The sequence below is a fragment of the Geothrix campi genome, assembly GCF_024609265.1.
Lineage (GTDB): Bacteria > Acidobacteriota > Holophagae > Holophagales > Holophagaceae > Geothrix > Geothrix campi.
The window spans coordinates 274,825-330,530 of the sequence record NZ_JANHMP010000001.1 but is presented as its reverse complement, the minus strand read 5'-3'; the positions used below and the strand labels follow the sequence as shown (position 1 = coordinate 330,530).

The following is a 55,706-nucleotide window of genomic DNA, read 5'->3' as shown; positions in this document are numbered from 1 at the left end:
TGCTTGATGGCGTAGCTGAGGATGCTGGTCTGGGTGAAGCCGTTCTTGTCCAGAAGCTCGCGGATGGCGGCCACCCGGCCGTCCATCATGTCGCTGGGGGAGGCCACGTCGGCGCCTGCCTCGGCGTGGCGGAGGGCCATTTCTGCCAGGATCGGCAGGGTCTCATCGTTCTGCACTACGCCGTTCTCATCCACCAGGCCGCAGTGGCCGTGGCTGGTGCAGCCGCAGAGGCACACATCGGTCATGACGATAAGGTCCGAGCCGAAGGCCTTCTTCAGGGCCTTCACGGCCACCGGCACGACCCCGTTGTGATCGCAGGCATAGCGGGCATCGGGTGTCTTGGAGGAATCCTCCGGCACGCCGAAGAGCAGCACGCTGGTAAGGCCTTTCTTCAGGTCCTTCTCCACCTGCCGCAGCGTCTCCTCCACGCCGGCATTGACGATGCCCGGCATGCTGGCGATCTCGGTACTGCCTGCCTGAGGCACCACGAAGTGGGGCTGGATGAGGTGGCGGGGACGGAGGTCCGTCTCCGCCACCAGGTTGCGCATGGCGGCGCTGGTGCGGAGGCGGCGGGAGCGGTTCAGCATGGGGACTCCTCCTTGTTCAGGTGTTGCGCGAGCATGGCCCAGAGCAGGCCTGGCTTTGGTTCACAGCGATCGTGGGCGGGGGCCCCCGCTTGGGCGAAGGCCTCGGCCGTGGCTTCACCCCAGGCGAACCGCTGCACGTCACGGGCGACGGGAGCCAGGATCTCCGCCTGCAGCGGGCTGAGGGCCAGCACCCCCTCCACTTCCGGCAGGGGCGGGAACGGGTCCCGGGCCACCTCGCGATGGGTGACCCAGGGATGGATCCGCCAGGCGGTCCCGCGCGTCGCCACCTCGAGGTACTCCCGGCTCCGCTCGCCGCGGGCCAGGATGAAGTCCCCACCGTCGGGAAACGTGGTTTGCAGCAGCTCCCACAGGGCCTCAGCCCGGGCTTCGAAAGGCAACCGGACCTCCAGGTCGTCCCGCCCGAGAGCATCGGCCGTGCCGGCGCCCTGCACCAGGCAGAGCATTCCCGCGGGCAGGCGGGGCGCGGCCACCTGGGCCCCCGAAGGGCTCAGCACCAGGAGCGCCTGGGCCTCCGTAAAGGGAATCGGCGGTGGCGCCGTGCACACCTTCAGGCTGGTGAACGCATACGGCACAGGCTCCCAGCCGGCCTTGCGTACCGTGTCCGCCAGCGGGTGCTGGGCGGGCCGGGCCAGGGCTAGGCGGGGGTGGAAGGCCGCGGAGGTCATGACAGGCCGATGCCCTGGAGGACAGCCTTCAGGAGAATCGCATCGTCGGTGCCCCGGGCCTCGGCCCGGCGGAGTTCCCCGTCGGGCGCGTAGGCCGCACGGAGCAGCAGGGTGCCATCCGCCTGGGGCGTGGCCAGGGCGCCCAGAGGCTGCTGGCAGCCGCCGCCGATGCCGGCAAGGACCTTCCGCTCAAGGGTGACGCAGCGGGCGGTCATGGCGTCGTGGAGCTCGGCCAGGGCCTCGATCAGGTCGGGGCGGTCCGCCCGGGCCTCGGCCAGGAGGGCCCCCTGCCCCGGCGCTGAGGGCAGTTCTTCGGGCGTCAGTGGACGCACGGTGAGGCCCGTCAGGTCCAGCCCCAGGCGCTTCAGGCCCGCGGCCGCCAGCAGGGTCCCATGGAGGGGCGCCTCGCGCAGCACGCCATCCCGCACCCGCTGGAGGCGAGTCTGCACGTTGCCGCGGATCCAGGTGAAGCGGGCCTTGGGGAAGAGCTGGCTCAGCACACGCTCCCGGCGCACGGCGCTGGTGCCGATGGTGAGGTCTTCGGGTGCGTCGGGGCGCAGCACCAGCCAGTCGGAAGGATCCTCGCGCTTCGGGATGCACGCGGAAACGATGCCCGCCGGCCGCTCCAGGGAGACGTCCTTGAGGCTGTGGATGAGGAGGTCTGCGGCGCCGGCGGCCATGGCATCCTCCAACTCCTTGGTGAAGAAGCCGCCACCCACCTGCTTGTCCAGGGGGCCCTGGAGCCACTGGTCGCCGGAAGTCGAAAACTTCCGCCAGGACACTTCGTAGCCCTTCGATTCGAGGAACCTCACGAGAGACTCGGCCTGGCCCACGGCCAGGGCGGATCCACGGGTGGCGACGGTGACGTGCTTCATGGCTTGGCTGCCTCTCCGTTCGGGTCCGGTTTGGGTTGGGTCTGGATCAGGGCCCGGAAGGCCAGGGTCCGTCCCCGGGTCAGGATCTCTTTGAGGGCCTCGCGCTGGACCTCGTCCAGCCCCTGCATGGAGTCCTCCAAGGCCTTCACTTCGGCCTCCAGGGCGCCCCAGGCCGAGTCCAGGCGTTCCTGGGCAGAGGCCAGGTGACGCTTGTGTCCCCGGGCGTGGGCCCGATGGCGCAGGCGGCCCGCAGCGCCCACGAGGAAAGCTTCAGCTTTCGTGGCCGCCTCGGCCCGCTGGGCCCGCGCGGTGGCGGTCTGGGCGAGGAAGGCCGACAGATCCACCCGGTGGACCCAGGGCAGCTGCTCCAGACCTGGCTCGGAATCAGGGGGCAGGGCCAGATCCAGGATGCGCAGAATTGGGCGCTTGAGGGTCTGCCAGGCTTCCAGTGTGAAGATCGGTTCGGGAGCGGCGGTGGCGCTCACAATGGCCTGGAAGCCGGCGGGATCCCGCTGGAGCTTGGGCAGATCCACCACCGCGAGGCCCAGGGGATCTGCCAGGTCATGGGCCTTGCTCCGGGTACGGTTGGCCACGGAGACCTTGAACCCGCGCTCCGGCAAACGCTCAGCCAGGTACTGGGTCATGGGGCCGACGCCCACCAGCGCGATGGAGGAGCCTTCTGGAAGGCCTTCGCACAGATGCTTCAGGGCGACCGTGGCGACGCTGACATTGCCATCGGCCAACCCCAGGCGTGATCGAAGTCGCTGTCCCTCGCGAATCACGTCCTCGAAGACGGCCTGGGCCTCGTCGCCGGCGACACCCACCTGGCGGGCCTGTTCGAGGGCGTCCTTCATCTGACCCGGGATCTCGCGATCACCCAGGTTGGCGGATTCCAGTCCGGCGGACATGGCGAGCAGATGGACCCAGGCATCCTCCCCCTCGTAGCGGCGCACGCCGGGTCCTGGATCGATGGCTCCAGCGTCCCCGCCCCAGACCATCCAGAGCACCCGCTGACAGGTGGCCAGGTAGACGAGCTCCCGGGCACCGGAAGTGCGCTGCCACTCCCGCAGACGCGTCGGCACGCCATCCCGCACCACGTGCTGGGCCACCAGGTCCAGGTCGTGGATGGGAGCGTGGAAACTGAGGAGGACGGGTTCCATATCGGATCCGATTGTCAATTGGCCTGGAGGAGGCAAGGTCATCAGTTCGTCATGCGACCGCGAACGTGGCGGTCATCACAACAATCATCTCGGGAACAGTGCCTCGATGGCGTCCCAGTTCCATTCCTCGGCGGGAGCCACCGAACCCTCCCGGAGGGCCTGCTGGGTGAGCCAGGCATCGTAGACCACCAGGGCGCACATGGCCTCCGCCACGGGCACGATCCGCGGGGCGATGCAGGGATCGTGGCGTCCTTTGGTGGAGATGTCGGCCGCATGGCCTTCGCGATCAATGGTCCGCTGGGTTTTCGAGATCGAACTGGTGGGCTTCACCGCCAGGCGCACCACCACGGGGGCGCCGGTGCTGATGCCTCCCAAGGTGCCCCCGGCATCGTTCTTGAGCGGTCCGCCGGGCCCCAGCGGATCATTGTTCTCGCTGCCGCGGCGCCGGGCGCTTTCGAAGCCTGCACCCAGTTCCACGCCCTTCACCGCACCGATGGACATGCAGGCCAAGGCCAGCAGGCCATCGAGTTTCCCGAAGGCCGGGTCTCCGAGGCCCACGGGCAAGCCTTCGATCCAGACCTCGCAGACGCCCCCCACGCTGTCGCCATCGGCGAGGGCAGCCTCCACGGCGGACCGCTGGGCCGCAAAGGTCGTGGGATCGGCCACCCGGAGGGGGTTGGCTTCCACGAAAGGCCATTCCACCGCCGTCCCGGCGATGCCGGCGATCTCCCGATTGAACCCGCGTACCGTCACACCCAGGGCGGCGAGCTGCTGCTTGGCCCAGGCGCCGGCCGCCACTCGGGCCAGGGTTTCCCGCCCACTGCTGCGTCCCCCACCCCGGGGGTCGCGGATCCCGTATTTGCGGTCATAGGTGAGGTCCGCGTGACCGGGCCGGAACAGCTCCGAAATGGCCTTGTAATCGCCGCTCCGCTGGTTCTCGTTGAACACCGCCAGGGCGATGGGATGCCCGGTGGTGCGCCCCTCGAAGACGCCACTGAGCACCTGCAGGCGATCCGCCTCATTCCGTGGCGTCACCAGGTCCGACTGGCCCGGCCGCCGCCGGTCCAGCTCCTTCTGGATGGCCTCCAGATCGAACGGGAGCCCGGGCTTCACGCCGTCCATCACCACTCCCACCGCGGCCCCATGGCTTTCACCAAAGGTGAGGATGCGGAAGGCGCGGCCGAAGGACGAAGGGGAATCGAAAAGCATCCCCCCAGTCTACCTGCGTCCAGGCGCTCTTTCTTCGCCGTCCCGCCGGGACAGGGGAGGTTGAACCCGAAGGTCGGAGGCACCGCAGGGGTCCACCATCACCGGGACCGCCGTTCGGGCTACTCGATACCACCAGCGGTCCAGGGCCAGGCCTGGAATAGCCTTCGGGGTAGCGAGACCCAAGGACTGAAGCCCAAAGTCCATTCCAAGTCTCCGCGGAGCCTCGGGGTCCCCTTCCTGAGGCCGGTATTCCCGGTAATGCCTGGTCGACAGAAAGCAAAGGGATTCCGTACCATTCAACGGTTCCCTTCCAAAGAAGGATGAGATCGCCCAGAGGTCCAACGGAGAACCCAGGTGACCTTCACCACGACGCGGTTCGACGCCGACCTTTTTCAGGTCCATTCTCATCCATAGTCGTACCGATTCCGTGTTGTGGAGAATCTCATGAGCCCTTCCGCCTTCTCGCTTTCCCCCGCCCCACTTGAGGGCCATCGATTCGGAATGAAGGTGTTCCGGGGAACCCTCGAGACCCTGGACGGCAAGGCTCTACGAGCATTTCTTCTGGATCAGGAAGCGGACTTGGCCATCATTCGGACTCCCGGGGATGGGCAGACTGTCGCGACTCAATTCGAACGTGCGGGATTCCCCTTCCTCCACGCCGACGTCCTTGTCTACTACGAGATGGACCTTACGACCTTCGAACCGAAGAGCCTCAGGAACCCGGGGCTCGAGTTCGTGCTTTGCGGCAAGAGCCTACAACCGGAACTCTCCAAGCTGGTGGAGACCATATTCTCCGGCTATCGGAATCACTACAACGCCAACCCCTTTCTTCCGGCGGACCGGATCTTGGAGGGATTCCAGGAGTGGGCCGTGGAATATGGGAGCGGCGAGGTGCCCGACCGCTGTGCCTGGCTCGTGCGCCGAGACGGGCAATGGGTCGCCTTTGCGACCTGCAGCGAGGCGGGTAACACCTGCGAAGGCGTGCTCTACGGTGTCCACCCCGACCATGCCGGTGGTGGTCTCTACTCTGACCTGATCAGGTTCACACAGGCCCACTACAAGGCGAAGGGGCTCAGCACCATGAAGGTGAGCACCCAGATCCACAATCTGGCTGTCCAGAAGGTCTGGAGTCGCGAAGGATTCACCCTTTCCCAGTGTCTGCACACCTGGCACGTCAATTCCATGCTGACCTATACACAACGTCCCGTGGTCGAGCAGGAATTCCTGGTGGACGATGCCGCCATCCAGGCCTATGGGCAGGCAAGCGGGGACTTCAACCCCATCCATTTTGATGACGGGGCCGCGATGAAACTCGGCCTTCCGGGACGGATCGCCCACGGGCTCCTGGCTACTGGGTGGATTTCCAAAGTCCTGGGCATGGAATTCCCGGGACCTGGCACCTTATTCCAGGGTTATCGCTACCTTTTCCTGGCACCGATGTTCCCCAGTCACACCTACCACCTACGGTTGAGCACGCTTCACGTGGACCGGCGGGGAGCCTGGAAATGCCTGGGGAAGATCACGGACCAAGATGGGACCACGGTCCTGCTCGCCTATTTGGACCTGATGCTCAGGGCTTCGGCGGCCCAAGACTAGGCCCTCAACCTCGGCCCTCAGCCTCTGAGTCGATCCAGACCTACACCGACTTTCTCCAGGAACCCCAAGGGCCATTTCGACAGTCTCGGATATCGGAATGGGTCGCGTCCCAGACCGGCCAAAGTCCTATCCAGAATCCCCTCCTCCACCGGAACCCGGCCGGACCATGGCCGAGGCGTGAAGGCCGACTTCTGCAGAGTCAACATCGATTCCCGCCAAGGCTCGGAAAGGTGGATCTCGACGGCCTTCCTCAATCGTCCACCGACTTCAAGCCTGCGCGCTCGGCTCTCCGCCAGAGCCTCCACCCTCTCCGCGAATCCCTCCGGATCAGGAGAGCCAAACAGGCTTCCCGGAAGGTTCGGCCAATCGGAATAGAAGATTCCGAGTTCGTCGGGATCAGGCTGGAACGCCACCACCGGGGTGCCGATCAGGATGTTCTCGAGCAATGACGTGGTGGAACAGAACGGAAAACTGTCGATGTATATATCCGCCGCGGCCCGATAGAGGTCGGGTTTCCGAATGATGCCAAGTGCCTGCACCCTCCCTGGGTGGCGCCGGGCCAGTTCCGTGAAGACGGGATGTTCCGGATCGGGGCCTATGGCGATCAGGCGATGGCCCGGGTTCCGGAGCACAAGGGAAAGAGGCTCGAGCAGTGACCGGCCTTCCACCGGCAGGTACTTGTAACCGGAGGCCAGGGTGAGCAGCACCACCTCGGCCTCGCCAATGCCCAGAGATTTCCTCGCCTCGCCCCGATCCATCTGAATCGGTTCGGTAAGCGGCAGTGGCACGTACCCGCACATCGCGGGATCAATGCCCCGTCTGTGCACCGCCAGTTCATTCCCGCCCCTGCGCCCTCCGAGCAGAAGCGCCGGCAGTGAGGCCCCCAGCCAAGCCACGTGATCAGCATGATTGAGGAAGCAGAGGTCGACGCCTCGCGCTTGATGCCCTGCTGCCACGGAGACCGCATCGTCCGGGTGGATATGGAATACCACGCGCCTCGCGGATTGCATCAGGGCGAGCAGGGTGGCGACCTTGTCGAGTCTCGACCGGATGCCTTCGCGTTCGAAATCGAGGAGAGGAATTCCTCCCCCAGAAGGAACGACCCAATCCGCGGCCACCGGTTCCCTCTGATCGACCAGGACGACTGCGCACGGCTCTGGGTGCATGAGTTCCATCCACCTCTGAGCGAGTCGGGTATGACCTCCGGTCTCGTAGGCGGTGGTGAGGACATGGAGCGTCCGCCCCTCGACACTCGCTGGATTCAACCGCGGCCTTCCGCCTTCCAGCCCGGGCCCCTCCTTGAGTGCCCGTTCCACGCTGGGCAGGGCGAATGCACCTCCGTGGGCCATCCAGGCCAGGTTGGCGGCAAACCCGGCAAGTTCCAGGATCCGGTCACCTGACGCGGAGACGAGACCATCCTCCAGCCTCCGCTGGAGGGCCTGCGCCAGCCGCAGGCGGCGCACCATGGTTGGCTGGGAACTCATTTCCGGAAGAAGTCCAGCACGCCGTCGACGACCCGTCCCTGCTCGGCCTCGGTGAGGTCGTGGAAGAGTGGGAGACGGAGGAGGCAGTCGCTGTAACGGTCGGAATTCGGAAGGGACCGGCCATCGTGCTTGTCCTGGAAGTACGGGCTCCGGTGGAGGGACTGGTAATGAAAGACCGCCATGATCTCCCGGGCCTTGAGGTGGGCGATGAGATGGGCCCGGGTGGACTCGTCCGGCAGGATCAGGTAGAAGGCATGGGCGTTGTGGCCCGCATAGTCCGGTACCACGGGAAGGTGGGCCCAGCCCGAGCGTTCCAGGGGGTCGAGGGCCTCGCGGTAGCAATGCCAGAGGGCCATCCGATGCTGGCAGATCGCCTCCAGATGCTCGATCTGGGCCCACAGGATGGCCGAGAGGATGTCCGAAGGGAGGAAGGATGAGCCGATGTCCACCCAGCCGTACTTGTCCACCTCACCCCGGAAGAAGGCGCTGCGGTTGGTACCTTTCTCCCGGATCACTTCCGCCCGGGACACGAAGGCCGGGTCCCGAAGGGCGATCAGGCCGCCCTCGCCACAATGGATGTTCTTCGTCTCGTGGAAGGAGAAGGCGCCGAGGTCCCCGATCAGGCCCAGCTGGCGACCCTTGTAGGTGGCCTCGATGGCCTGGGCGGCGTCCTCGACGACGAAGGCCCCCTGCCTGGCCGCCAGGGACATGATGGGGTCCATGTCTACCGCGACACCGGCGTAGTGGACCGGAACGATCACCTTGGTCCTTGGTGACAGCAGGGCCTCTACCTGGGCCGGGTCCAGGTTGGGCTGGTCCGGCAGGCTGTCCGCGAAGACCAGCTTCGCGCCCCGCAGCGCGAAGGCGTTCGCGGTGGAGACGAAGGTGAAGCTCGGGAGGATGACCTCGTCGCCGGGCCCGACTCCAGAGAGGATGGCCGCCAGCTCCAGGGCATCGGTGCAGGAGGTTGTCATCAAGCAGCGGGAGGCACCGTACCGCTCTTTGAGGAAGGCCTCGCAGCGCCTGGAGAAGGCCCCGTCGCCGGAGACCTTGCCCGATCGGAAGGCCTCGGTCATGAGCTCAGAAGCCCGTTCAGGAAGGATGGGACGATTGAAGGGGATCACGGGGTGGGCTCCATTCAAACATGGTAAGGGCCAGCCCCGCGGATCACCAAGCAGCCGGTCGCCGCCTGGAGCGAAGTGCGTGAGCGCCAGGCCATCGCCGGGGCCGTTCCGACAGGCCAGGTCTCCGACTCGGCCCAGCCCAAAGGCCACACCCCAGGCGCCAATTCATGGGGCTACTTCCACCGTGCGGAGAGACCAGTCCGCTGCCTGCGTCAGCGAGGCCATGCGCGCCCGATCCACCGGCGAACTCTAGGCTCTTCATCGCGAAGGGCACGTCCACGGACAATCTCCGGAAAACCAGCCTATTCTTGTCAAACCAAAGAATGATGACGCTGGAGTTTCAGGATGATGGCTAGGACACCGCCGGTGACCGGCAGGGAGCATCGATGACCAGGGATGGCCGGGCCGGGGCCACTCCTGCCGTCGGAATCCTGGTGCTGAACTACCACCAGCCTGATTCCACTCTCGCCTGCATCCAGAGCCTCCTCGCCCATGAGGGGGAGGAGACGCGGATCCTTTGGATCGAGAACGATGCAGGGTCGGCTCCCGGAGTGCCGGAAGCCCTCCTCGCCAGCCACGGAATCCGTTACCGGAAGCTGTCGGCGGAGGACGGGGCCCTCCCGGAGGCCGGCCAGATCGGCTTGCTGGAGATCCCGGAAAACCTGGGTTACGCCGGTGGAAACAATGTGGGGCTGGCCTACCTGGCCGACCACGACGTCCCGTACGCCTGGGTGCTGAACAACGACACACTGCTGCTCGAAGGTTCCTGCCTGGACTTGGTGGAAGAGGCCCGGCGGCAACCCGACGTGGGCCTCTGGGGCACAACGGTGGCCACTGGTCGACGGATGATCGTCGGAGGCCGCCTCGTGCCACCTACCTTCCACACCGAAGTGCTGGTGGACCCCGCGGGTCTCGACGACCCGCTTGCCTTCATCAATGGCTGTTCCGTCTTCATGCGCGTGGCAGACGCACTCTCCGTGGGAGGCATCCCTCCCCACTACTTCCTGTACTACGAGGATGTGGCCTTCTCCCTGCTTCTGCGGCGCCAGGGAAAGCTCCTCGGGTCGAATTCCCGCGTGGTGGTGGCGCACGAGGAATCCCTCTCTTCGGGCCTCCGCAGCGCCGTGGTCGAATACTACAATCGCCGGAACCGCTGGTTCCTCATCCAGGAGTTCTTCCCCGCGCACCTGCGCTCGAACCAGCGCCGGCTCGCGTACCAACTCCAAAAGTACCTCTTCCGTTTCCGTTTCAAGCGGGCCTGGCTGGAGTGGGCCGCCTACCGGGATTTCAAGATGCAGGCTCATGGCCGCTCACTCCGTGACCTCCGGGGCCGCACCTAAGATGAGATCCACAGCTTCCGAGGAATGGCGATGTCCATGCGGTCCTGGTTGAAATCCTTCGAGCGGACCCGGCTGCGGCCTTGGAGCCGGTCCCTGAAACGCCTGTTCGCACCCCGCCGTCTGGCGCCCCCCGATCTCCGCCTGGGTGAATGGGCTACCCTCCAGGCCGCCCTCCCCGATCCAGGGCTTCCTCGCCTGGCCCTGCTGTCCATCCTGCCCCCGATCCCGAACGGCGTGGCCTCCTTCGCCGCCCGGTTTTTCGCCGATGCGCGCTGGCGGTTGGACACTTACGCCCCCCTGCCCTTTGAATCGATGGAAGGCCTCGATCGTGCTCAGGGGGCGCCCCACCGGCGATTCTTCCCCACCGAAAGTTGGGACCGGATCCTTCCGCCCACCTCTTACCAGGCCGTTGTAGTCGAGGCAGGCAACAGCCCCCACCATGTGCCCACCCTCCGCGCCGCCTCCCGAGCCCAGACTGGGCGCGTCTGGCTGCACCTCCACGAAGCCCAGGCCATCCGCTTCTGGACAGGATGGTTTGAAGAGGATGCCCGGGCGGTGTTCGCCTTCTACCGCGAGCACTACCCCGATCGGGCTGCCTTCCTGGGTGACCTCTTCGGGGATCCGGGGCCCCAGGCGCCCTGCGGCATCCGGCCCCTGGCCCTGCTTAGCCGGGCGGAACGCATCCTGGTGCACAGCGACTACTGCGCCCGGAAGGTCCGGGAGGATCTGGGCGACCTGAACCTTCCCATCGATGTCCTGTTCCATCCTCTGCCTCCTCCCCTTGCCGCCCATCCGGAACCGGCCGAGGCGCCTTTGCGAGTGGGACATTTCGGTGGCCTCAGCGGCGGCAAGAGCATTCACACGCTCCTCGCCGCCTTGGATCGGCTCGCTACTACCCAGGACGTGCGGCTGATCCTGGCGGGATTCGGCGCGGGCCGATATGCACGGCGCCATCGGCTTGCGGCGCGGCGCCCCTGGCTCGAGGTCCATGACGCTCCGTCGGACGGGCAGCTGGAGGCGCTCATGGCCTCGGTCCACGTCGCCGTGCAGCTCCGGCCCACGAACCACGGGGAATCCTCAGGCGTGGTGAGCCAGCTGCTGGGCATGTCCCGACCCCTGGTGCTTTCGGACATCGGCAGCTTCCCGGAGCTGGGCCCGGTGGCCGTCTATGTCCCGCCTGATGTGGGAGCGGAGAGCCTGGCCCAAGCCATCCTCCAGGCCCGGACCCGCCCGGAAGCCGCCTCCGCCTCGCTGCGGGCGCGACAGAGCCCTAGCGCGTTCCGGGACCGCCTGATGGAGCTGATGCTGCGGTGAGGCTGCGCTGCGTCTCGAGGATCCGGTCGAACATCGGTCCGGTTTCGAGCTGCTGCATGCAAGCGTGGGTCTGAATCCGGCAATCGAACCGCATGCAGCCGAGGCAATTCAAGCCAGCCTTCTGGAAGACCCTGACATTCGGTCCCTGCGGGGCCGTGACCTCGGGCAGAGTGGGCCCAAAGGCCACCAGGGTGACCGTGCCGCTGGCTGCCGCCAGGTGCGACAGAGAGGAATCATTTCCCACCACCGCCAGGGCATCAGCCACCAGCGCGGCGCTGACACTCAGGGAGGATCTGCCACAGACCACGTTGGCCTGAGGGCGGAGCGCCAGGATCCCCCGTCCCTGGGCCCGATCCTCTTCTTGTGGCCCTCCCAGCACCAGGGCCGGAATCCCCTCCCGCTCCAGCCGGTCCAGCAGGTCCACCATCACCGGGGTCCCCAGGCGCTTGTTCCAGTGCTTGGCCCCCAGTGCCAGCACCACGTAGGGGCCATGAATGCCGAAGGCCTCCCTCAGGGCCGAGGCCTGGTCGAAGGCCTCCCCGCTGGGCCGAAACCGGCAGGGAGCTCCCTGTGGCAAGGCGGGGAAGGCCTTGGCAATCAGGTTGCCATAGCGATGCATCTGATGGCCCGTCTGCCCCTTGAAACGCAGGCTGGTGGTGGCGAGGAGACCACCGCCACCCTCGCTCCAGCCGACGCGGACCGGCGTTCGGGCGAGGAAGGCCGCCAGCAGGGCCCGAGAGCTCCGGGGCAGGTTGATGACCCCTTCGGCCCGGAACTGTCGAAGCAGCTTGGCCATGTCCCATGCCCGCAGGGGTTCCGGATCGGCCACGCAGGCTGCGAAGGAGCCACTGCCCTCGAACAGCTCCATGACGTTCGCCGGACCCCAAGCCACGAGGGGGCTCCCCAGGCTCCAGAGCGGGCCCAGAGCCTGGTGGATCATCACCGCGTCGCCGATGAACCTCGGCATCCGCACCCAGAAGGCACCCGGAGGTATCACGTGCGGGCCTCCGCCATGAGGGCCTTGAGCAGGCCCACCACGCGGTCCGGGTGGACCCGGTGGGCGACGGAGCCGTGGGTTTCGAACCCTTCGCTTTCCCCGGGATAGGAATCCACCGCCGAGCCCCGGATGGCCACCGCCATGGGACCCACCGGCGCGATCAGTGGCTCCGGCGAATGCCCCATGAGGGTGAGGGTGGGCCGACCCGTGGCCGCCGCCGTGTGGGCCAAACCCGTATCAATGGCCACATTGCCGGCGGCCTCCTCCTGAATCGCGCAGGCCTCGGGCAGGCTCGTCTTCCCGGTGAGATCCAGAGACCCTGGCGCGAGGGCCGCGATCTCTTTTCCCAGGGCGACTTCGTCGGGGCCCCCCAGCCAGACACAGCGGAACCCTTCGGCCGACAGGCGGCGGGCCAGCTCCGGCCAGGTCCTCGTCTCTGGAAACCAGCGTTTGACATGGCCCCGGGTGCCGAAGGCAAGGGTGACGTAAGGCTCGCCTCTCCATCCTGCGGCCTGGAGGAGGCCAGCCCCCCCCACACCGCCGAGGTTGTGCCGCCCGAGGCGGACCCATTGGAGGTGGCGCTGGCCTGTCAGCTGCTCCAGCAGTGGCCCGTACCTCTGAGCGAGGTGGATGGGCAGATCACGGTATTTGAAGGGATGCGTGTACAGCAGATTCAGGTGGTTGTCTGAAATGCCGCCTCGGATGGGAACCCCGGCCATCCAGGCACCCAGGGCCAGTCGAACGCTCTGACTCAGGTTGATGACACAGACCGGTGGGGCTTTTCGCCAGCGCCGCAGCAGGTGCCAGGGATCAGGCTTGCCGATGCCTCCGCTTTCGATGACAGATTCTGCGATGAACGCCGACGCCGCCTCGGAGAAGAGGGCGGCTCCGATGGAATGCCCGACGGCTACCCAGCGCAGGGACACACCCAGAGAGACTGCCTCGGCATTCCAGGCCGCCTGCAGCGAACCGAAGAAGGGCAATGCGAACACCACGTCCCCCAGTTGCCGGGGCCAGCGGATCCAGACCTCGTGGGGCCCAGCGTGCCCGTCGGCAGCACGCCTTCGCAACTCTTCCCGTAGAATGTCCGTTCCCAAGCGAGCCAACATGAACCTCTTGCCCCCATCTTTCCAGAAATGGCTACTCTGTGCGCTGGCGGGAGCCTCCGCCTTCGCCCAAACCCCGCATTTCACCGTGCGTGAGGCCATCCAGGCGGAATGGATGCGTCAACCGTTGGCCATCACCGGGGCCCAGAAAGCCGCCCTGCCAGCCGCGGACCGGGCCCGCCTGGAACGGGCGCTCCAGCGCATTGGCGCCCCGGGCGCGCCCGCCCTGTTGCCGACGGCCCTGGAGAAGCCCACCGCAGAAGCCTGGGAGGCCCTGGCAACGACCGCCCGGACACCCCAGGCGCGATTCACGGCCCTCTTCTTCCTCAATCGCCTCAAGAGCGCCAAGGCCCTCACGGCTCTGGCAGGTCTCACCAGTGCCGAGGCCGCCAGCTGGCCGAAACATCTGCACCTGGAAGCCGCCATCGCCGCGGCTCGCCTGAACGGCGCCGAGGTTTCCCCAGCCCTTCAGACCTTCCTCGACGCCCTGCAGAAGGCCGGCAAGGTGGATCCTGTCCGCGCCCAGGCCGCCCGCCTGCGGCTCGTGATGGCCGGCAAGGAGAAGGTGCTGCTGCCGCCGGTACCCGCCACGCCAGGAAGCGTGCTGGCGTTGATGGATGCGTGGAACCGGGGGCCCTGGCCCCGCCGCCGCGAACTGGCGCTGAAGGCCTTCACCTCGCTTTCGCCAGATTCACCGGCCTGGGCGGAACTGGGTCTTCGCCGTCCCTCGTCGGCCACCTTGGACCAGGCTTGCGTCGGCATCCTTTCCAGGCTGGCGGAAGGGGTTCCCAAACCAGCCCCTGCGGAGGTCTTCGAGGTGGAGGGCTCTCCCTGGCCCTGTTCAGGCAAGCCCCTGGTCCAGTGGTACGGATTCCAGGCGCTGGCCAAGCTTGAGTCGCCCCTGCCGGGGCTCCGGTTGCGCATGGAACAGGACCGCCCACTCGGCGCCTCCAGCCCCCTGTTGCTGGGCACGCTGCTTCCCGCCATGCGGAACCAGAACCCAGGTCAAGCAGACCTGGTGCGCGCGCGCCTCCTGTCCGGGCCCGATCCCATCGCCCGCGCCGCCGCCATCGATGATCTTCCCGCCGCTCCGGCCGACCTTGAGGCGCTGACCAGGCGCGTCTGGGCCGACACCCAGTTCGAGGTCCAGCAGACCCTGATCCAGAGCTATGCCCGCTGGAAAATGGCTCCGGAGGATCAGAAGGCGCAGCTGCGTCCCTGGTTGCAGCACCCCAACTGGACCTGCCGCTGGGAGGCCTACCAGGCGCTGCTGAAGCTGGATCCGGCCACGCCTTGGCCCTCCGCGGCAAAACCTGTGAAGACTGACGAAGCCATCTTGAAGGAAGCCATCCGCCTGGCCGAGCGCGGCCAGCCCGTCCGCCTGCGCGTCTCACTGAGCGGAACGCGCAGCGTGACGCTCCGGCTCGACCCTCACGTGGCCCCCATGAACGTCGCCAATTTGGTCCTCCTGGCACGGGAGGGCTATTTCAATGGTCGCCTCGTCCCCCGCGTGGTCCCGGACTTCGTGGTGCAGATGGGTTCGCCCTTCGACACCATGGATGGCGGGCCGGGCTACACCGTGCGCTGCGAGAACAGCCTCGACTGGTATGGCCCGGGCAGCGTGGGCATGGCCCTCTCAGGCAAGGATACGGGCGGCAGCCAGTTCTTCATCACCACCAATGCCGCGCCCCACCTCACCGGGCGCTACACCCGTCTGGGTGAAGTGGAGGACCTGGATCACGCCATGGCGATTCTCGATGACCTGGAACTGGGGGCGGAAATCGTCTCCATCACGGTGCTGGAGCCATGACGGGAATGACCTTCCGGGCCGCCGCCCTCGGCCTCACGGCAGGGCTGGGGGCCTGGGCCCAGGCCCCCCTGCTCCAGGATAGCGCGAGCGCCCTGCGGCAGGCGCAACGGGCGTGGACCCTGGGGGAGCCACCGTTGCCGACCTTGTCCTTTCCCTCCTTCGAGGTGGGCCTCGGCGGAGCCGGGTCGGAGGGCCTCTACGCACCCCTGGTCGCGGGGGAGGGCCTGGGCCATGACACGCAGGGGTGGGGCCTTGGCCTGCAGGGGCGCTACGTCCAGGGAGGTTGGTCCGTGGCGGCCACAGTCCTCGGCCTGCGTGGTCATGGCCGCACTTCGGGCACCCTCCAGCGCGCGGCGATCGCGTATCAGTGGGATTCCGGCTGGCGTCTGGCCCTTGAGCAAACCCCCTTCGCGTGGGGATCCGGCCTGAATGGCGGCGATCTGCTCGGAGATTCGGCCCGGCCCTTTGCGCGCCTCTCCCTGACCACAGGAGAAACCACCTTCCTCCAGAGCCGCTGGCGGGCGGAGGCTTTCGTCGGACGCTTGGAGGCGGATCGGTCCGTCCCGGAATGGATTCCCGATCGGGACGCACGGATCGCCGCCCAGGCCGCGGGATTGGATTTGCAGAAACCCCAGCTCTTGGGAGGCCTGGTGCGGGTCTCCTGCGGATCCTTGATGGAGGCCAGCCTCGGCGCCGTGACCATGGCGGGCGGTCAGGAAGCCCAGGGCCAGAGGGCCCCCGCCACGGCTGAGCGCACTTCGACCCTGGCCGAATTGAAGCTTCGGATTCCCTCCCTGGCCCGCTTCGTCCGGGCCCAGGGTGCCTCGCTTCACCTCAGCCGGAGCGCCGCCCCTGAAAGCAGGTCCCTCACCTTGACCCCCGCCCGCGATCTCGGAGGCCTCCAGGTGGTCTGGGAGGGCTGGGATCTGGGCCTGGAATACGCCGGGGCCGCTTCATCACGCACCTCTGCACCCTTCACCCGGCCCGCCTACCTCGCGGGATTCTCGACGCACGGCGATCCGCTGGGGGCCGCCTTCGGGCCCGCTGTCATCACCCGAACGGTGGCATTGGGCCTGCCTCTCTTTCTCGAAGGCCAGGGACGACTCAGGGTCGTGCGTGCCACGGCGGCCCAGGAGGATCCACTGGGAACTGGCTCCTGGTTCCTCCAGGGCGAGGCCCAGTGGCGCACGCCCACCGGCCGGATCGGCGCCTCCGTGGCCTCCCGGCGGGGCGAATTCCCGGGATCGCTTTCGCGCTGGGGCTGGGCCTTCAGCGTCTTCCAGAGCTTCCGCGTCTTCTGAAGCCTGGACCGCCTGCGCTATCCTGGGTGCCCCTATCGAGGTGCGAATGGCGTTGTCCCGCGATCAACTGGTTCGCCGCGCGGCGCAGGAGCTGCGCGACGGGTACTACGTCAACCTCGGCATCGGCATCCCCACCCTCATCGCCAATGCGATTCCTGAGGGCATGGAGGTCATCCTCCAGAGCGAAAACGGCCTGCTGGGCATCGGCCCCTTCCCCACGCCGGAGGAGGTGGACGCGGATCTCATCAACGCCGGCAAGCAGACGGTGACGACGGCCCCGGGCGCCAGCTTCTTCAACAGTGCGGACAGCTTCGCCATGATCCGCGGCGGCAAGATCGACCTCAGCATCCTGGGCGCCATGCAGGTGGACATGGAGGGCAACCTCGCCAACTGGATGATCCCCGGCAAGATGGTCAAGGGCATGGGCGGCGCCATGGACCTGGTGGCGGCGGCGAAGCGTGTGGTAGTGGTCATGGACCACACCAGCAAGGACGGCGAGTTCAAGATCCTCCGCAAGTGCAACCTGCCCCTCACCGGCCAGCGCTGCGTGCATCGCATCATCACCGATCTGGCCGTCATCGACGTGGTGCCGGGGCGGGAAGGTCTGCGGCTGATCGAAGTGGCCCCCGGCGTCACCCGTGAGGAAGTCCAGGCCCGGACCGAACCTCCGCTCGTGATGGATCACGTAACCGAAATGACTGGTGTGTGAGGTTCCCATGCTGAAGCGTTCCCTGCCCTTCACCGCCCTTCTGCTGGTCCTCGCCTGTAGCGCCCCGGGGGATGCCGTGCCCGCCAAACCTGCCGAACCCTTCAAGCCCTTTCTGAATCTCCGCCCTGTGGCCCTCAGCCTAACCAAGGGCGCCACCCAGGCCTTCCAGGCGGAGATCAACTACCCTGAGGGCATGCGCTACATGCGCCAGCCTGTGACCTGGCGGGTGGTGGAACCCGAGGGGGGCACCATCGATGGCACCGGCCTCTACACAGCCCCCGCCGCGGCCGGCACCTACCACGTTCAGGTCAAGCGTGAGGATTTCCCGGAGACCTCGGCCACGGCCACCGTCACGGTGAAGTGATGGATCTGTACGCCGCCCTGCGGCCCCTGCTCTTCCGCCTCGACCCCGAAACCGCCCACAACCTGGCCTTCTGGCTGGGGGAGCGCGTCTGCTCCTGGCCGCACCTGCCGCAACCTCAGCACCCAGATGCCCTCCGCAGGACGATCCTCGGGTTGGACTTCCCCACGCCCCTCGGGCTCGCCGCGGGCCTGGACAAGGGAGCGACGCTGCTGCCCCTCTGGCAGAGCCTCGGCTTCGGCCATGTGGAGATCGGCACGGTCACGCCGCGCCCCCAACCCGGCAATCCGAAACCACGGCTGTTCCGCTTTCCGGAGGCGGGCCTGATCCTCAACCGCATGGGCTTCAACAGCGAAGGCGCCGAGGTGGTGGCGGCGCGGCTCCGGAATCGGCCGGCGGGCCTCATCGTGGGTGGCAACCTGGGCAAGAACAAAGAAACACCCGAGGCCCAGGCCCTGGATGACTACCGCGCCGCCTACCGCCTCATCGCACCGCAGGTGGACTACGTCGCCCTCAACGTGAGCAGCCCCAACACGCCGGGCCTGCGCAACCTCCAGGCCCCCGAGGCCCTGAAGCCCCTGCTGGTGGGCATGCTGGAGGTGCGGAAGGAGATGGGTCTGGAGCGGCAACCCCTGTTGCTCAAACTGGCCCCCGACCTGGCTCCGGAAGATCTCGACGCCATCGTGGAGGTGGCCGTGACTGCAGGCATCTCCGGCCTCATCGCCACCAACACCACCCTGGACCGCGGCGTGGTGGCCGAACCCCTGCGTACCCGGGTGGTAGCCAAGGGCGCAGGCGGCCTCAGCGGCGCGCCCCTGAAGGCCAAGGCCCGCGAAGTCCGGCGCCGCATCCTGGCTAGCCTGCGCGGCCGCCTGCCCCTGGTGGCCTGCGGCGGCCTGGGTTCGGCGGAGGATATCCAGGGTGCCCTCGACGATGGCGCCGCCCTCGCCCAGATCTACAGCGCGTTGATCTTCGAAGGTCCGGCGCTCATCACCCGGATCCACCAGGGATTGGTGGCGAAGGAGTTCTGAAACGGGACCTCGGAGTCCCGGCAGGGCGGCGCTACACTGGGGGTTCGAGGTATCGATGTTGTCACTGCAATCGAAAATCCGCGATCCGCGTCTGCTGCCCCTGGCGGATAAAGTGCTCCGGGGCGAACGCCTGAGCTTCGACGATGGCCTGCTGCTGTATGAAAGCCCCGACCTCACGGGCATCGGCGCCATGGCGCACCATGTGCGGCTGCAGAAGAACGGCCGTGCCGCCTACTACGTGATGAGCCGCCGGCTGTCCTACACCAATGTCTGCTTCACCCATTGCCAGTTCTGCGCCTTCCAGGCCAAGCCCGGCGATCCCCGGGCCTACGCCCTCTCGGCCGAGCAGATCATTGCGGAGCTGGAAAAGCCCGAGAACCTGGGCGTCCGCGAGCTGCACATGACCTCCGGCCACAATCCGAAGTTGAAGATCGACTACTTCGAGGACCTGTTCCAGAAGATCAAGGCGCGCTTCCCGTCGATCCACCTCAAGGTCTTCACCATGATCGAGATGGACTACTACGCCCGCATCTCGGGCCTGTCCACCGAGGCCTTCCTGGACCGCTGCATGGCGGCGGGCCTCGAGAGCTGCCCGGGCGGCGGCGCGGAGATCTTCGACGAGGCCCTGCGCGAGAAGATCTGCATCGGCAAGAAGGACGCCCAGGTCTGGCTGGATACCGCCGAGCTGTGCCACCGCAAGGGCCTGCCGACGAACTGCACCATGCTCTACGGCCACATCGAGGAGGCCCGCCATCGGGTGGACCACCTGTTGCGCCTGCGGGACCTGCAGGACCGCTCCCAGGCCGCGGGCTACCAGGGCTTCCTGGCCTTCATCCCTCTGGCCTACCAGAACGAGGACAACGAGCTGAGCGCCACCCACGTGATCCACGAGACCACGGGGACCCAGGATCTGCGCGAGATCGCCGTGGCCCGACTGCTGCTCGACAACATCCCGCACATCAAGGCCTACTGGGTGATGATCTCCCCGGGCCTGGCCCAGGCGGGCCTCAGCTACGGGGCGGACGACGTGGATGGCACCGTCATCGCCGAGGAGATCGCCCACGACGCCGGGGCCAAGACCCCGCAGGGGTTGAAGCGGGATGAGCTGATCCGCCTCATCGAAGAGGCCGGTTTCGAAGCCCTGGAGCGAGACAACCTCTACAACACCTACGCCACGGCCTAGTCGACCTTTCGCTTCTGGTAGGCCTTGGCGGGGTCCAGCACGAAGGCGTAGCGGCTGCTCCACAGGCGGTCATGGATGCGGGCGGCCTGGGCGGCCATGGGCGAGTCGCGGAAGATCAGTTCGATATTCCGCGAGTCCGTGAAGTAACTCTCCTCCCAGTTGCTTGTCCCCAGGGCCAGATGCGTCCGGTCCACTACGAGGTACTTGCTGTGGACTGTGCGGGCATACGGGATGTGGCCTTCCTTCGCTTCGGGGATGGCGACCACCTTCACCTCGATATTGGGGATCAGCGTGAGCGACTTCAGATGAGGGAGGGCCCTGCCTCCCAGCACCCAGTCGGACACCAGCAGGCGCACGCTCACTCCCCGCACCGCGGCGGCGCGGAGCGCATTGTCCAGCACCGGCCAGAAGCGGTCCTGGCCCGCCACGGGTGAGTAGGTCAGCAGCTGCACGCGGACGCTCTCCTTGGCCTGGCCGATCAGTTCCACCAGGGCGTTGATGGCGGGGCGGATGTCCTTGGGGGTCAGAAAGGGCGGGCTGGCCACCAGCTCGACGTCCGGCCGCAGGACCGGAGTTGGCCGCCCCGGCAGGCTAGGCAGCTTGCCGCTTCCGGCGAAGGCCCAGTCGATGGCGAACAGCTCGGCCAGCCGGACGACGATCCGTGGATCCGTGGTTCGCACCCCCAGCTCGTGGATGTGCTCCAGCGCCCGCCAGTCGAAATTCTGGCTGCCCAGGGCCGCCTCCCGGCCATCCACCACGAAGTACTTGGCGTGGAGGATGCCCTTTGAGACTGTCGAGAGATCGAAGCTCCGCACCTCGGCGCCAGGAACGCGGCGGAGGCGCGCCACGGAGGCGGGGTCCTGGTCCAGCATCTTGGCCGAGAGCAGGACGCGCACCTTCACACCGCGGGCCCCGGCCTTCTCCAGCTCGGCCAGCACCGGCTCCAGGGCGCTGCCGGGCCGGTTGGTGACATAGAATTCCGCGGCGTCCACGCTCACCTTCGCGCCATGGATCATGGCCACCCAGGCATCCTTGGCGAAGGTCAGCGAGGGGTCGGCGAGGTCAGTCTCCGCGGGAACGGACTGCACCAGCTGGGTGGTGGGTGTCTCCGGCTGGGCCCCGCTCTGCGCCCGCGCCGACCGGGGGGCGCTGAGAATCAGGCAGCCAGCGAGGATCAGCAGCAGGGTACGGGCGTTCATGGTGTCACTCCAGGTGCGAGGATACTCCGTTGACGCGGGCCCGGCGCCCCTGCTGAGGTGAAGTCATGGACACCAAGGCCGAGCTCCGCGCCCAACTGAAGGCCCGCCGGGAGGCCCTTCCCGTTGGCGATCGTACCGAGTGGTCGAAGGCCATCGGGGCGCACCTCGACCGCCTCTGCCGTGATCGCCACTTCACGCGCATCGGGGCCTTCTGGCCCTTTGGCGCGGAGATCGATCTCCGACCCGCCGTGGCAGCCCATCCAGACTGGCTCTGGTTCTTTCCGCGGGTGGCCTCCACCCAGCCGCCACGGCTGGCCTGGGGCACGGAGCCCCTGGAGAAGGGTCACTGGGGGCTCCTGGAGCCCGCCTTGGCCCAGCACTTCCTTCCGCCTGTGCAACTGCTGCTGGTGCCGGGCCTCGCCTTCGACGACGGGGGTTACCGCATTGGCTATGGCCGTGGTTTCTACGACGCCCTCCTCGCCAAGCTGCCGGAGGAGGTCCTCACCGTCGGCGTCGGCTTCGAGGCCCAGATGCACCTGCCCGTGCCCATCGCCCCTCACGACTGGCCCGTCCAGGCGCTTCTGAGCGAGCGGGGTATCCGCTGGCTGACCGCCGAGGACTGAAGCCCCCTACCCGAGCTTCAGAATGCTCGATCCATCTGCGTAGCCTTCCGTGGGGGTCTCCCGCATCTGCTGGAGCCCCTGAAGCAGGATCTTGATGCGGTCGGCCATCTCCCCGATTTTGGCCAATCGGGCCTCCTCCGGGTACTTCCGCTGGAGCATTTCCACCTGCATGGAAATGACCGCCAAGGGGTTGTTGATCTCGTGTTTGAGGGTTCCCGCCATCTGGCGGAAGGATTCCAGACGCTCCGTGGCCAGGGCCTGGCCTCTCTGCTGGTCGGCCTGGTGCAGGGCCCGGCCCAGTCTGGCCTGACGGAGGACCAGGGAGCCCCGGCGCACGAAAGCCTGGAGGGTCGCCAGGTCGAGGCGGCTGAAAGGCCGTCCCTCCGCTTCCCGCTCAAGGTAGATGGCACCAGCCAAATCACTCCCGTCGGCCAGGGGGGCGCACAGCAGGGGCCTGCGGTTCACCTCCGGGGTCGCCCCACCCTCGAACCTTGGATCCGTCTCGGGGTGGTTGGAGAGGATCGCCGTTTGTTCCTGGGTCACATAGTCGAGCACGGCCCGCGACGGCCCCGACCCCTCCCCGGCCAGCCCTATCTGGTGGATCGGGTGCCAGCTGTCAGGCTCCTGCCGTCTGACGAAGCAACCGCGGTCGCCGGCCATCAAGCGCAGGCATTCCTCCAGGATGGTCCTTTCCAAGGCCTCCGAATCCACCTCTTCCAGGAGCCTTTCGGTGGCACCGTACAGCTGTTGCAGCTCAAGGAGGAAGGTCCGCTCCGGATAGACCCGCAGCTCATCGAAGAGGTCCCCGACCCGTTCCACGAAAGTGGTTCCATCCAGCCCCGGGAAGCCTGCCGTGAACGACAGACGCCAGGTACCCAGCACCAACTCATCTCCATCCAGCAAGGGGTGCCCCAGTGGTGGGTTCACGGGAAGGCCGTTCAAGATTGTGCCCTGGGCCGATTCCAGATCCTTCACCAGCCATCCCCCTCCGACCCGGCTGATGGCGGCATGCACGGGCGACACGGCCTCCTTGGCAGGCCCTGCCACGGCGCAGGCCGACGGGTCGGAACCCAGAACGCACGGGTCCTCCACCACGGCATGCCGGCGGGGCTGGCTCCCCTCCATCCATGACAGATAGGGCATCGGGACTCCTTTCCCCGGTTCCTCGGGACGTAACGTCCCGCGCTTTAATCAGGCAGGCAAAGGATACCGTGTGTCACGGTTGCGGCTGGGCCGGAAGAACAGCATGGTGTGACCGATGGTCCAGACATGTTCCAGGCCTGGCACGGCGGCGCAGAGGGCGGCGGCAGCGGTGGCCTCATCCTCGAAGCTGTTCTGGTTGACCTTGATCTTCACCAGCTCGAGGCTGTCCATCATCACATCCAGCTCGGCAGCCTGGGCGGGCGTCACGCCGCCCTTCCCCACGTGCATGACGGGCTTGAGTTTGTGGGCCTGGGCCTTGAGGAACTGGCGCTGTTTCGAGGTGAGCATCGTAACTCCGTGGGACCAGTCTATCTTGGATGGCGAGGTGTCCCATGCTCCGCTCCCTGCTGCTCTCCCTCGCCACCTTGGCCTGCCTGGCCGCTCCGCCCCGCACGATGCGGGTGGACTACGGGCATACCGGAGATGCCGCCTCCGAGCGGTTCGGTGTGGACCGCGTGGTGCTGGAGCCCCTGCCCTGGCCCGGGGATCCCGCCAAGGCCGTGGATACCAGCAACCTTGGGAAGTACTGCTTCGAAGTGGCGGACAAGGCCACCGGGAAGCTCCTCTATTCGCGGGGCTTCGCCAGCATCTACGGCGAGTGGGAAACCACGGACGAGGCCAAGGCCCTGAGCCGCAGCTTTTCCGAATCCCTGCGCTTCCCCCAGCCGGATGCGCCCGTGCGCATTCAGGTAAAGAAGCGCGATGAGCGGAACGCCTTCAAGACCCTCTGGACCTTCGACCTCGATCCCAAGGATCCCCTCATCGAGCGCGCCCCGGCGCCGGACGCCGGCGGGCTCATCGCCCTCCAGAAGACCGGCGACCCGGCCGGGAAGGTGGACTTCCTCATCCTGGGCGATGGGTACACCGCCGCGGAGCGCGGCAAGTTCGAACAACAGGCCCGCAAGGTGATGGAACTGCTCTTCCAGCAGACCCCGTTCAAGGAGCACCGGCAGGACTTCAACGTGTGGGCGCTCTGCCCGCCCGCGGTGGAGAGCGGCATCTCGCGGCCTTCCACGGGTGTCCACAAGCGCACGCCCCTGGGCGCCACCTATGATGCCTTCGGCAGCGAGCGGTATGTCCTGACCTTTGACAACCGCGCCTGGCGGGATATCGCGGCCCAGGCCCCCTATGAGTTCGTGGAGATCCTGGTGAACGCCGAGACCTACGGTGGCGGCGGCATCCACAACCTCTACAGCACGGCCTCCGCGGGGAACAGCACCATCGGCTACCTCTTCGTCCACGAGTTCGGCCACCACTTCGCGGGGCTGGCGGACGAGTACTACACTTCCGACGTGGCCGTCACCAACAGCCATTCGCGTCCCGAGCCCTGGGAACCCAATGCCACGGCGGACCCGAAGCATCCGAAATGGGCGAATCTGCTTACCCCCAGCGTGCCCCTGCCCACCCCCTGGAAGAAGGACGAGTTCGAGGCCCACAGCCACGCCTACCAGAGGGAGCGCCGCGCCATCCGCGCCGCCAACAAGCCTGAAGTCGAGATGGACGCCCTCTTCGCCCGGGAGAAGGTCTACGAGACCAAACTGCTCGGCACCGACGCCCATAGCGGCAAGGTGGGCGCCTTCGAGGGCGCCAACTACGAGGCGAGAGGCTACTTCCGTAGCCAGGAGGACTGCCTCATGTTCACGCGCGATGACGTGGGCTTCTGCGCCGCCTGCCGGGCCGCCATCGAGAAGGTGATCGGCCAGTATGCGAAGTAGCATCCCCGCCTAATTCGGCGCCAGCACCCGCCTGAACAGCCGCCCCAGCAGCCCCGCCACAAAGGCGATCCCGAACCCCATGACGCCCATGAGAATCACCTCGAAGGGCCACAAGTTATGGGAAGTGGGATCCTTTGCGACGTCCACAACCACCCGGGCCATCACGGCGCAGGGAACGGCAGCACCCACTGCCAGCGTGGCACGCCGCAGTCCGAGGGATGTCCCACCTGCCGCCCAGGTCGCGAGGCACACGAAGACCAGGAAGCCGAGGATCGACAAGGGGTGCGAGAAGGAGAAGCGGTTGTAGGGGGCCATCCACCAGGGCAGGCCGACAGCCAGAAAGGCGGCAGAGAACCAGGGCAGCAAAGGCTTCAGCATGGCCAGGTCATTCCAGCACAGGCCCCGAGGCCAGCACGAGTGGTGAATCCCCAGTGGACAACAACCGTTCCCGTCGGGCGTGGAGGATCCGGTCGCGCAGGGCCGCCGCATCTTCGAATTTCATCTGGGAGGCGAGGTCCTTCATGCGCTTCTCGAGCTTGGCGACCTCGCGCTCGAAGGCCTTGTCCTCCAGGTAGAGCAGCGGCTCTTCGGCGGCCCGCTCCTCCTTGGTGACGTTGATGAACTCCCGGGCCAGGGCCTCGCCCATGACATCGTCCAGGTTGCGCTTCACGGTCTCGGGAGTGATGCCGAACTCGGCGTTGTGGGCCAGCTGCTTGTTGCGTCGGCGCTCGGTCTCGCCGATGGCCTGCTTCATCGACCCCGTCATCACGTCGGCGTAGAGGATGGCCCGGCCGTTCACGTGGCGGGCGGCGCGGCCGATGGTCTGGATGAGGCTGCGGTTGTTGCGGAGGAACCCTTCCTTGTCCGCGTCCAGGATGGCCACCAGGCTCACTTCCGGCAGGTCCAGCCCCTCCCGCAGCAGGTTGATGCCGACCAGGACGTCGAACACGCCCCGGCGCAGGTTCTTGAGCAGCTCCACCCGCTCCAGGGTGTCGATCTCGCTGTGCAGGTACTCGGCCTTGATGCCCAGCTCCTGATAGTAGGCCGTGAGCTGTTCCGCCAGCTTCTTGGTGAGCACCGTCACCAGCACCCGCTCGTCCCGGGCGACGGTCTTCCGGATCTCCTCCAGCAGATCGTCCACCTGCGTGCCCACCGGGCGCACCTCGACGATGGGATCCACCAGCCCCGTGGGGCGCACCACCTGCTCCACGAAGGCCCCGCCGCTCTGCTGCAGCTCGTAGTCGCCGGGAGTGGCGGAGACGTAGACGACTTGTTTGACTCGGCTCTCAAATTCTTCGAATTTGAGAGGACGGTTATCAAGGGCGGAAGGCAGCCGAAACCCGTAATCCACCAGCGTTGTTTTCCTCGAACGGTCACCGTTGTACATTCCGTGGAGCTGACCCGTGGCCACGTGGCTTTCGTCCATGAAGACGATGAAGTCCTCGGGGAAGTAGTCCAGCAGCGTGTGGGGCGGCTGACCCGGTTCACGGCCATCGAGAAACCGGCTGTAATTCTCGATACCGCTGCAGTAGCCCATCTCCTTCATCATCTCCACGTCGTAGATGACACGCTGGTGGAGGCGCTGCAGTTCCACGATCTTGCCCGCGGCCCGGAACTCGTCCTCCCGCGCCTCAAGCTCATCCTTGATGGCGCGGATGGCCGCCTTGAGCTTGTCCTCGGGCGTCACGTAGTGGGTCTTGGGCCAGATGGTGAGCTCGTCCAGCTTCTCGATCACCACGCCCCGCAGGGGATCGACCTTCGAGAGGCGCTCCACCTCGTCGCCCCACAGCTCGATGCGGTAGGCCACGTCCTCGTAGGCCGGGTAGACCTCCACCACGTCACCCCGCACCCGGAAGATGCCGGGCTCGAAGCTGAGGTGGTTGCGCTGGTACTGGATGGCCACCAGGTCCCGCAACAGCATGGCCCGGTCGATGGATTGTCCCGTCTTGAGCGTCACCGAAAGGTTCAGGTACGAGCTGGGGTCGCCCAGGCCGTAGATGCAGCTGACCGAAGCCACCACGATGGTGTCGCGGCGCTCCAGCAGACAGCGGGTGGCGCTGAGGCGCAGCTTCTCCAGCTCCTCGTTGACCTTCGCGTCCTTGTCGATGAACAGGTCCCGCTCGGGCACGTAGGCTTCAGGCTGGTAGTAGTCGTAGTAGCTGACGAAGTACTCGACGGCGTTCTCGGGGAAGAACTGCTTGAACTCGCTGAAGAGCTGCGCTGCCAGTGTCTTGTTGGGCGCGAAGATGAGCGCCGGGCGGCCGGCCCGGGCGATGGTCGAGGCCATGGTGTAGGTCTTGCCGGAGCCTGTCACACCCAGAAGCGTCTGGGCATGCTCCCCGCGTTCCAGCCCCGCCACCAGCTGCGCGATGGCCTCCGGCTGGTCTCCGGCGGGTGAGTAGGGCGACACGAGCTTGAAGGGGATTGCCTTGGCCATGGGAGAAAAGAAAACCACAAAGACGCGAAGAAAAAAAGAAAGAACAACCACTCACGCGGAGAGTCGCGGAGAAAGCGGAGAAAAGGCAGACCTTCTTCCTCCGCGATCTCGACTCACATCTTCTTTTTTCTGGGAGTGTTACTGTCCGCTCTGGTCTCGGTCTTCGCCGTGGATTGGCTTGCCGTTCAGACTTTGCGCAGCACCAGACAGCCATTGGTGCCGCCGAAGCCGAAGCCGTTGTTCATCACGTATTCGGAATCCAGGGTGCCGGCCACGTTGGCGGTCACGTCCAGGTCGCACTCGGGATCCTGGTTGTCCACGTTGATGGTGGGGGGGATCTTCCCGGTCTTCACGGCCATGACGGCCACGATGGTCTCCAGGCCGCCGGCGGCGCCCAGGAGATGTCCGTGCATGGACTTGGTGCTGCTCACCTTGATCTTCTTCGCATGGTCGCCGAAGACCTTCTGGATGGCCATGCACTCCAGCTTGTCACCCACGGGGGTGCTGGTGCCGTGCATGTTCACGTAACCCACCTCCTCGGGCGCGATGTCCGCGTCCTTGATGGCGGCGCGCATGACGCGCTGGCCGCCCTCGCCCTCGGGGGCGGGGGTGGTGATGTGGTTGGCGTCGCCGCTCATGCCGTAGCCGGCGACCTCGGCGTAGATCTTGGCGCCGCGGGCCTTGGCCAGCTCATACTCTTCAAGGATGACGATGCCGGCGCCCTCGGCCATAACGAAGCCGTCGCGATCCACATCGAAGGGCCGGGAAGCGCGCTCGGGCTCGTCATTGCGGGTGCTGAGGGCCCGCATGGCGGCGAAGCCGCCCACACCCAGCTGGTTGACGACCGAATCGCTGCCGCCGGCCATCATGCGATCCGCATAGCCGAAGGCGATGAGACGGGCCGCGTCGCCGATGGCGTGGGCTCCCGTAGCGCAGGCGGTGGCCACGGCGCTGTTGGGGCCCTGCAGGCCATACTTGATGCTGGCCTGGCCGCTGGCCATGTTCACGATGAGGCTGGGGATGAAGAAGGGGCTCGTGCGACGGGGCCCGCGATAGCCGTTGGCCTCGTCCCAGATGGTGCTGAGGCCGCCGATGCCGCTGCCGATGTAGACCCCGAACACCTCCCGCTCGGCCTTGGTGAGCTGCACCTGGTCGAGACCGGCATCCACCCACGCCTCATGGGCCGCGCCCAGGGCGTACTGGATGAAGATGTCCATCTTCTTCTGTTCCTTCTTGTCGATGAACGGATCGGGGTTGAAGCCCTTCACCTGGCCCGCGATCTTGCAGGCGAAATCCGTGACGTCGAAGCGGTCGATGGGGCCGATGCCGCTTTTCCCCGCCAGCAGGTTGTTCCAGGTCTCGGGCACGGTGAGGCCGCAGGGATTGATGGTCCCCATGCCGGTGATGACGACGCGGCGGCGCTGAACGGTCCTGGTCATGGATTCACCTCGTAGAACGGAAAACAAACGTGCCGCAGGGCCGTGAGGGGCGCTGCGGCACGTTACGATCGCGATGGATCAAGCCTTCGCGTGCTTCTCAATGTAGGCGATGGCATCGCCCACCGTGCGGATCTTCTCCTGCTCGCTCTCGGGGATCTCGAGGCTGAAGGCCTCTTCGATGGCCATGATGATCTCGACGGTGTCGAGGCTGTCGGCGCCGAGGTCGTCCACGAAGTGGCTGGATTCGGAGATGGAATCTTCGGGTTTGGCCAGCTGCTCAGCAATGATTGCAATGACCTTCTTACGCACATCAGCCATCGTGGGCTCCTCCAAACGAACCTGGAAACCCTAACATACCCCCGTCCCGATGTCCAAACCCCGGGTAAAGGAGCCCCCCACTTCCTTATGACATGAAGGATTGCGCTCATGCTCCGGCCGTGGAGGATGGACCCATGCCCCGCCCCAGAACCCACGAGGAACCCGAGCATGGCTGGCCCCTCGGCTGGGGCGCCAGCCTCCGGGAGTTCCGAACTTTCCTGGCAGTGGAGCGGGGGCTCTCGCCCCACACCGCCTCCGGCTACCTTTCCGACCTGAACCACCTGGCTGTCTGGGCCTGCGCCCGGGATCTACCCGCCACTGACCTCTCCCGCGACCACCTCACCGCTTTCCTCGTGGCTCAGCAATCGGAGGGAAAGGCCCCCCGCAGCTTGGCCCGGCTCAGCTCCAGCCTGCGTGGCTTTCTGTCTTTCTTGCGCATGGAAGGCGGCGATGGTGCCGGCCCGGAGGCCGTGGTGAAGCCGCCCCGCCCGCCCCGGATTCTGCCCCGCACGCTGGGTGAAAGCCAGGTGGAGGCCCTGTTGGAGGCTCCGGATACGGCCACGCCGCTTGGCGTACGGGATCGCGCCTGGCTGGAGCTGCTCTACGCCTCAGGGCTGCGCGTGTCCGAGCTGGCGGGGCTTCCAGCCCTGTCTGTGTTCCTGGATGAAGGCTTCCTCAAGGTCATGGGCAAGGGACGTAAAGAACGGCTCATTCCCTTCGGCACCGGCGCCGAGCGATGGATCCGCGCCTGGCTGGCCCTGCGACCCGGGTTCAAGCCAAGGGGCGGTGAACTCTTCGTGGGCCAGCGCGGCGAGGGTCTCACGCGGCAGCATCTCTGGCGCCTGCTGAAGGGCTACGCGCGCACGGCGGGCCTCCGCCCCGAGGCGGTGAGCCCCCATGTGCTGCGACACGCGTTCGCCACCCATCTGCTGGATCACGGCGCCGACCTGCGGTCCGTCCAGGCCATGCTGGGCCACGCCGACATCAGCACGACCCAGATCTACACCCATGTCCATCAGACCAGGCTGAGGGCACTCTACGATCAGCTCCACCCCCGATCGTGATTCGCTCTGGATGGGTCGCGAGATCTACACCCACGTCCACCAGGCCAGGCTACGCACCCTCTACGACCAGATACATCCGCGCAGTGGACCGCCAAGCGCCGACAGCTGAAAGTCCTCACAGCTGCGTGAGCAGAACGCCCCCGAGTACCAGGACCGCGCCCACCGCGAAGACCGGAGTGATGGCCTGCCCATAGAAAATCCAGGCCAGGATCGCCGTCGCCACGGGCTGGCCGTTGGTGGCGATGGCCACCCGGCTTGGCTCCTTGGTGGAAAGGGCGTGGAACCAGAGCAGGTAGGACACCACGCTCGTCATCAGGCCGAGGTAGACCAGTCCCACCCAGGCCATGGGCGGAACCGTGGCCACCGCCAGCTTCGGCAGGCCCAGGGCGCCCAGGGGCGCGAACATCGCGAGGCCGAACAGGATGGACAGCGTGGTGGCCCGCTGGGCCCCGTGCTTCTGCACCAGCGGCCGGCTCATGACGGTGTACCCGGCCCAGGCGATGACCGCCACCAGGACCAGGAGATCACCGAGGAGCCACCGGGGCGGCAGGACGCCGCCCGCTTTGCCCGAGAAGAGCACCAGCACGCCGGAGAAGGCCAGCGCCAGACCACCCAGCTTCCGCGGGCCGGGTCGCTCCTGCCCTCGGGCCCAGGCCAGGAGCAGCACCACGGTGGGCGTCAGCGCGTAGAGCAGGGCCGCGTGGGAAGGCAGCGTGAAGGACAATCCGCCGAGGAAGGCGAGCTGGTTCAAGGTCACCCCCAGGAACCCCGCCCACAAGTAGGTCCGCCATTCCGTGCGGGCGACCGCCCACAGCTCCAGATGCCGCAGCCGCGCCAGGATGAGGAAGCCGGCGCCGGCGATGAGAAAGCGCAGCAGGCCGAGGGCCAAGGTCGGGATCGCATCGGCGGCCGTCTTCCCGAGGAGGTACGTGCCCGCGGAAATGAACGTGTGGAGTCCCATGACGGCGGCGAAGCGGAGGTTGCGATGGCCCATCCCTCCAGCATGGCCGCAGGTGGCGGGGGCGGCGGCCATCGAATTGGGCATGGACCATCCGTGGCGGAATGGGCGATGATGAGCCAGGAGCCACAGACCCATGGCCGTGACCAAGACCCCCCGCAAGAAGCCCACCAGCACCACTGCCGAGGTGGAGAAACCCGCCGCCAAGGCCAAGGTCGCCCCCGTGAAGAAGGCGGCCCCCAGTAAGGTCGAGGCCCCGGAGCCCAAGGCCAAGCCGGCCAGCAAATCCGCCCTGAAGGCCAAGACCCCCAAGGTCGTTGAAGCGGCTCCGGAAGTTCCGGAAGCCATCGCCCCCGTTGCGCCGGCTCCAAAGCCCGCCGTGAGGAAGGCCGCCGCCCCCTCAACCTCGCCTGTCCTGGTGGAGGCGCTCCTCGCCGCGATCCGCGAAGGCCGCGCCGTGGAATTCATCTTCGCCGACGCCGACGCCAACGCGCCCCGCACCTTCGAACCCCGGCAGCTCACCTTCGACGCTCTCAGCCAGGCCTGGTTCGTCTGGGGCTGGGATCGCCGTTACAACGCCGAGCGCCACCACCGGGTGGACTTCCTGGCCGAAGTGAACGAGGTGGAAGGCGTGGGCCGCGCGGCCCAGGGCCCCTACCCCGAAGGCACCCCCGCCAACCAGATCGGCGGCTGGTTGGGTGGCGAGCCCATCACCGTGAAGGCCACCCTGCTCAAGCAGTGGGTCTTCGCCGTGAAGCAGGCACCCCCCGCCTTCCCCCACTTCAAGCTGGAAGAACTGGGTGACGGCCAGGCCCTCGTCACTTTCACCGCCACGGATCTGCGGGCCATCGCCCGCTGGGCCATGCAGTTCGGCGACGGCATCCAGGTGCTGGAACCCGCCCGGCTGGTGGATCGCATCAAGCAGGTGGGCGCCGTGTGGGCGGGACGGGAACGGCAGGCCAATGCCCCCGCGCCCAAGCCTGCGCCTCGACCCGAGCCCCGACCCGAGTCCGAGCCCCGCCGGCACGAGCCCAGGCACCATGCGGAAACGAAATCCGAAGCCCGGCCCGAACAGAAGTCCCATCGCGAACCACGCCCCGAGCGCGAGCGCGAGGACGCTCCCAAGGGGAAACCAGGCAAGGTGGAAGTCATCCACTTCGACCGGCTCTGAACAAGGTCCTGGCCCGCTTCTACTGCTCCAACCTCCAGCCCCGCTTGCCGGGCCAGAAGCCGTAGGCCTGCCCCAACACGTTGAAGGACACGCCGCGCAGTCGCGCGTCCGCCAGCACCCGCACCAGGATGTAGTTGAGGGGGATCACAGGCTTATCGCGCCAGATGATCTCGGAGAGCTTCAGGTAGATCTTCCGGCGGGCCAACCGGTCCAGGGTGTAGCGGCCCTCCTCGAACAGGCGATCCACCTCCGGATTCAGGTAGCTGCTCACGTTCGCCTTGGTGCGATAGCCCTCGCTGGTGAACAGGGGAGCGTCCACGTCGGGATCCAGTGACGTCGTCCAACCGTAGGACCAGATATCCCCATCATGGTTGGTTGATTTCTCCGTGAGGGCTTCAAAGGTCAGACGCCGGACCTCGATATGCATACCCACCTTCGCGGCCTGTTCTGAGAGCAGGCGGGCCGTGCTCCGGCTGACGGCCGTGTTCTGCTCGTAGGCCACCAGGGACAAAGGGCGGCCCTGGCCGTCATGGCGGAGCCCGTCGCTGCCCATCCGCCAGCCGGCCGCATCCAGGATCGCCTCGGCGCGCCCGACTTGCGGCAGGGGCCGCGGAGTATCGTCGTGGGCCCAATTCTCCGGTGGCCAGAAGGCGGACGCCAACCGGGCGGGGAAGAAGCGCCGCGCCCGGGCCAGTTCCTGCCAGGGCACCAGCTCCGCCAGGGCCTGGCGCAAAGCCGGATCACCCAGCAGGCTCAGCTTGGGGTCGCAGTTGAGGAAGAAGGCCCCGAAGGCCGCCTGGGGGACCGAGAACGCCTGGAGGCGGCCCCCACCCTGGGCCCCTTTCCGGATGAGGTAGTGCGGCAGGCCCCCCACCAGGGCGTAGTGGTACCGGTGGCTCAGGAGGGCCTGGACCAAGTTCTTCTCGTTCGTGGAATCCAAGAATTCAAACGCAGGCCAGGTGCCGGGATGGGCCCCCTTGTAGCCGGGCCAGAGCTCCAAACTCAGGTGAGTGGTGGTGGCCCGGCCGACGAGCCGGTAAGGACCCGAACCCACGGGCTGGAAGTTGACAGGGGCCGACTGGGGCTTCGCGCCAAGCTGGTAATGGCGGCGGGGCACGGGAATGAAGTTGTAGAGGTCGGACAGCAGGGTCCCCCGGGGCCGGGACAGACGGATCCGCACCCGGAGGGGCCCTTCGGCCACCAGGCTGTCCAGGGAGGCCACACCTCCGGCCGTGTCCGCGATGGCCCGGACCTGGGGCAACCGCAGGGCCTTCCAGGTGAAGACCAGATCCTCGGCCTCGATGGGGGTGCCATCGTGCCAGGTCATGCCGGGACGGAGTTCCAGAAGGATTTCTCGCCCCCCTTTGAGGACCGTCCAGCCCTGCAGCAGGCCGGGGATGAAAGTCCCTTCGGCGTCCATGGTCACCAGGCGGTCGAAGACGAGGTCCACGGCCTCGCCATCCGTGTCCCGGGTCATGAGGAGGGGGTTCAGCGTTGTCCAGCCATCCACCGCCACCCGGATGGGTTCAACGGCGCCCAGTCCGCAGAAAAGGCAGGTGATCAGGAGAAGGGAATGCCAGCGCATGGTGCTCCCTCATCGGCGGCCTGGCCGGGAGCCTGAAATCCGGTGCACCTCAGGGCTGCCGGGGGGCGATCTCCACCAGTTCCACCAAGGCCTCAGCCATGCGCTGATCCGCCCGCGGCGGGTTCTCCACCACGGTTCCCACCAACTTCTGCTCGCCCCCCGGCTGGGTGGCGAACAGGTAGAAGGTCGGGACCCGGACCACCGCCTGGGGAGGGCACCCTTTGGGCCACGCGGCCTCGGCGAGCTGTTTATCCCGATCGACACCCAGGTAGTGGACCTCGATGAAGGAGTTGGGATCTGCTTCCAGAGCCAGCAGGTCCGGCAGCTGGTATTGGCTATCGCCGCACCAGGACCCGAAGACCGCCACCAGGGTCAGGGGCCGGCTCACGGCCTTCCACCGAGTCTTCAGCTCAGCCGGCAGCTGGGTCCTGGCCAGGTTCTCCTGGAAGATCGCCCGGTGGGCCAGGATGGCCTTGGCGGTCGTCGGTCCCAGCAGCAGCGGCTGGTGGTCCTTGGCATCGCTGGGCAGGCTCCCCGGCACAGTAGCCGGAATCGGGGGCTGGATCGCGGGCGGCTCCGCCTGCAATCCCAAGGTTCCGAGGGCCAGAAAGACAGCTTTCATGGGATTCTCCGGACTCCAGTCTAGCTTTGCGATAAACTTGACTCAATCACTCAGGAATACTAGCCTGGAACCTGGAGCAGCTTTCGTGAAGATCTCGGCCCGAGGCAGGTACAGCATGCAGGCCCTGTTCGACCTGGCCCACCACAGCCATGGTCAGCCGGTGCCCCTGCACGTCATCGCCGAGCGCCAGAAACTCTCCCTCCCCTTCCTCGAGCAGATCTTCAACAAGCTCAAGAAGGCTGGTGTCGTGGCCAGCGTGCGCGGCCCCAAGGGCGGTTACATCCTCACTCGGCCCTGCAACCAGGTGAGCGTGGGCGAGGTGCTCCGCCTGACGGACAGCAGCTTCTATGCCGTGGCCAAGGAAGATCCCAAGGCCGCGAATCAGGCCCTCATGGCCGATGAGCGCATGAGCCTCATGCTCTGGAACCGCCTCTCAGACCACATCTCCGCCTTCATGGAGAAAGTGACCTTCGCGGATCTGTGCTCGGAGACCGCCAGCAACACTTGCCCCGACTGCACCTGCCCCGAGTACGTGAAGGACGTCCAGGGCCAGATCGTCCGGGGCGAGCGCAAAGCCTGCGGCGTGATGTAGGACCGTGAGCAATCCCTGCGCCCTTCCCAGCCTGGCTCTGCCGCCCAGCGAAGCTGAGCTCAAGACCTTGCCCCAGCTGGAGAAGAAGCTCGCCCGCCGCGTGGGTGAGACTAACGCGGCCTACCAGCTGATCGAAGAGGGCGACCGCATCCTGGTGGCCGTGAGCGGCGGCAAGGATTCCTGGGTCCTCCTGGATGTGCTGGAGCGGCTGCGCAAGCGCGCGCCCGTGACCTTCCAGGTCGAGGCCGTCACCGTCGACCCCGGGTTCCCGCAATTCAATCCCGATCCCATCGCCGAGACCTGCGAGCGTCTCGGTGTGCCCCACCACATCATCCCCGCCCCCATTGACAAGATGGTGCGCGCCAAGCCCGAGGAACTGCCCTGCATCATCTGTTCGCGGCTGCGGCGCGGCGTGCTCTACTCCTTCGCCAAGCAGCACGGCCACACGAAGATCGCCCTGGGCCATCACCTGGACGACCTGATCGAAACGCTGCTCATCAACCTCTTCTTCGAAGGCCGCTTGAGCACCATGCCCCTTCGCCTGGTGAGCGACGACGGGGCCAATACCGTCATCCGCCCCCTGGGCACCTGCGAGGAGAAGGACCTTCAGCGCTACGCCTGGCTGCGGGGCTTCCCCATCGTGCCCTGCGGCTGTCCCCTCTGCGGCTGCTCCAGCCTGGAGAGCCGCCGCAAGCAGGTGAAGGAACTCATCGCGTCCATGGAAGGCAGCATCCCGCGCCTCAAGGCCTCCATGCTCGGCGCCATGGGCAACGTGAAGCTGAGCCACCTGCTGGATCTGAAGCTCGGCGCCCTGCATGCCAAGGGCGTGGACGAGGCCGTGGAGCGGCTGGGCTAACGGCTAACGGTGTCCCCCAACAGTCCCATTTGAAGGATCACGCTGGCGGGTGGATAAGCCGCAATGAAATGCTCGAGCTGCTCCCGGTACTCGGCAAGGTAGTCGTGGGTGAAGTCATCGAACTCGACCATGACATAAACAATGTTTTGGTCTGACAAGCCTCCAAGCTGTTCCTTAGCGGTCTTGATCTTGTCTTCCAATTTGCTGAGGAACCCAGAACTCAGCCTTGCGTAAATGGATCCATCAATACATTCATGTGAACTTCTTCGGCTTATCTCTTCATCAGAAATCCCGATCGACTTCACTTCGCAGAAACCAACGTTTGATTGAGCCTTGAATCTGAGGTCTGGCTGCTTCGTCTTTCCTTCAGGCAGGAACGTCACATTTGAGAACCCATGAGAGACAAGGTACCGGTACGCGAACGCCTCATTGAGTTGGGCAAAGAATCCAGTCTTCAACTGACCGTCGCGGTGATTCTTGAAATGCCGGAGCGATTTTTCTTTCAGCGTCTCCCAGGCCAATCCGTCTAGCTCAATCAATGCGTTCTCATAGGCAAGATAGAACTCTCGTTTGAGCCGGTTCACTCGGCAGGATGATTCAAATTTAGAAAAGAACCCGTCTTCTGGATAACGAGCCCTAACTTCCTCCACGAGTTCAACGATGCGATGCATTGGTGGAATCACCTACTCCAGGCTCAACCACAGCCCCTTGAGGTAGAACCCCTCGGGATGGTTCAGCGAGTAAGGGTGGTCCGCGGGTTGACCGAGGTGGGCCAGCACGCGCGCCTCGCGGCCCGCTTCGAGCAACGCCGTCCACACGGCCTCCTGGAACCGCGTGCGGTCCAGGTGCTGGCTGCAGGAGAAGACCCACAGCATGCCACCGGGCGCCGTGGCGCGGGCCCCCAGCCGGAACACGTCCTTGTAGGCCTTGAAGGCCTTGTCCACGTCCTTGCGCTGCTTGGCGAAGGCCGGCGGATCCACGATGACGCGGTCCCAACCCATGGGCTCCAGCTGGCGCATCAGCTCGAAAGCGTCGCCTTCCATCCGGAGGTGCGCGGCTGGATCCAGGCCGCTGGCGGCCCAGTCGCGCTCCGCCTGGTCCAGGGCCGGGGCGCTGATGTCGAGGGTCGCCACCTCCGTGGCGCCGCCCAGTCCCGCGTGGATGCTGAAGCCACCGGTGTAGCCGAAGGTGTTGAGCACCCGGCAGCCCTCAGCGTGGGCGCCCACCTGCAGCCGGTGGGCCCGCTGGTCCAGGAAGAAGCCCGTCTTCTGGCCCCGCAGCAGGTCCACACCGAGCCGAGCGGCCCCCTCCTGCACCGTCACCGGCCCGGCGAGGCTCCCTTTCAGCAGCCGATTCACTGGATCGAGGCCTTCCTCCCGGCGGCCGGACTGGCTGCGCTCCACGAAGGCCGTGATGCCCTCGCGCTTGCCGATCTCGAAGAGGATGGGCCACCAGAGGTCCCGCAGGATCTCCAGCCCCGCCGTGCCCACCTGGAGCACCAGGGCCTGGGCGTAGCGGTCCACCACCAGGCCCGGCAGACCGTCGCCCTCGCCGAAGATCCAGCGGCAGCCGCCTTCGGGGTCCCACAGGCCCAGCGCCTTGCGCAGGGCCAGGGCGGACTCGAAGCGTGCCCGGAAGAAGGCCTCGTCCAGGGGCGCGTCCTCGAACCGGAAGATACGGGCCGCGAGGGGATTCGTGGGGCTGGCCGTCCCCACACCCAGAACTTGGCCTGAATCATCGGCCAGCCGCACCAGATGGGCTTCCGAGGGCCGCGCCAGGGCCCCGGAGAACACCCACGGGTGACGCTTGGAAAGCATCACCTCCTTGCCGGGCTTCAGGCGGAGCAGGGGGTAGGGCCAGCGGGGCGTGTTCATGGCTTCAGATTAGCTTGATAGGCTGGAAGGATGCGCCGCTCCGCCCTGCTTGCCGTCCTGCTCGCCTTCTTCCCGGCCCGGGCCGGCGATCCACCGGAAGCCGCCGCGGGTCCCGTGCTGCTCATCAGCGAGGATGGCCTGGGCGCTGACCAGTTCCGCCCCGACACCATGCCCGGGCTCTGGGCCCTGGCGGAACGGGGCCGCCGCGCCGCGGTGCGCCCCCCCTTCCCCGCCACCACGTTCAACGGCCATGTGACGCTGGCCACGGGTTGCTGGCCCGAACATCACGGCGTCGTGGCCAACGGCTACCTCCGCCCGGAGGACCGGCAGCGGGTTCCGGCCGCCAACCGGGTGGAGGACATCCAGCGCGAGCCACTGTGGGTGGCCGCCACCCGGAGCGGCGCCCGCACGGCTGTCTTCCACTGGGTCGGCGCCAACGGCCCCTGGGAGGGCGTCATGCCCTGGCGCATCAGGGCCTTCCGGCCCGGTGTGCCTGACGCGGAAGGTTTGGCCTTCTGTGAGTCGGCCCTGGCTGATGGGGCCCGCCTGGTCATGGCCTACCTGTCGGGTACCGACGAGGAAGGCCATCTCCATGGTCCCGCCAGCCCCGAGGCTCTGGCCAAGTTGCGCGCCCTCGACGCGGAGCTCGCCCCCTGGCTGGCCCGCATGCTGGCTGCCCATCCAGGCCTCCGGGTGATCCTTACAGCGGATCACGGCATGGTCCCCATGAAGCGCCGGATCCACCTCCCCACGATCCTCGATGGCATCCCCGTGGACCTGATCACCCACGGTGGCAGCGCCTATGTCTACCTGCGTCAGCCCCAGGATCAGGCCCGCGCCCTGGCGCGACTGCGGAAGGCGGGGCTCCAGGCCTGGACCCGCGCCAAGGTGCCCGTCCGCTACCACCTGGGCGGCAGCCCCCGAGTGGGGGACATCGTGGTCCTGGCGCCGCTCGGGACCTGGCTCTCCCAGGCCCGCAGCAGCCGGGAGGACGATGCCGAACGCCATGGCCGCGCCGGCGCCCACGCCTACGCCCCAGAGTCCGCTCCCATGCGGTCCTGGCTGGTGGTCCTGGGCGCGGGCCAGGGCCCCCTGGCGGACGTCCCCGCCTGGGATATCGCCCCCACGGCCGCCTCGTGGCTCGGCATCCGGTGGGCCCAAGCCCCGGACGGAAGGCCCGTGCCGGCGCTGGTACCCGCCCACTGAGTTATCGGATCATCGCCAGCAGCACCTGGGCCAGGACGATCTTGAGGATGGTCGCCAGCGGATAGACCGTGGCGAAACCCATGTTGGGCAGCTCGTTGCCCGTGTGGTGGCTGGCGTAGCCCAGCACCACGGGCTGGGTGTGGGTGCCGGCCAGGATGCCGAACATGATGTTGAGCGGGATGCCGAACAGCTTGTGGCCCAGCAGCATGGTCAGCGAATCCGCCACGAAGCAGACCAGGAGCGCCGCCCCGAGGAAGAGGGGCAGGACTCCCGCGTTCTGGGAGACGATGGCCCGGAAGCCCTCGCCAGAGATCACCCCGATGCCCGCGGCGAACAGCACCAAGCCGAACTGGCGGACCGTGTGGTTGGCGCTGTAGGGGAAGTTCCAGACCAGCGGCCCGATGCGATGGAAGCGCCCGAGGATCAGCGCCACGGCCAGCGGCCCGCCCGCGAAGCCCAGCTTGAAGATGATCCCGTGGCCCAGGGGGATGGGCAACTGCCCGAGCGCCAAGCCCGCGGCCAAGCCCATGGCAAAGGTGAGGAAGCTCACCTCGCTGATGGCGCGGTAGCTGTCTCCGAAGAACGCCTCGATGGCTTCGATGTTGTCCCGGCGGGTGGTGACCCGCACCCGGTCGCCCAGTTCCAGCACCGTGTCCCCGTCCGGCACGAACCAGAGGTCGCCGCGACGCACCCGCGTGATGATGGCCTGGTGCTGGTTCGCGAGGTCGAGCTTGCCGAGGGGCACGCCCACCACATCCCAGCGCGAGACGAAGATCCGCGTGGCGTCCAGGGCGCTCTGGTCCCGATCCAGCTCCACGTGGCTGCGCTCGCCGATCATCGCTTCGACCTGGATCAGATCGTCGGGCGAGCCCACCACCGTCACCAGGTCCTCCAGCTTCAGGCGGAACTCCGGGCCCGGCAACAGCAGCTCCGCCTTGCGCAACACCCGGCCGAAGACCACGTGGAGCCGCCCCGCGCGACACAGGTCGCGCTTGCTCATGGCCTCCGCCTCGGCCTTCGTCACCCGCACCGTCCAGACTTCCAGCTTGTGGTGGCCCGTCTGGTAGTCCTTGAGGCCGTCCGCCTCCTCCCGCAGGTTCACGCGGAAGACTTTCGAACTGACCAGGATGATCAGCATGGGCACCAGCACGCCGATGGGATAGGCGATGGCGGAAGCCACGGTGGGCTGCGCCAGCTCCACGGGCCCGGCGCCCATGGACTTCACGCGCTCGATGACACCGGCCAGGGCCGGCATGTTGGTGAAGCTGCCCGTGAGCAGGCCCGCCGCGTAGCGGGCGTTGAAGCCCATCGTCCGCGCCAGCAGGACCACGAAGCACGTGGAGGCGATCATCACCAGGAAGACCACCGCGTTCTTCTTGATGCCCTCCCGGCTGAAGGCGGCCCAGAAGCTGTGCGAGATGGACAGGCCCATGGCGTAGACGAACACCGCCAGGCCCAGCTCGTAGACCAGCTTCATCTCCTTGGAGATGTCCTTCTTGAGGCCGGCGTCCAGCCCGGGGGCCATGACCAGCGCCCCCAGGGCGATGCCCGCGAAGAGGATGCTGGCGATACCGAAGGAGGCGCCGGCGATGCGGAGCTTGCTGATGGGGTAGCCCAGGGCCACCACGGCGAAGAGCATCAGGAGCGGGTTCTGCGCGAAGAAGAAGAGGGTCTGCTCGATCATGCTCGCTCCGCGCCCGAGGGCCTTGCTAGGGGCTCATGTCAACCGCCGGATGGCCGCCGCCAGGGCCTCCACCTCGTCGGGCCGTGCGTCCGGGAGCATCGAGAAGCGAAGCACCGACCGCGCGTCGTCCGAACTATACCCCAAGGTCAAGATTGCATGGCTGGGCTTCACCGCTCCGCTGTGGCAGGCACTACCCGTGCTCACGGCGAAACCGGCCAGGTCCAGAGCCACCTGCAATGCCTCGCCATTTCGGCCCCGGAACAGGACGCAGCTTGTATTCGGCAGGCGGGGCGAACCCTGGCCGATGATTTCGATGTCGCGCCCCCAGGAGGTGATTTCCGCCTCGAAGGCATCGCGAACCGATGCCAACGCGGCGTTCATGGCTTGACGCTCCGTCAAGTGCCGCACGGCGGTGGCCAACCCCAGGATGGCGGGCAGGTCCTCCGTGCCGCCTCGGCGGCGGCGCTCCTGGGGGCCTTCCATGATGGGCTCCCAGGGCAGGCCTGGCCGCAGCCACAGCAGGGCAGCACCCCGGGGCCCCCCCATCTTGTGACCGCTGAACACGGCGGCATCGCAATCCGCCAGGTCCACGGGCACCTTGCCCCAGGCTTGGCAGCAATCCTTGATGCGGACGAGTTCGCCAGCCTTGATGCGGACGGCGTCCAGCGCCGGGGGCATCCCGTAGAGAATCCCCGTTTCGTTGCTGGCGGCCATCTGCACCACCGTGGCGCAGTCCTCGGGCACCTCCGGCAGCCAGCTCACGTGCAGCCAGTCCCGCAGGGGATTCAGGCAGGCGCTGTGCTCCCCGGGGAATACCGCCGCGGGCCGGCTACCCAGGGCCGGATGGAGGCCGCGGATGAGCAGGTGGAGAGCTTCCGTGGCGCTGGCGCAGAAGACCAGTTCGCCCGGGGCCACCTTCAAAAAGGCCGCGATCTCGCGCCGGGCCTCTTCGATGCGGAACCGCGCCCGCTGGCCTTCCCGGTGCGTGCTGGTGGGGTTGGCCCAGTCCTCCACCATGGCGCGCCGCACCGTTTCCACCACCTCGGGATGGGGCGGCGTGGTGGCGTTGGCATCGAAGTAGAGCCTGGACATGACATCAATGTACCCTGGGCCCATGCCCAAATCCCTGGAAGGCAAGCTCGTCGTCGCCATCTCCTCCCGCGCCCTGTTCGACTTCGAAGAAGAGAACCGGGTCTTCGAGGAGTCGGACGACCGGGCCTATATGGAGCTCCAGCTCGCACGCCTGGACGTCCCCGCCAAGCCGGGTGTGGCCTATCCGCTGGTGAAGAAACTGCTGGCTTTCAACTCGGGAGACGAAGGCCGCGTCGCCGTGGTGATCCTGTCCCGCAACGATCCCGTGAGCGGCCTGCGGGTCTTCCGCAGCGCGCAGGAATCCGATCTCCAGCTGGAGCGCGGCGTCTTCACCCGGGGCCGGAATCCCTATCCGTACCTCACGTCCCTGGGAGCGAACCTGTTCCTGTCCGCCAAGGAAGAGGATGTCCGCGCGGCCCTGAACGCGGGATTCGCCGCGGCGCGGGTGTACCCGGACAGCGCCATGGCCGCGGACCGCCACCCGGACGAGATCCGCATCGCCTTTGACGGCGACGCCGTCCTGTTCAGCGATGAGGCGGAGCGCGTCTACGCCCAGGGTGGCCTGGCCGCCTTCCAGGCCCATGAGATCGAACGGGCCGCGGTCCCCCTGCCCCCGGGGCCCTTCAAGCCTCTGCTCCAAGCCCTGCAACCGCTCCAGGATATGGGCACGGGCGCCCCCATGCGCATCCGCACCGCCCTCGTCACGGCCCGTAGCGCCCCGGCCCACGAGCGGGCCATCCGCACGCTCATGGCCTGGAACATCCAGGTGGACGAGGCCATGTTCCTGGGGGGCCTGGAGAAGGCCGACTTCCTCCGCGAGTTCGAGCCGGACTTCTTCTTCGACGACCAGACGGGCTACTGCGACACCGCCGCCAAGGTGGGGCCGACCGGCCATGTGGTGAGCGGCGTGAAGAACGAGACCGCGAAGGACTGACGTGAGTTCAGGCGCCTTCCGCCGCCTTGGCGAGGGCCGCGTGGAATTCCGCCTTGCCCATGAGCTTCCGGATGGCGCCCGGCAGAGCCTGCTCGTAGGCCTGTTTCACGTTGCCGCCCCCGAACACGCCGGCGGCATGCTGGAAGGCATCCACCAAAGTATCGGTATACAGCTCTTTCCCCTGCGCATCCTTGACGCGCACCACGAAGCTCACTTCCGCCTTGCTGTCGCCGGAGAAGAACCCGGAGTTGTAGCGGTGGATGAAGGTCAATAACTCGATCTGGAGCGGTACCTTGCCGCCTTCGAGGTCATACCCCCTGGCCCGCAGCTCCGTCTCGACTGAACGCTTCACCAGCAGCTGGACATCCTCGTCATTGAAGATGGGGGCCGTTTCCATCCCGAAGCCATTGATCTTCTTCGCCACCTCCCGCGTCGTGTTCGGCCGCAGGTCCTTGACTTCGACCTTGACCCGGATGGCTTCCGCTCCCTTGATCTTCTCGATCGAGACGGGCGCCGGGTAGTCGATGTGGATGGTCTCGGTGGTGAAGGCACACCCAACCCCGGCCAGCAGGCAGGCAGCCGCCACACCACCCATGAACTTCAAGAGCGAAGGCATGGCTCCTCCTTGTGGGAAATCTGCCCAGATTATATATCTCCGGGTCAATAAACCGGTCCGCCCCGCATCAAAGGCGCGCCACTGCTAGACTTGGACGTTCCGGAGGAATCATGTCCCGCAGGCTGGTGGAGTGCGTGCCGAACATCTCGGAAGGTCGGGATGCCGCGAAGATCAAGCAGGTGGTGGATGCCATCAGTGCCGTTTCCGGGGTGCAGGTGTTGGATGTGGATCCAGGCGCGGATACCAACCGCACGGTGATCACTTTCGTCGGCGAGCCCGAGGCCGTGCTGGCGGGCGCCTTTGCGTGCATCGCCGAAGCCGCCAAGGTCATCGACATGCGCCAGCACCATGGGGCCCACCCCCGCATGGGTGCCACGGATGTGGTCCCCTTCGTGCCCGTGGAAGGCGTAAGCATGGAGGACTGCGCCGAGCTGGCCCGCCGCCTGGGTGCTCGCGTGGCCGCGGAGTTGGCCATCCCCGTCTACCTCTACGAAGCCGCTGCCTCGCGGCCCGAGCGCCGCAACCTGGCCGAGGTGCGCCGGGGCGAGTACGAAGGCCTGGAGAAGAAGCTGCGGGATCCCCAGTGGGCGCCGGACTTCGCCGCCCCTTACAACCCTGGTGCTGGCGCCACCATCATCGGCGCCCGGGAGTTCCTGGTGGCCTACAACGTGACGCTGAACAGCGCCGACAAGGCCCACGCCACGGACATCGCCTTCGAGCTGCGCGAAAAGGGCCGCGTGGCCCGCCGCGGACGCGTGAAGCCCTACTACCAGGCCGGCGAACTGATCTACTACACCGAAGGATCGTTCCCCTGCGGCAACTGCGACTTCACCGGCACCACCTTCCAGGAGACCGTGGACCACTGCGCCTCGTTGCATGGCTACGACCTGCCGGCCCTCATGCGCCTGAACGATGTGGATCCCTCCAACCCTGTGGGCCAGAAGGTCCGCCGCCGGGGCATCTACGATCACTGCAAGGCCATCGGCTGGTACGTGGACACCTACCGCCGGGCCCAGATCAGCATCAACCTCACCGACTACAAGCAGACCGCCCCCCACACGGTGTTGGAGGAGGCCCGCTCGCTGGCCACCGAGCGCGGTCTGGTAGTTACCGGCAGCGAGATCGTGGGCCTGGTGCCCTTCCAGTGCCTGCTGGCCTCCGGCCGCCACTACCTGAAGGCCATGGGCAAGTCCACGGGCGTGCCCGTCCAGGACATCCTCCAGACCGCCGTCTTCTCCATGGGCCTCGGCGATGTGGCCCCCTTCGAGGTGGAAAAGAAGGTGCTGGGCCTGCCCACCTACGATCCGAAGGCCCTGGTCTCCATGCCGGTCCATGCCTTCACCGACGAAGTCAGTCGCGACACCCCGGCGCCCGGAGGCGGCTCCATCGCGGCCCTGGCCGGCAGCCTGGGTGCGGCCCTGGCGAGCATGGTGGCCAACCTGGCCCAGGGCGGAGCGGACGCCGGGAAGGACGCCAAGCTCATCGCCCTCGCCGAGAAGGCCCAGAGCCTCAAGGACCGCCTCATGGTGGCCGTGGACGCGGACACCAACGCCTTCAACGCCTTCATGGACGCCCGCCGCCTGCCGGACGCCACGCCCGAGCAGAAGGCCGCCCGGCACGAGGCCATGCAGGCCGGGCTCAAGGTGGCCATCGACGTGCCCATGGACACCGCAAAGACCAGCTTCGAGGCCCTGGAGCTGGCCGGAGAGGCCGCCCGCCTGGGCAAGGTGGCCTCCATCACAGACGCAGCCGTGGGCGCCCAGATGGCCCATGCCGGCGTGCGCGGCGGCATCTGGAACGTCGTGATCAACCTCAAGGACATCACGGACGCCGCCTATGTGGCCGACATGCAGGCCCAGTGCGCGGAGCTGCTCGCACGGTCCACAGAGAAGCTGGCCGAGGTCACGGCCTTCGTGGACCAGAAGCTGATCGATCGGCTCCAGAAGGCCAAGAAGTAGGTTGGTCTGGTTGAGTGCAAACTCTGATCCGGAGGCGTCACCCATGCGTACACGGATATACCAGGTGGATGCCTTCACCACGCACCGGTTCAAGGGGAATCCCGCCGCAGTGATGCCGGTGGAAGCCTTCCCGGCTGACGCGTTGATGCAGGCCATGGCGGCCGAGAACAACCTGGCTGAGACGGCCTTCCTGGTTCCCGATGGCGGCGATTATCGTTTGCGCTGGTTCACACCCACCACCGAGGTACCGTTGTGCGGCCACGCCACGCTGGCCAGCTCGGCGGTGGTCATGGAGCGGCTGGAACCCGGGCGCAGGCGGGTGGTCTTTCACACGGCGAGTGGCCCTCTCGGGGTGGACCGGACGGATTCGGGATACCGCATGAACCTTCCCGCCCGGTTGTCCAAGCCGATTCCGACACCGTCCGGGTTGGCCGAAGCGCTGGGAGTCGACCCCGTAGAGGTCGTTGCAGACGCCTTCAACTACTTGGCGCTGCTGGAAAGCGCTCAGGCGGTGCGTGACCTAGTCCCCGATATCGTGGCCATCGCCCGGATGGACCTCAGCGGCGTGATCGTGACGGCGCCAGGGGACGGCCCCCATGATTTCGTGAGCCGCTACTTCGCCCCCGCCAAGGGCATCCCGGAAGACCCGGTGACCGGGGGCGCCCATTGCGCACTGACGCCCTATTGGGCCAATCGTCTCAACAAGACTGAGTTCCGGGCCTACCAGGCCTCGCGGCGTGGCGGCGAGATCATCTGCCGCCTGGTCCGGGATCGCGTCGAACTGGAAGGCGCCTGCGTCTTCTACCTGGAAGGTGAAGTGGAAGCCTGATCCCAAGGGCCAGGGGTTGCCGCCCGCTACTCCGCCATCCAGAAGAACAGCGCCGTCATGCGCTTGGTGGCGAGGTCGTGGCCGAAGTAGCTGGTGGCGGAGTGCACCAGGTCTGCCCGGTAGAGCAGCAGGCGGTTGAAGACATTGGGCACGGACACATCCGGATGCCAGGCCTGGAGGGGTAGCCCTGTGACGCCCAGGGCTTCGCGCAGGTTGGTGTGGGGTGGTGGGCAGAGATTTCCGCTGAGGGTCCCGTTGGGGTAGCGCAGCCGGTAGAAGGTCGTGCCCGCGTTCGTGGGGGCCCGTGGCGTGAGGTAGATCACGGCGGCGTAGCGGCAGAGCTTCCGGGAGTCCGTATGGGGGCGGGGGCCGGATTCGTTGGCGCCCACCACCTGCACCACGTTGTGGTTGAGGTAGGCGCCATCAGGCGCGGTCTCGGACCACAGCCGCTTCGCCCCAGTCAGTTCGCGCACCCGGGCCTCGATGAGGGCCAGTTCTGCAGGTTGGAGCGCGTTCCGCGCGCGCATGCCGGGCCAGGTCTCCTTGGTATGCGGAAACCCCAACTCCCATTCCTCCAGGGACCTAAATCTCGCCGCCACGACCTCTGCCTCGGGCAGGATCCCGTCAACGATCCAGTAGTCCCGTCCCTCGGTGGGCTTCCGGTAGGGAAGCGAAGGAAGCCGCTGGGGCGGCGGGGGCATGGGCATGGGTCGGACTCCGGAGTTGGGGAGCCTCCAGCCTACCCTGGACATGAAAAAGGGGGGCCTTGCGACCCCCCACTCCCCCCCCCCGGGGAGAGTATGTGTGAACATCTACCATGTAGCCCGGTAACGGGCTCCCTGTCCACCCCTTCGGTTCTCAAGTGCCGGAACTTGAGGAGTGGTGCCAGAAAAATAACGGATTGATTTAGTCAATATTCGCTCTGCTTCCCCTGACGGCCGGAGCCGGGGGAACTCCGGGGATAATGGGTGTCCGGTGGATCCGGAAGGGGCGGCGACCGCATGGGATTCAACCAGGGCTATGTCCACCGGGAACAGGTCGGGGTCGAGGGGTTCGGGTGCACCCTGCTGGCCCACTTGGCCGCCCGGCACCCCCTGGCCAGCCGGGACTTGTGGCGGGCCCGGATCCTGGAGGGCCAGGTGCGCCTCGACGAGGCTTCCGCCGCTCCTGAAGCGCCCCTGCGCCTGGGCCAGTGGATCACCTGGGCCCGCCCGCCCTGGATCGAGCCGGAGGTCCCCCTCGCCACGGCCGTGCTGTATGAAGACGAGGATCTGCTGGCCGTGGCCAAGCCCAGTGGCCTGCCCACCCTCCCGGGAGGCGGGGAATTCCTGGAGCACACCCTCCTTGCCCTGGTGCGGCATCGGGCCCCCGAAGCCAGCCCCATGCACCGCCTGGGTCGGGGCACCTCGGGGCTAGTGCTGTTCGCCCGTACGGCCGCCGCGCGGAAGCCTCTCCAGGCGGTGTTCCAGGAACGGCAGACCCGCAAGGTCTACCGCACCTTGTGCCAGGGCTGCCCGGCCCTGGACGCCTTCGAGGTCACGGCACCCATCGGAGAGGTGCCTTACGGGCCGCTGGGATCGCTCCATGCCGCCACGCCCGGGGGACGTCCATCCCTGAGCCGGGTCTCCGTTCTGGAGCGGAGGGAAGACGCCGCTCTGCTGGAGGTGGAGATCTTCACGGGCCGCCCCCACCAGATCCGCATCCATCTGGCGTACACGGGACACCCCCTGGTGGGCGACCCACTCTATGGGCCAGGTGGGATCCCGATGCCGGGAACCTGCGCTGTGCCCGGTGACCTAGGTTATCTGCTGCATGCTCAGAGGTTGGAGCTTAGGCATCCGCGTAGCGGGGCCTGGCTCATCCTCGAGTGCCAGCCGCCACCGGCGCTGCGCCCAACCTAGTTGTGCACACCCGGGGCCTCGCGGCCCATGCGCTCGACGTATTCGAGGTACGAGCCGCCGAAGGCTAGGGGGCCGTCGTGCTCCTCGCCGCCCAGCTCCAGCACCCGGTTGGCCAGGCCGCGCAGGAAGGTGCGGTCGTGGGACACGAAGAGCATGGTGCCCTCGAAGTCCTTCAGGGCCTCGATGAGCATCTCCTTGGTGGCCAGGTCCAGGTGGTTGGTGGGCTCATCCAGCACCAGGAAGTTGGGCGGATCGAAGAGCATGCGAGCCATCACCAGCCGTGATTTCTCGCCGCCGGAGAGCGCGCGGATGCGCTTGTCCACGTCGTCGCCGGAGAACTGGAAGGCGCCGAGGAGGTTGCGCAGCACGCCCAGGCCCTCCATGGGGAAGTCCTGCTGCATCTGCTCGATCACGGTCAGATCCGGGTCCAGGAGATCCAGGGCCTGCTGGGAGAAGTAGCCGAGCTTGAGACTGGCACCCAGCTTCACGTTCCCCGCATCCGGCTGGATGGCGCCGGAGATCATCTTCAGCAGGGTGGACTTGCCGGCGCCGTTCTTGCCCATGACGCACCACCGTTCGCCGCGGCGGATGTGGAAGGCGAACTGGTCGTAGAGCCTGCGGCTACCGTAGGCCTTGCAGACACCCTCCAGCATGGCCACGTCGTCGCCGGACCGGCCCGGGATGCGGAAGTCCCACTTCACCACACGCCGCTTCCTGGGCGGTTCGATGCGCTCGATCTTGTCCAGGGCCTTCACGCGGCTCTGCACCTGGGCGGCCTTGGCGGCATGGGCGGAGAACCGTTCGATGAAGCGCTGCTCCTTGGCCAGCTTGGCCTGCTGGCGGGCGTAGGCGGCTTCCTGGTTGGCTTCCCGCTGCTCGCGTTCCTTCACGTAGAAATCGTAGTTGCCCGAAAAGGTGACAATGTCGCCGCCATCGATCTCCAGCACCTTGGTGACGATGCGGTTCATGAAGTCCCGGTCGTGGCTGGTCATCAGCAGGGTCGCGGGGACGGCCTTGAGGAAATTCTCCAGCCAGAGGATGGACTCGATGTCCAGGTGGTTGGTGGGCTCGTCCATGAGCAGGACGTCGAAGTTGCCCAGCAGCACCTTGGCCATGGACACACGCATCTTCCAGCCGCCGGAGAGGGCACCCACATCGCCATCGATCTGCTCATCCTCGAAGCCCAGACCATGCAGGCAGGCCCGGGCCCGGGCCTCCAGTTCATAACCGCCCAGGTGCTGGTACTCCTCCTGGACATGGCCGAAGCGCTCCAGGATGGCCTCCAGCTCGTCCCCGCGGTCCGGGTCGGACATGGCATGCTCCAGATCCAGCAGCTCGTGGTGCAGGTCGCCGAGGCGGCCGCTCCCGGCGATAGCCTCGTCCAGCACGGGCCGCCCCGCCATCTCGTCCACCTCCTGGCGGAAATAGCCGAGGGTGAGCTTCTTCGGCAGGGTGACAGAGCCCTCATCCGGCGATTCCTCGCCCATGATCATGCGGAACAGGGTGGATTTCCCCGCCCCGTTCGGGCCCACCAGGCCAACCTTCTCGCCGGGATTGAGCTGGAAATCCGCCTCGATGAACAGGACCTGCTTGCCGTACTGCTTGCTGACGTTCGAGAACGAGATCATGGGAATCCGATGCGCAGAATGGGTCGCCCGGCATGCGTGGGCGGCGGAAGCTCCAGAGACAGGGGATCGAGGTCGCGGAAAGCAGGATCCTCAAGCCTACGGTGCCTCCAGGGTACCACAGGGGCCCGGACGCACCCGGGGGCTCTGGCCGGCGGTCAGGCCGGGGCGCCCCCTCGCGGACCGTGCATCAGCTCGACCACGGCCTGGTTCAGCCGGAGCCGCGTCTCATGGCGCTCGAAGGCGCGGGTGAGGTAGCGGGCCCGGACTTCCATGCCATTGGCCCCCGGGATCACCTGGACGCCCGGGACGGCCGAGAAGGCCTTCACCTTGTAGCGGGCGGCCGTCTGCTGCCATTCCGCTTCGGCGATCTTGGCGTTGGCCTCCGTCTGCTGCTCCACGAGCTTCTGCACGCCATCGATGACCAGGTAGGGATCCTGTCCCGCGGGGACGACGACGTTCAGCTCATCCCACATCCACTTGCCCGAGGTGGAGAAATTGAAGAAGTGCCCTTCGATGGCGAAGTTGTTCACGAAGGCCACGCGACGCCCGGTGGGGTGGCCCGCATCGGCCCAGCTGCCAGTCTCCAGGATCACGGTGCGGAGCAGGCCGATTTCGACCACCTCGCCGCCGACGCCGCGGATCTCCACCCAGTCGCCCAGGCGGATGCCGTTCTTCCCCATGAGGATGAACCAGCCGAAGAAGGCCACGATGAAGTCCTTGAGGGCCACGGTGAGGCCGGCGCCGGCGAGACCGAAGACCGTGGTGGCCTGGGCGGGCATGCCCACGATCAGGAAGCCGATGGCGAGCACGGCCACTACCCGGATGATCACCTTCAGCACGGATTTCGAGGCCCCCACGGAGGACCGCTCCGCCGCGGCCGGGCGCCGGTGCATCCAGTCGATAAGCAGACCCAGCAGGTAGGTGGCGAGCACCACCCCGAGGATGGTCAGGCCCTGGGTCAGCAGCTTGTGCAGGGCGAGGTTGCGGTAGCCATCGGCCAGACCCAGCCACGTTCCGTAGGTTTCCGCCAGACCCTGCTGATCCTGGATCCGCTTGGCCATGGTGGCCAGCCTGCGCTGCACATCCCCGAACTGCTTCAGAGAGGACACGGCGGCCTTGGCCTCCCCCCGCTCCAACCCATGGCTCGAGGCGCCCTTCATGAGGGTCGAAGCCGTGCTGCGGGCCGCCTCGCGGTCCTCCTGTTCCTTCTTCGCCTGGGCCTCGACTTCGGCCCGGCGCTTGGCCATGGCCTGCTCCTTGACCTGGGCCTCGGCTCGCGCCTTCTCCAGCCGGGCGCACTTGTCCCGCTGGATGCGCCATTCCAGCACCCGCCCGACCAGGCTGCCGGCCTGGAAGGCGCTGGGGGGCTTGGCCGCCGCCATGACCTGGGAGGATTCCCGGTCGGCGGCCTCGTGGGCCTCCTTCAACCGCCGGATCTTGGCCTGGGGATCCCCGCCAGCCTGCGCCAGGTCGTTCGAGGCCGTCTCCAGCTCATCCTTGTCCAGTTCCAGCTGGGCCTTGGTGAGGTCGATCTGGTCTTCCAGGGCATCCTTCTTGGTTTCCGGGGCAGCCGCCAGTTGCCTGCCGAGGCGGGCCAGCTGCTGTTCCCCGGCCTCCACGGCCGCCTGGGCCTTGGCCTTGGCTTCCGATAGTTCCTTGATTTCCGGTGTATTCGGTACCGAGGCGGTGGCCGCCGTCCGGAGGGCATAGGAGAAGGCGAGGTCCACCGAGTGGTTGCCCAGGCGTTCCGCCTGGACCGCCAGCTGCTTTTCCTCGAAAGTCGTGGCCAGGGGCACCAGGCTCCGCGCGGTGAGCAGCGGCGACTGATCCACCAGGCGCTGCTGCACGGGCGCCCCCCGGCGACCCCGCTTCGGCTGCGGAGCCGGCGTCTCCTGGCCCTGGGGTTGCGGCACCTCCCGGGTCCACATCCAGCCGGCCACGGTACCGGCCGTCAAAGCCAACAGAATGGCGCCAGGGAGCAGGGTGCGGATCTTCATCCCATCCAGACAATCACGAACCGGGCCGGAACGCAAAAACCCCGGAGCCTGGCTCCGGGGTTTTCATGGCCCAGCCCCATCAGAGCTGGCAGCGTGCCATCAGCCCTTCTTCGGGGCGGTCTCCTTCTTCTTGCAGCAATCAGCGCAATCCTTGCAGGTAGCTGCCTTGTTCTTCTCGCAGCAGGCCATCCCACAACCTTTCTTCGGTTCCGGTTTCTTCTCCTCGGCCGCGAAGCCCGCCAAAGCGAAAGAGCTCACCAGAGCCAGTGCCAGCATCTTCTTCATGGAATTCTCCGTCATGGTGGGAGACGAACCCACCGGAGCACTGTAGCCGCCTCCGGGCCCGTCCCAAAACAGTTAAATCTGTCAACGCCCGAAAAGGTTCTTGATCACCATGGGAGCCATGGCGGGGTTGGCCCCAAGCCGGCGCTTCATGTAGTGCACGGCGTACTTCCAGTCCTCGGCGAAGGGGACATACAGGCGCATGACCTGGCCGCGCTTCACGATCTCCTGCTGGACCTCCGTGCGGGGCACGCCCATCAGCATCTGGAACTCGTAGGCGTCCTTCGCCACCCCGTGCTTGTCCAGGTGGTCGATGCAGCGCCGGATCAGGGGCTCATCGTGGGTGGCAATCTCGGGGTAGTGGCCGTGGTCCAGCAGCAGCTGCACGTACTCGAACAGCTTCTCCTTCATGTCGCGCTTATCCTGCAGCGCCACGTCCGCGGGCTCCTTGTAGATCCCGATGCAGATGCGGACCTTGCAGGGCTTGAGGTGGAGGGCCTTGATGTCTTCCGCCGTGCGGAAGAGGCGGCTCTGCAGCACGATCCCGAAATTGTCGAACTCATTCCGGATGGCCTTGAACATCCGCAGGGTGACATCCGTGAAGTGCCGGTCCTCCATGTCCAGGGTGATGTGAATCCCGTGTGTGGCGGCGGCGGCCACGATGCGGCGGAGATTGTCCTGGCAGTAGGCCTCGCTCTCGTTGATGCCCAGCTGGGTGGGCTTGAGGCTGATGCTGACGAAGGGGCGGTCCTTTACGGCCTCGATCATGCGGAAATACACCTGGACGGTGGCCTCCACATCCTCCCGCTTGAACACCTCTTCGCCCAGCAGGTCGAGGGTGGTGAAGAGCCCTCCCTTGGTGTGGATCTCGTCAGCCTTGGTCACGCCACTGGAGATGCCCTTGCCCGCGCAGTAGGGGGCGGCGAAGGTGCGGACAAGTACGTCCGGCATGAGGTCGAGAACGATGCGTTTCAAATCCACGGTGTTCCTCCCGTCGTTCCTGCGTTTCCCGGCCCATCTGCGGAGACTGGGCGGCCCTACAAATATAGCTGGCCTCGTCCCGGCGCATCGCGGCGCGCGGAGAGATGTGACCGGCGAGACAACGCGAAAAAGCCCGCAGACTTTGGATCTGCGGGCTCCTGTTGGTGGTCCCTCCCGGACTCGAACCGGGGACCCTCTGATTAAGAGTCAGATGCTCTAACCAGCTGAGCTAAGGGACCACGAGCAAAAGAAAGTCTACCAGGACCGGAGGGGAACGCAAGAGCCGGTTCCCCACCCGTTCCTAGAGGGCGGGCATCTTCATGGCCTGGCGGACAGCCACCATGGTTTCCGCCGCCACGGCCCGGGCCCGGGCGCTGCCGTCCTGCAGCACCGCCTCGATGGCCTCAGGGTGGGCCAGGTGGGCCTCGATCTTCTCCCGCAGGGGTTCGATGCGCTGGATCATCGCCTCCGCCACCCGCTTCTTGCAGTCGAAGCAGCCGATGCCGGCGCGTCGGCACTCGGTGTCCACCATCTGCACGGTGGCGTCGTCGCTGAAGAGCTTGTGGAAGTCGAAGACGGGGCAGATGTCCGGGTTGCCCGGATCGGTCTTGCGGACCCGGGCGGGGTCTGAGGTCATCTGGCGCGTGCACTTCTCGAGGATCACCTCGTTGCTGTCCCGCAGGTAGATGCAGTTCCCGTAGCTCTTGGACATCTTCCGGCCATCGAGCCCCGGCACCTTGGGCGTCTTGGTGAGCACGGCCTCGGGCTCGGGGAAGACCTCCTCCTTGTAGAGGAAGTTGAAGCGGCGCAGCACCTCCCGGGCGAGCTCGATGTGGAAGAGCTGGTCTTCGCCCACAGGCACCTTGCGGGCTTTGTAGAGGATGATGTCTGCGGTCATCAGCAGGGGGTAGCCCAGGAAGCCGTAGCTGCCGAGGTCCGCCACGGCGTTCTGCAGCTTCTCCTTGTAGGTGGGCACCCGCTCCAGCCAGGTCAGTGGCGTCACCATGGACAGCAGCAGGTGCAGCTCCGCGTGCTCCTTCACCAGGCTCTGCACGAAGATCGTGGCCTTCTGTGGATCCAGACCCGCGGCCAGATAGGTGGCAGTGAGTTCCAGCGTGGCCGGCCAGATCTCCTCGACGGATTCGTACTTCGAGGTGAGCGCGTGCCAGTCCGCGATCATGTAGAAGGCCTCGCCCTGCCCCTGCAGCCGCGTGAAGTTGTCCAGAGCTCCCACCAGGTGGCCGATGTGCTGGGAACCCGAGGGCTGGATGCCGGAAAGGATGCGTTGCATGGCAACTCCGAGAGTGCGCGTGGATCAGAAATGCAGGACGAGGCGGGCGACAGACTCGATGCCGTAGAACACCAGCCCGAACACGGGCCCCAGGACGTAGCCCAGGAGGCCGGTCAGGGCCAGCACGATCAAGATGCCGCCCATCCAGGGCTGGGCCCGGTCGAACTTCGGCAGCCAGCGCCAGGGCAGGAAACCCCGCAGGATGCCCGCTCCGTCCAGAGGACCCATCGGCAAGAGGTTGAACAAGGCCAAGCCAAGATTGATCCACACCAGGCGGCTCAAGAGGGCCAGCGAGATCGTTGCGGCGGTACCCAGTTGCAACCGTTGCAGGTATTCGACCTTCCACGCTTTCATGGAAAACAGGAAGAGCTGGTACTCATCCTGGGCGACAGGCGCCACCGCCTTCACCACCAGGAACAGGAGCCCCAGGAAGAGGACCGCCTGGATCAGGTTCGAGAGGGGTCCGGCGCTGGCCACGAAGGCGTAGCCCACTCGCTGGGTGAACCGGCGGGTCAGCTTGCGGGGGTCCACCGGCACGGGCTTGGCCCAGCCGATGAAGGGGAAACCCGTGGCCATGCCCAGGATGGGGAACACAAAGGTGCCCAGGAGATCCATGTGGGCGATGGGGTTCAGCGTCATCCGACCCAGCCGAGCCGCCGTGTCGTCCTCCAGCCAGTAGGCCATGGAGGCATGGCTGGCTTCGTGCACGCTCAGGCTGAAGAGGAGGGCCACGTAGCTGACGAGGATGGTGGGGATGGAGATGTTGTCGAACACCCGGGCTCCGGTAATCCCCCAGTGTACAGGCTGGACCTCAGAGCCCCAAAGCCGTGAGGGCTGGCCCCAGGCTTCCGCTCGAAGCCCCCAGTCCCAGCCGCAACAGGAATTCGGTGTTGCCTTCGCCGCCCTTGATGGGGCTTTCGGCCAAGTCCAGCGGCCTTAATTCCGTGCCCGCAAAGAAGGCCCAGGTTTCGACCAGCACGCGCCGGTGGACGGCGGGGTCGCGCACGATGCCGCCAGGCCCCACATCCCCGCGGCCAGCCTCGAATTGGGGCTTCACCAGCAATATCGCCTCGGCTCCGGCTTCGAGGCTGGGCAGGATCGGGGGAATGGCCAGGCGGAGGGAGATGAAGCTCAGGTCGGCCACCAGCAGGCTACAGCGCTCGTGAATGCAGGCGGGATCCCAGGTGCGGAGGTTCACCTGCTCCATGGAGACCACTCGCGGATCGCTCCGCAGCTTCCAGTGGAGCTGGTTCGTGCCCACGTCCACTGCGTAAACCTTCGCTGCGCCCCGCTGGAGCAGACAGTCCGTGAAACCGCCGGTGCTGGCCCCGGCATCGAAGCAGATGCGACCGGTAGGATCGATGCCCCAGCGGTCCAGGGCCCCGGCCAGCTTCAGCCCGCCCCGGCCCACGAAGGGCAGTGCGTCGCCCCGCAGACGAATGGGTGCCGCTTCGTCCACGGCGGTGCCCGCCTTGGTCACCGGCCGGTCATTCACCAACACCTCCCCGGCGAGGATGCGCGCCTGGGCCTTGGCGCGGGTCTCGCACAGGCCGCGCTGCATCAGCAGCTGGTCCAGCCGGACCTTAGCCACGGAGGGCTTTCTTCTGCCGGGCGAGCTCCTTGCGGTAGACCCCCACATTCCGGTTGTGGTCACGCAGGTTGGGGGCGAAGTTGTGGCCGCCCTGGCCCGTGGCCACGAAATAGAGATTCTTCCCGATCTCCGGGGCCCTGGCCGCCGCGAGCGCCGTCGCGCTGGGGATGGCGATGGGCGTGGGCGG

The 55,706-nt window shown here is 66.7% G+C and carries 53 protein-coding genes and 1 tRNA gene (2 of these 54 only partly in view); 20 read left to right on the top strand and 34 right to left on the bottom strand.

Annotation, left to right across the window (positions count from 1 at the left end; all coding sequences use genetic code 11):
• From hemB to aroC, 5 genes are all read right to left on the bottom strand, one after another.
• A protein-coding gene (gene hemB, locus NOV65_RS01655; protein ID WP_257303663.1) for a porphobilinogen synthase crosses the window boundary here: on the bottom strand, positions 1-587 show its 5' portion. Its footprint begins 391 nt before the window's first position; only the first 587 of its 978 coding nucleotides appear in the window; the start codon lies at positions 585-587; its stop codon lies beyond the left edge, outside the window.
• Positions 581-1,273, bottom strand: coding sequence for a uroporphyrinogen-III synthase (locus tag NOV65_RS01650; RefSeq protein WP_257303661.1), 693 nt, complete (start codon positions 1,271-1,273; stop codon positions 581-583). Before NOV65_RS01650 ends, hemB begins: the two co-directional genes overlap by 7 nt.
• Complete coding sequence (gene hemC, locus NOV65_RS01645; RefSeq protein WP_257303659.1) at positions 1,270-2,148, bottom strand: hydroxymethylbilane synthase; 879 nt, start codon at positions 2,146-2,148, stop codon at positions 1,270-1,272. Before hemC ends, NOV65_RS01650 begins: the two co-directional genes overlap by 4 nt.
• Positions 2,145-3,308: an NAD(P)-binding domain-containing protein gene (locus NOV65_RS01640; RefSeq protein WP_257303657.1), complete on the bottom strand. Its 1,164-nt coding sequence runs from the start codon at positions 3,306-3,308 to the stop codon at positions 2,145-2,147. Before NOV65_RS01640 ends, hemC begins: the two co-directional genes overlap by 4 nt.
• A gap of 84 nt (positions 3,309-3,392) precedes the next feature.
• Positions 3,393-4,517: a chorismate synthase gene (gene aroC / locus NOV65_RS01635; protein WP_257303655.1), complete on the bottom strand. Its 1,125-nt coding sequence runs from the start codon at positions 4,515-4,517 to the stop codon at positions 3,393-3,395.
• 444 nt (positions 4,518-4,961) lie between these two features.
• On the opposite strand from aroC, the gene NOV65_RS01630 reads away from it, so the two are divergent.
• Positions 4,962-6,113: a bifunctional GNAT family N-acetyltransferase/hotdog fold thioesterase gene (locus NOV65_RS01630; protein WP_257303653.1), complete on the top strand. Its 1,152-nt coding sequence runs from the start codon at positions 4,962-4,964 to the stop codon at positions 6,111-6,113.
• A 17-nt stretch (positions 6,114-6,130) separates the two neighbouring features.
• Here NOV65_RS01630 and NOV65_RS01625 read toward each other — a convergent pair whose 3' ends face one another.
• A complete protein-coding gene (locus NOV65_RS01625; protein ID WP_257303652.1) occupies positions 6,131-7,579 on the bottom strand; it encodes a glycosyltransferase family protein in 1,449 nt (482 codons plus the stop codon).
• A gap of 14 nt (positions 7,580-7,593) precedes the next feature.
• Entirely contained in the window at positions 7,594-8,721 is a 1,128-nt protein-coding gene (gene rffA / locus NOV65_RS01620; protein ID WP_257303649.1) for a dTDP-4-amino-4,6-dideoxygalactose transaminase, read from the bottom strand.
• Between the two features lie 386 nt (positions 8,722-9,107).
• On the opposite strand from rffA, the gene NOV65_RS01615 reads away from it, so the two are divergent.
• Positions 9,108-10,061 carry a glycosyltransferase family 2 protein gene (locus NOV65_RS01615; RefSeq protein WP_257303648.1) on the top strand — a complete coding sequence of 318 codons (954 nt, stop codon included), beginning with the start codon at positions 9,108-9,110 and terminating at the stop codon, positions 10,059-10,061.
• A 30-nt stretch (positions 10,062-10,091) separates the two neighbouring features.
• Positions 10,092-11,375, top strand: coding sequence for a glycosyltransferase (locus tag NOV65_RS01610; RefSeq protein WP_257303646.1), 1,284 nt, complete (start codon positions 10,092-10,094; stop codon positions 11,373-11,375).
• Here the strand turns inward: NOV65_RS01610 and NOV65_RS01605 are convergent.
• Positions 11,332-12,372 (bottom strand): glycosyltransferase family 9 protein, encoded by a 1,041-nt coding sequence (locus tag NOV65_RS01605; protein WP_257303644.1) that lies wholly within the window; start codon positions 12,370-12,372, stop codon positions 11,332-11,334. The two genes, NOV65_RS01610 and NOV65_RS01605, sit on opposite strands and share 44 nt — an antisense overlap.
• A complete protein-coding gene (locus NOV65_RS01600) occupies positions 12,369-13,364 on the bottom strand; it encodes a glycosyltransferase family 9 protein (RefSeq protein WP_257303642.1) in 996 nt (331 codons plus the stop codon). The genes NOV65_RS01605 and NOV65_RS01600 overlap by 4 nt, the downstream gene beginning before the upstream one ends.
• A gap of 115 nt (positions 13,365-13,479) precedes the next feature.
• Here NOV65_RS01600 and NOV65_RS01595 point away from each other — a divergent pair, with 115 nt between their 5' ends.
• The 6 genes from NOV65_RS01595 to mqnE are packed head-to-tail and all read left to right on the top strand — an operon-like array spanning position 13,480 to position 19,873.
• Entirely contained in the window at positions 13,480-15,288 is a 1,809-nt protein-coding gene (locus NOV65_RS01595; protein ID WP_257303641.1) for a peptidylprolyl isomerase, read from the top strand.
• Entirely contained in the window at positions 15,285-16,589 is a 1,305-nt protein-coding gene (locus NOV65_RS01590; RefSeq protein WP_257303639.1) for a capsule assembly Wzi family protein, read from the top strand. The genes NOV65_RS01595 and NOV65_RS01590 overlap by 4 nt, the downstream gene beginning before the upstream one ends.
• Positions 16,590-16,635: 46 nt before the next feature.
• Positions 16,636-17,298, top strand: coding sequence for a 3-oxoacid CoA-transferase subunit B (locus NOV65_RS01585; RefSeq protein WP_257303638.1), 663 nt, complete (start codon positions 16,636-16,638; stop codon positions 17,296-17,298).
• 7 nt (positions 17,299-17,305) lie between these two features.
• The gene (locus tag NOV65_RS01580; protein WP_257303636.1) at positions 17,306-17,662 is read left to right on the top strand and encodes an Ig-like domain-containing protein; all 357 of its coding nucleotides are present in this window, start codon (positions 17,306-17,308) and stop codon (positions 17,660-17,662) included.
• Positions 17,662-18,690 carry a quinone-dependent dihydroorotate dehydrogenase gene (locus NOV65_RS01575; protein WP_257303635.1) on the top strand — a complete coding sequence of 343 codons (1,029 nt, stop codon included), beginning with the start codon at positions 17,662-17,664 and terminating at the stop codon, positions 18,688-18,690. Before NOV65_RS01580 ends, NOV65_RS01575 begins: the two co-directional genes overlap by 1 nt.
• A 55-nt stretch (positions 18,691-18,745) precedes the next feature.
• Positions 18,746-19,873, top strand: coding sequence for an aminofutalosine synthase MqnE (gene mqnE / locus NOV65_RS01570; RefSeq protein WP_257303633.1), 1,128 nt, complete (start codon positions 18,746-18,748; stop codon positions 19,871-19,873).
• Here the strand turns inward: mqnE and NOV65_RS01565 are convergent.
• Positions 19,870-21,072 (bottom strand): phospholipase D-like domain-containing protein, encoded by a 1,203-nt coding sequence (locus tag NOV65_RS01565; protein ID WP_257303632.1) that lies wholly within the window; start codon positions 21,070-21,072, stop codon positions 19,870-19,872. The two genes, mqnE and NOV65_RS01565, sit on opposite strands and share 4 nt — an antisense overlap.
• A gap of 65 nt (positions 21,073-21,137) precedes the next feature.
• On the opposite strand from NOV65_RS01565, the gene NOV65_RS01560 reads away from it, so the two are divergent.
• Positions 21,138-21,695 (top strand): 5-formyltetrahydrofolate cyclo-ligase, encoded by a 558-nt coding sequence (locus NOV65_RS01560; protein WP_257303630.1) that lies wholly within the window; start codon positions 21,138-21,140, stop codon positions 21,693-21,695.
• Between the two features lie 6 nt (positions 21,696-21,701).
• Here NOV65_RS01560 and NOV65_RS01555 read toward each other — a convergent pair whose 3' ends face one another.
• Together NOV65_RS01555 and NOV65_RS01550 are read right to left on the bottom strand one after the other, a co-directional pair.
• Complete coding sequence (locus NOV65_RS01555) at positions 21,702-22,838, bottom strand: FHA domain-containing protein (RefSeq protein WP_257303628.1); 1,137 nt, start codon at positions 22,836-22,838, stop codon at positions 21,702-21,704.
• Positions 22,839-22,886: 48 nt separating this feature from the next.
• Positions 22,887-23,186, bottom strand: a complete 300-nt coding sequence (locus NOV65_RS01550) for a YhbY family RNA-binding protein (RefSeq protein ID WP_257303626.1) — start codon at positions 23,184-23,186, stop codon at positions 22,887-22,889.
• A gap of 44 nt (positions 23,187-23,230) precedes the next feature.
• Between NOV65_RS01550 and NOV65_RS01545 the strand changes: the two genes are divergently transcribed.
• Positions 23,231-24,613, top strand: a complete 1,383-nt coding sequence (locus NOV65_RS01545) for an IgA Peptidase M64 (RefSeq protein WP_257303624.1) — start codon at positions 23,231-23,233, stop codon at positions 24,611-24,613.
• 9 nt (positions 24,614-24,622) lie between these two features.
• Here the strand turns inward: NOV65_RS01545 and NOV65_RS01540 are convergent, their stop codons facing one another.
• The 4 genes from NOV65_RS01540 to acpP form a co-directional block, all read right to left on the bottom strand.
• On the bottom strand, positions 24,623-24,991 hold the full coding sequence (locus NOV65_RS01540) for a hypothetical protein (RefSeq protein WP_257303622.1): 369 nt from the start codon (positions 24,989-24,991) through the stop codon (positions 24,623-24,625).
• A gap of 7 nt (positions 24,992-24,998) precedes the next feature.
• Positions 24,999-27,050, bottom strand: a complete 2,052-nt coding sequence (gene uvrB, locus NOV65_RS01535; protein WP_257303619.1) for an excinuclease ABC subunit UvrB — start codon at positions 27,048-27,050, stop codon at positions 24,999-25,001.
• A 185-nt stretch (positions 27,051-27,235) separates the two neighbouring features.
• Positions 27,236-28,489: a beta-ketoacyl-ACP synthase II gene (gene fabF, locus NOV65_RS01530; protein ID WP_257303618.1), complete on the bottom strand. Its 1,254-nt coding sequence runs from the start codon at positions 28,487-28,489 to the stop codon at positions 27,236-27,238.
• A gap of 78 nt (positions 28,490-28,567) precedes the next feature.
• Complete coding sequence (gene acpP, locus NOV65_RS01525; RefSeq protein WP_243288255.1) at positions 28,568-28,807, bottom strand: acyl carrier protein; 240 nt, start codon at positions 28,805-28,807, stop codon at positions 28,568-28,570.
• A gap of 134 nt (positions 28,808-28,941) precedes the next feature.
• Here acpP and NOV65_RS01520 point away from each other — a divergent pair, with 134 nt between their 5' ends.
• Positions 28,942-29,871, top strand: coding sequence for a site-specific tyrosine recombinase XerD (locus tag NOV65_RS01520; RefSeq protein ID WP_257303614.1), 930 nt, complete (start codon positions 28,942-28,944; stop codon positions 29,869-29,871).
• 115 nt (positions 29,872-29,986) lie between these two features.
• Here NOV65_RS01520 and NOV65_RS01515 read toward each other — a convergent pair whose 3' ends face one another.
• A complete protein-coding gene (locus NOV65_RS01515; protein ID WP_257303613.1) occupies positions 29,987-30,916 on the bottom strand; it encodes a DMT family transporter in 930 nt (309 codons plus the stop codon).
• A gap of 49 nt (positions 30,917-30,965) precedes the next feature.
• Between NOV65_RS01515 and NOV65_RS01510 the strand changes: the two genes are divergently transcribed.
• Positions 30,966-32,000: a helix-turn-helix transcriptional regulator gene (locus tag NOV65_RS01510; protein WP_257303611.1), complete on the top strand. Its 1,035-nt coding sequence runs from the start codon at positions 30,966-30,968 to the stop codon at positions 31,998-32,000.
• 19 nt (positions 32,001-32,019) lie between these two features.
• Here NOV65_RS01510 and NOV65_RS01505 read toward each other — a convergent pair whose 3' ends face one another.
• The gene (locus NOV65_RS01505) at positions 32,020-33,585 is read right to left on the bottom strand and encodes an ABC transporter substrate-binding protein (RefSeq protein WP_257303610.1); all 1,566 of its coding nucleotides are present in this window, start codon (positions 33,583-33,585) and stop codon (positions 32,020-32,022) included.
• A 49-nt stretch (positions 33,586-33,634) separates the two neighbouring features.
• Positions 33,635-34,207: a thioredoxin family protein gene (locus tag NOV65_RS01500; RefSeq protein WP_257303608.1), complete on the bottom strand. Its 573-nt coding sequence runs from the start codon at positions 34,205-34,207 to the stop codon at positions 33,635-33,637.
• Positions 34,208-34,292: 85 nt separating this feature from the next.
• Here NOV65_RS01500 and NOV65_RS01495 point away from each other — a divergent pair, with 85 nt between their 5' ends.
• Together NOV65_RS01495 and ttcA are read left to right on the top strand one after the other, a co-directional pair.
• Positions 34,293-34,799, top strand: a complete 507-nt coding sequence (locus tag NOV65_RS01495) for an Rrf2 family transcriptional regulator (RefSeq protein WP_257303607.1) — start codon at positions 34,293-34,295, stop codon at positions 34,797-34,799.
• A gap of 4 nt (positions 34,800-34,803) precedes the next feature.
• Positions 34,804-35,655: a tRNA 2-thiocytidine(32) synthetase TtcA gene (gene ttcA / locus NOV65_RS01490; RefSeq protein WP_257303605.1), complete on the top strand. Its 852-nt coding sequence runs from the start codon at positions 34,804-34,806 to the stop codon at positions 35,653-35,655.
• Here the strand turns inward: ttcA and NOV65_RS01485 are convergent.
• Together NOV65_RS01485 and NOV65_RS01480 are read right to left on the bottom strand one after the other, a co-directional pair.
• Positions 35,652-36,326 carry a hypothetical protein gene (locus NOV65_RS01485; protein WP_257303603.1) on the bottom strand — a complete coding sequence of 225 codons (675 nt, stop codon included), beginning with the start codon at positions 36,324-36,326 and terminating at the stop codon, positions 35,652-35,654. The two genes, ttcA and NOV65_RS01485, sit on opposite strands and share 4 nt — an antisense overlap.
• 12 nt (positions 36,327-36,338) lie before the next feature.
• Positions 36,339-37,529 (bottom strand): class I SAM-dependent rRNA methyltransferase, encoded by a 1,191-nt coding sequence (locus NOV65_RS01480; RefSeq protein WP_257303601.1) that lies wholly within the window; start codon positions 37,527-37,529, stop codon positions 36,339-36,341.
• 30 nt (positions 37,530-37,559) lie between these two features.
• On the opposite strand from NOV65_RS01480, the gene NOV65_RS01475 reads away from it, so the two are divergent.
• A complete protein-coding gene (locus NOV65_RS01475) occupies positions 37,560-38,735 on the top strand; it encodes an alkaline phosphatase family protein (protein ID WP_257303598.1) in 1,176 nt (391 codons plus the stop codon).
• 1 nt (position 38,736) lies between these two features.
• Here the strand turns inward: NOV65_RS01475 and NOV65_RS01470 are convergent, their stop codons facing one another.
• Positions 38,737-40,419: an aspartate:alanine exchanger family transporter gene (locus tag NOV65_RS01470; RefSeq protein WP_257303596.1), complete on the bottom strand. Its 1,683-nt coding sequence runs from the start codon at positions 40,417-40,419 to the stop codon at positions 38,737-38,739.
• 33 nt (positions 40,420-40,452) lie between these two features.
• Positions 40,453-41,511 (bottom strand): cysteine desulfurase family protein, encoded by a 1,059-nt coding sequence (locus NOV65_RS01465; RefSeq protein ID WP_257303594.1) that lies wholly within the window; start codon positions 41,509-41,511, stop codon positions 40,453-40,455.
• 22 nt (positions 41,512-41,533) lie between these two features.
• Between NOV65_RS01465 and NOV65_RS01460 the strand changes: the two genes are divergently transcribed.
• Complete coding sequence (locus NOV65_RS01460; protein ID WP_257303593.1) at positions 41,534-42,445, top strand: 5'-nucleotidase; 912 nt, start codon at positions 41,534-41,536, stop codon at positions 42,443-42,445.
• Positions 42,446-42,452: 7 nt separating this feature from the next.
• On the opposite strand, the gene NOV65_RS01455 is transcribed toward NOV65_RS01460, so the two are convergent.
• A complete protein-coding gene (locus NOV65_RS01455; RefSeq protein ID WP_257303591.1) occupies positions 42,453-43,061 on the bottom strand; it encodes a YajG family lipoprotein in 609 nt (202 codons plus the stop codon).
• A gap of 110 nt (positions 43,062-43,171) precedes the next feature.
• Here NOV65_RS01455 and ftcD point away from each other — a divergent pair, with 110 nt between their 5' ends.
• Both ftcD and NOV65_RS01445 read left to right on the top strand, forming a co-directional pair.
• Positions 43,172-45,019, top strand: a complete 1,848-nt coding sequence (gene ftcD, locus NOV65_RS01450) for a glutamate formimidoyltransferase (RefSeq protein ID WP_257303589.1) — start codon at positions 43,172-43,174, stop codon at positions 45,017-45,019.
• Between the two features lie 43 nt (positions 45,020-45,062).
• Positions 45,063-45,848: a PhzF family phenazine biosynthesis protein gene (locus tag NOV65_RS01445; RefSeq protein WP_257303588.1), complete on the top strand. Its 786-nt coding sequence runs from the start codon at positions 45,063-45,065 to the stop codon at positions 45,846-45,848.
• A 26-nt stretch (positions 45,849-45,874) separates the two neighbouring features.
• Here NOV65_RS01445 and NOV65_RS01440 read toward each other — a convergent pair whose 3' ends face one another.
• Positions 45,875-46,555 (bottom strand): hypothetical protein, encoded by a 681-nt coding sequence (locus NOV65_RS01440; protein ID WP_257303586.1) that lies wholly within the window; start codon positions 46,553-46,555, stop codon positions 45,875-45,877.
• A gap of 294 nt (positions 46,556-46,849) precedes the next feature.
• Here NOV65_RS01440 and NOV65_RS01435 point away from each other — a divergent pair, with 294 nt between their 5' ends.
• Positions 46,850-47,749 (top strand): RluA family pseudouridine synthase, encoded by a 900-nt coding sequence (locus NOV65_RS01435; RefSeq protein ID WP_257303585.1) that lies wholly within the window; start codon positions 46,850-46,852, stop codon positions 47,747-47,749.
• Here NOV65_RS01435 and NOV65_RS01430 read toward each other — a convergent pair.
• The 9 genes from NOV65_RS01430 to mltG form a co-directional block, all read right to left on the bottom strand.
• A complete protein-coding gene (locus NOV65_RS01430) occupies positions 47,746-49,377 on the bottom strand; it encodes an ABC-F family ATP-binding cassette domain-containing protein (protein ID WP_257303584.1) in 1,632 nt (543 codons plus the stop codon). The genes NOV65_RS01435 and NOV65_RS01430 overlap by 4 nt on opposite strands.
• 155 nt (positions 49,378-49,532) lie before the next feature.
• On the bottom strand, positions 49,533-51,374 hold the full coding sequence (locus tag NOV65_RS01425; protein WP_257303582.1) for a mechanosensitive ion channel domain-containing protein: 1,842 nt from the start codon (positions 51,372-51,374) through the stop codon (positions 49,533-49,535).
• 99 nt (positions 51,375-51,473) lie between these two features.
• Positions 51,474-51,659, bottom strand: a complete 186-nt coding sequence (locus NOV65_RS01420; protein ID WP_257303580.1) for a hypothetical protein — start codon at positions 51,657-51,659, stop codon at positions 51,474-51,476.
• A gap of 81 nt (positions 51,660-51,740) precedes the next feature.
• Positions 51,741-52,637, bottom strand: a complete 897-nt coding sequence (locus NOV65_RS01415; RefSeq protein ID WP_257303579.1) for a proline dehydrogenase family protein — start codon at positions 52,635-52,637, stop codon at positions 51,741-51,743.
• Positions 52,638-52,799: 162 nt separating this feature from the next.
• Positions 52,800-52,876, bottom strand: a tRNA-Lys gene (locus NOV65_RS01410).
• A gap of 62 nt (positions 52,877-52,938) precedes the next feature.
• Complete coding sequence (gene trpS, locus NOV65_RS01405) at positions 52,939-53,928, bottom strand: tryptophan--tRNA ligase (RefSeq protein WP_257303577.1); 990 nt, start codon at positions 53,926-53,928, stop codon at positions 52,939-52,941.
• Between the two features lie 24 nt (positions 53,929-53,952).
• A complete protein-coding gene (locus NOV65_RS01400; RefSeq protein ID WP_257303575.1) occupies positions 53,953-54,702 on the bottom strand; it encodes a site-2 protease family protein in 750 nt (249 codons plus the stop codon).
• Between the two features lie 37 nt (positions 54,703-54,739).
• The gene (locus NOV65_RS01395; RefSeq protein WP_257303574.1) at positions 54,740-55,519 is read right to left on the bottom strand and encodes a TlyA family RNA methyltransferase; all 780 of its coding nucleotides are present in this window, start codon (positions 55,517-55,519) and stop codon (positions 54,740-54,742) included.
• Positions 55,512-55,706: the final stretch of an endolytic transglycosylase MltG gene (gene mltG / locus NOV65_RS01390; protein ID WP_257303571.1), read on the bottom strand. The gene runs 822 nt beyond the window's last position; only the last 195 of its 1,017 coding nucleotides appear in the window; its start codon lies off the right edge, out of view; it ends in the stop codon at positions 55,512-55,514. Before mltG ends, NOV65_RS01395 begins: the two co-directional genes overlap by 8 nt.

Coding starts and splice junctions, on each gene's coding strand:
- NOV65_RS01440 (WP_257303586.1), bottom strand. CDS start 46,555: ATGCCCATGCCCCCGCCGCCCCAGCGGCTTCCTTCGCTTCCCTACCGG.
- NOV65_RS01445 (WP_257303588.1), top strand. CDS start 45,063: ATGCGTACACGGATATACCAGGTGGATGCCTTCACCACGCACCGGTTC.
- NOV65_RS01650 (WP_257303661.1), bottom strand. CDS start 1,273: ATGACCTCCGCGGCCTTCCACCCCCGCCTAGCCCTGGCCCGGCCCGCC.
- NOV65_RS01425 (WP_257303582.1), bottom strand. CDS start 51,374: ATGAAGATCCGCACCCTGCTCCCTGGCGCCATTCTGTTGGCTTTGACG.
- uvrB (WP_257303619.1), bottom strand. CDS start 27,050: ATGGCCAAGGCAATCCCCTTCAAGCTCGTGTCGCCCTACTCACCCGCC.
- mqnE (WP_257303633.1), top strand. CDS start 18,746: ATGTTGTCACTGCAATCGAAAATCCGCGATCCGCGTCTGCTGCCCCTG.
- NOV65_RS01640 (WP_257303657.1), bottom strand. CDS start 3,308: ATGGAACCCGTCCTCCTCAGTTTCCACGCTCCCATCCACGACCTGGAC.
- NOV65_RS01555 (WP_257303628.1), bottom strand. CDS start 22,838: ATGCCCTATCTGTCATGGATGGAGGGGAGCCAGCCCCGCCGGCATGCC.
- NOV65_RS01455 (WP_257303591.1), bottom strand. CDS start 43,061: ATGCCTTCGCTCTTGAAGTTCATGGGTGGTGTGGCGGCTGCCTGCCTG.
- NOV65_RS01565 (WP_257303632.1), bottom strand. CDS start 21,072: ATGAACGCCCGTACCCTGCTGCTGATCCTCGCTGGCTGCCTGATTCTC.
- NOV65_RS01435 (WP_257303585.1), top strand. CDS start 46,850: ATGGGATTCAACCAGGGCTATGTCCACCGGGAACAGGTCGGGGTCGAG.
- NOV65_RS01505 (WP_257303610.1), bottom strand. CDS start 33,585: ATGCGCTGGCATTCCCTTCTCCTGATCACCTGCCTTTTCTGCGGACTG.
- NOV65_RS01610 (WP_257303646.1), top strand. CDS start 10,092: ATGTCCATGCGGTCCTGGTTGAAATCCTTCGAGCGGACCCGGCTGCGG.
- ftcD (WP_257303589.1), top strand. CDS start 43,172: ATGTCCCGCAGGCTGGTGGAGTGCGTGCCGAACATCTCGGAAGGTCGG.
- NOV65_RS01595 (WP_257303641.1), top strand. CDS start 13,480: ATGAACCTCTTGCCCCCATCTTTCCAGAAATGGCTACTCTGTGCGCTG.
- trpS (WP_257303577.1), bottom strand. CDS start 53,928: ATGCAACGCATCCTTTCCGGCATCCAGCCCTCGGGTTCCCAGCACATC.
- acpP (WP_243288255.1), bottom strand. CDS start 28,807: ATGGCTGATGTGCGTAAGAAGGTCATTGCAATCATTGCTGAGCAGCTG.
- NOV65_RS01560 (WP_257303630.1), top strand. CDS start 21,138: ATGGACACCAAGGCCGAGCTCCGCGCCCAACTGAAGGCCCGCCGGGAG.
- NOV65_RS01615 (WP_257303648.1), top strand. CDS start 9,108: ATGACCAGGGATGGCCGGGCCGGGGCCACTCCTGCCGTCGGAATCCTG.
- NOV65_RS01585 (WP_257303638.1), top strand. CDS start 16,636: ATGGCGTTGTCCCGCGATCAACTGGTTCGCCGCGCGGCGCAGGAGCTG.
- NOV65_RS01515 (WP_257303613.1), bottom strand. CDS start 30,916: ATGCCCAATTCGATGGCCGCCGCCCCCGCCACCTGCGGCCATGCTGGA.
- NOV65_RS01430 (WP_257303584.1), bottom strand. CDS start 49,377: ATGATCTCGTTCTCGAACGTCAGCAAGCAGTACGGCAAGCAGGTCCTG.
- NOV65_RS01420 (WP_257303580.1), bottom strand. CDS start 51,659: ATGAAGAAGATGCTGGCACTGGCTCTGGTGAGCTCTTTCGCTTTGGCG.
- NOV65_RS01590 (WP_257303639.1), top strand. CDS start 15,285: ATGACGGGAATGACCTTCCGGGCCGCCGCCCTCGGCCTCACGGCAGGG.
- NOV65_RS01520 (WP_257303614.1), top strand. CDS start 28,942: ATGCCCCGCCCCAGAACCCACGAGGAACCCGAGCATGGCTGGCCCCTC.
- NOV65_RS01575 (WP_257303635.1), top strand. CDS start 17,662: ATGGATCTGTACGCCGCCCTGCGGCCCCTGCTCTTCCGCCTCGACCCC.
- NOV65_RS01630 (WP_257303653.1), top strand. CDS start 4,962: ATGAGCCCTTCCGCCTTCTCGCTTTCCCCCGCCCCACTTGAGGGCCAT.
- NOV65_RS01550 (WP_257303626.1), bottom strand. CDS start 23,186: ATGCTCACCTCGAAACAGCGCCAGTTCCTCAAGGCCCAGGCCCACAAA.
- NOV65_RS01540 (WP_257303622.1), bottom strand. CDS start 24,991: ATGCTGAAGCCTTTGCTGCCCTGGTTCTCTGCCGCCTTTCTGGCTGTC.
- NOV65_RS01470 (WP_257303596.1), bottom strand. CDS start 40,419: ATGATCGAGCAGACCCTCTTCTTCTTCGCGCAGAACCCGCTCCTGATG.
- NOV65_RS01545 (WP_257303624.1), top strand. CDS start 23,231: ATGCTCCGCTCCCTGCTGCTCTCCCTCGCCACCTTGGCCTGCCTGGCC.
- NOV65_RS01625 (WP_257303652.1), bottom strand. CDS start 7,579: ATGGTGCGCCGCCTGCGGCTGGCGCAGGCCCTCCAGCGGAGGCTGGAG.
- NOV65_RS01485 (WP_257303603.1), bottom strand. CDS start 36,326: ATGCATCGCATCGTTGAACTCGTGGAGGAAGTTAGGGCTCGTTATCCA.
- NOV65_RS01480 (WP_257303601.1), bottom strand. CDS start 37,529: ATGAACACGCCCCGCTGGCCCTACCCCCTGCTCCGCCTGAAGCCCGGC.
- aroC (WP_257303655.1), bottom strand. CDS start 4,517: ATGCTTTTCGATTCCCCTTCGTCCTTCGGCCGCGCCTTCCGCATCCTC.
- NOV65_RS01465 (WP_257303594.1), bottom strand. CDS start 41,511: ATGTCCAGGCTCTACTTCGATGCCAACGCCACCACGCCGCCCCATCCC.
- NOV65_RS01500 (WP_257303608.1), bottom strand. CDS start 34,207: ATGAAAGCTGTCTTTCTGGCCCTCGGAACCTTGGGATTGCAGGCGGAG.
- hemC (WP_257303659.1), bottom strand. CDS start 2,148: ATGAAGCACGTCACCGTCGCCACCCGTGGATCCGCCCTGGCCGTGGGC.
- fabF (WP_257303618.1), bottom strand. CDS start 28,489: ATGACCAGGACCGTTCAGCGCCGCCGCGTCGTCATCACCGGCATGGGG.
- NOV65_RS01460 (WP_257303593.1), top strand. CDS start 41,534: ATGCCCAAATCCCTGGAAGGCAAGCTCGTCGTCGCCATCTCCTCCCGC.
- NOV65_RS01510 (WP_257303611.1), top strand. CDS start 30,966: ATGGCCGTGACCAAGACCCCCCGCAAGAAGCCCACCAGCACCACTGCC.
- NOV65_RS01475 (WP_257303598.1), top strand. CDS start 37,560: ATGCGCCGCTCCGCCCTGCTTGCCGTCCTGCTCGCCTTCTTCCCGGCC.
- NOV65_RS01580 (WP_257303636.1), top strand. CDS start 17,306: ATGCTGAAGCGTTCCCTGCCCTTCACCGCCCTTCTGCTGGTCCTCGCC.